Raw genomic sequence first — 57,012 nt, 5'->3', positions numbered from 1 at the left:
CGCCCAGTAGGTCCAGCCGAGAGCCGCCGCGCAGGCGAGTGCGGCCAGCACGAAGACGAACGGCGAGCGCGCCGCCCGGGCGGTCGTCCTGGTCCGCTGCGTGGTCATCGGTCAATCGTTCCACACCGACCTCGGAGTTCCGCCACCGTCCTGTGACCTCGTCCTGAGACGTCGGCCTGCCCTCCCGGGACCGCGGGGCCCCTGCCGTAGCCTGAGGGCGTGACGCCACAGACCGCCCCCCTGCCCCTGCCGTCGCTCGAGGACCTGCTGTCCTCGGCCCGCGTGGTGTCCATCCCCATGCGGGTGAAGTTCCGCGGCGTCCTGCATCGCGAGGCACTCCTCGTGCGGGGGCCCGCCGGCTGGGGAGAGTTCAGCCCCTTCCTCGAGTACGACGACGACGAGTCCGCGCCGTGGCTGGCCTCCGCCCTCGAGGCGGCCTGGGCGGGGTACCCCGCCCCGGTCCGGGACTCCGTGCCGGTGAACGCCACCGTCCCCGCCGTCGGGCCGGAGGCGGTGGAGGGTGTCCTCGCCCGCTTCGGGCCGGTGGGCGCGGTCAAGGTCAAGGTGGCGGAGCGGGGACAGGACCTGCGCGACGACGTCGCCCGCGTGGCTGAGGTACGCCGACTCCTGCCCGACGCCGGCATCAAGGTGGACGCGAACGGCGGCTGGGAGGTCACGGAGGCACTCACGGCACTGGATGCCCTGGCTCCGTCCGGCCTGCAGTACGTGGAGCAGCCGGTGGCCGACATCCCGGGCCTCCGGGCCGTCCGCCTGGAACTCCGGCGCCGCGGGTCGGAGATCCTGGTCGCGGCGGACGAGAGCGTCCGGCGGCAGGAGGATCCGCTGCTGGTCGCGCGCGAGGACGCGGCCGACGTCCTCGTGGTCAAGGCCGCGCCACTCGGGGGAGTGCGGCGGGCGCTCGACATCATCCGGCAGGCAGGGCTGCCGGCCGTGGTCAGTTCCGCGCTCGACACCTCGGTGGGGATCCGTTCCGGTGTCGCGCTCGCGGCAGCGCTTCCCGACCTGCCGTTCGCCTGCGGCCTGGCCACGGTCTCGCTCATGGAGGGTGACGTCACGGACGCCTCGCTGGTGCCCGAGGGCGGTCGCCTGCCCGTGCGTGACGTCGACGTGCGTGAAGAACGACTGCTGCGGTTCGCAGCCGACGGAAGCCGTCGGTCCTGGTGGCTGGAGCGGCTCGCCCGGACCCATGCGGTCCTAGCAGCGCGGGACCGGAAGTCCGCCGCCGGCGACACGGAATGATCACACGCAGGAGATACGCGGTCGATGCGAGCGGGCTCGACGGGGCGCTGCAGGATGCGGTGCTTCCGGGAGGCTGACGGGCGGACCCTGTTCCGGCGCCGTTAACCCGGCGTTCACCGGCGCGCACCACGGCTGTTCAGGTGGTCTCGGCAGGGTGAGGGGCGAACGCCGTTCATCTTCTTGAGAGGTACCACCCCCATGACTGAAACCACGCGCCGCCTGCTGCCCATGCTGGGCCACACCAAGGGCAAGCGCAGTGCCGTGACCTGCGCCCTGAAGTGTGACAATGCGTGCTCCGATCCGGTCTGCAACACGTCGAGGAACACCTACTTCCGCGACATCGTCAGCAGCGAGTTCTCGCGCCGCAGCGCGCTCGGCGTGGGCGCTGCCGGAGCACTGACGCTCCTGGTCGGCACCCCGACCGGCGCCGTGTCCGCCGTCGCCGCCCCGGGGAAGCCCGGGAAGCCGGCGGGCAAGCTGGCCTTCACCGCCATCGCCCCCGTGGACGCCCTGGTGGATGACATGACCGTTCCCGAGGGCTACGGCTGGAAGCCGGTGATCCGCTGGGGCGATCCCCTGTTCGCCGACTCGCCGAGGTTCGACGCCGGCAACCAGACCGCGGCAGCGCAGGCGCTGCAGTTCGGCTACAACTGCGACTACACCGACATCATCGAGATCGAGGGCAGCAAGGGCCGCCGCGCGGTGCTCTTCGCGAACCACGAGTACACGAACGAGAACATCATGGTCCCACCGACCCTCGCCGCAGCCGAGGTGCGCGGGATCGGCAAGGCCGCACACGGCCTGTCCGTCGTCGAGCTCGAGCGCAAGAACGCCAACAAGCCCTGGTCCTACATCCAGGGTGCGGCCCTCAACCGCCGCTACCTGACCACCACGCCGTACGAGGTGACGGGCCCGGCCGCGGGCTCGGACCTCCTCAAGACCAAGGACGATCCCGCGGGACGGACGATCCTCGGCACGCTGGGCAACTGCGCCGGCGGCACCACGCCGTGGGGCACCATCCTCTCCGGCGAGGAGAACTTCAACGGCTACTTCGTCTCGCCCGGCACGAGCGCCGGCGACCGCCGCTACGGCATCAGCAACCGTCCGACCGTCCGCGGCTGGGAGATCGACGAGCCGCGCTTCGACACCCGGAACGCCGGCTACGAGAACGAGACGAACCGCTTCGGCTACATCGTGGAGGTGGATCCCTTCGATCCCACGTCCACCCCGAAGAAGCACACGGCACTCGGGCGCTTCAAGCACGAGGGTGCGAACGTCACGGTGGCCTCCGACGGCCGGGTGGTCGCCTACGTGGGCGACGACGAGCGCTTCGACTACCTCTACAAGTTCGTCTCCAGGAACCGGGTCACCCCGGGCACCAACCCCGCCGCACGTCGCGCCAACATGACGCTGCTCAGTGAGGGCTCGCTGTACGTCGCGCGCTTCCAGGGCAACTCGGTCGCCGAGATCAACGGCACGGGCACGCTCCCCTCCGACGGAGCTTTCGACGGCGTCGGCGAGTGGTTGCCGCTCCTCATCGACAACCAGTCGGTGGTGCCGGGCATGACGGCGGCCGAGGTGGCCGTCTTCACCCGCCTGGCGGCGGACACGGTGGGCCCCACGAAGATGGACCGCTGCGAGGACGTGGAGCCGAACCCCGTCTCCGGCAAGGTCTACGTCGCCTGCACCAACAACACCAACCGCGGCGTCGGTTCCAACGCGATCGCCGACGAGGCCAACCCGCGCACGCAGAACCGCGACGGCCACGTCGTGGAGATCACCGAGGCCGGCAACAACGCGACCGGCACGCGCTTCACCTGGAACCTCCTGCTCGTCTGCGGTGATCCTGCACGCAACCCGTCCACCTACTTCGCGGGCTACCCGAAGGACAAGGTCTCGCCGATCTCCTGCCCGGACAACGTCGCGTTCGACTCCGAGGGCAACCTCTGGATCTCCACCGACGGCCAGCCCGGCACCGTGGGATTCAACGACGGGCTGTTCAAGGTCGGCCTGGTCGGCGCGGAGCGCGGCCGTGTGCAGCAGTTCCTCGCGGTCCCGCGCGACGCCGAGACCTGCGGGCCCATCATCCGGGACCAGGAGGGCAGTGTGTTCGTGGCCGTGCAGCACCCGGGCGAGGACGGGACGTGGGCCGAGCAGGCTTCGCTCTTCCCGGACTACGTACCGCTCGGGGCCCTGCCCGGCAAGGGTGAGGCAGCCGTCCCCCGCCCCTCCGTGGTGCAGGTGTACCGCGGCGCGGAGGCTCCGGCCGAGGACCACAGGGGACGCGGCCGCCGCTCGCCCGGCAAGGCCCGGCCGAAGTCCGGCGTCAGCGAATCCCGTGGGAACAGCGACGGCAAGTAGCGCCGTCCCCGACCCGCACGGCCCACGCACCCCCTCCCCGTCGGGAGGGGGTGCGTTCGCGTCCGGGATGTGAGGATGGAGAGGTGACCGACTCAGAGACCTCCCATCCTGCTCCCCTCGGTTCCGCCGTGACGGCGGCCCGGGCCGTGCGGGCCCTGGTGGCGGGCGGTGTGACCGACGTCGTCGTGGCCCCCGGATCCCGCAGCGCCCCGCTCGCCTACGCGCTCGCGGAGGCGGAGGCCGAGGGGCTCGTCCGGCTGCACGTGCGCATCGACGAGCGGTCCGGCGCCTTCACGGCGCTCGGCCTGGCCCTCGGCGGACAACGGCCGGCTGCCGTCGTGACGACGTCGGGTACGGCGGTGGGCGAGCTGCTTCCCGCCGTCATGGAGGCGAACCATGCCGCGGTGCCCCTGGTGGTCGTCTCCGCGGATCGGCCCGGCGAGCTCCGCGGAACCGGGGCCAACCAGACGACGGTGCAGCCAGGGCTGTTCGGCGTCCACGTGCGCGCGGGCGTGGATGTGGGCGCGGGGGAGGATCCCACGAACCTCATCGCCGACGTCCTGCGCGCCGCACTCGGGCGGCCGGTCGACGGTACGGCGACCAGCCCGGCCGGGCCCGTGCACCTCAACCTCGCCTTCCGCGACCCCCTGGTGCCGGGCACGGACGATACCGACGCCCTCCGATCTGCCCGCCCCGCGCAGGCGGAAGGGCAGCAGGACGGTGCACACGGGTGGGACGCTGCAGGTGGATCTGTCATCGGATCGGATGCATCAGCCGGCTCGGGAACGCCGGAGTCCGCCGCGGAGGGTTCGACGCGCTCGGCGGGCGCGTCCCGCTCCGACGTTCCGGACGGTCAGGGCACGACGGTCGTCGTCGCCGGACACGGTGCCGGCGAGGTAGCCGCGGTGTTCGCCGCCCACCTGGACCTGCCGCTGCTGGCCGAGCCTTCGTCGAACGCGCGTTTCGGCAGCAGTGGCATCGCGGCCTACCGCCTGCTGCTGGAGCACCTCGGCCCGTCGATCACCCGCGTGGTCACGTTCGGGCGGCCCACGCTGTCCCGTCCGGTGACCGCGCTCCTCGCCCGGGCCGATGTCGAGCACGCGCTGTACCTGCCCGAGCCCGTGGCCTGGTTCGAGGAAGGGCGCCGGACCGAACGCATCATCGACGACCTGCCCGGACTGATCGCCTTCGCGGGTCGCGGGGCGGAGGGCTGGCTCGGGCGCTGGCGCGAGGCCGGGGCAGCGGCCGACGCCGCCATCCGCTCGCTCCTCGTCGACGAGGAGCGGCTCACGGGACTCGACGTGGCCGACGCCGTCTGGGAGCACACCGACGGCAATCTGGTGCTGGGGTCCTCCAACCCCATCCGGGACATGGATCTGATCGCCTCGACCGACTGGCATCCGCTCGAGGTCTTCGCCAACCGCGGGCTGGCCGGGATCGACGGCACCATCTCGACCGCGAGCGGCGTGGCGCTCGCGGCGGGCATCCCGACCCGCGTCCTCCTCGGTGACCTCACGTTCCTGCACGACGTCGGTGGCCTGCTCCTCGGCAGCGGCGAACCGCAGCCGGACATGCACGTCGTGGTCCTCAACGACGGCGGCGGCGGGATCTTCGGCCTGCTCGAGCACGGTGCCGAGACGACGACGGCGCGGTACGGCGCCACCGTCGAACGCCTGTTCGGCACCCCGCACACCGTGGACGTGGCCGCGCTCGCGGCCGCCTACGGACTCCGGTACGAGCGCGCCACGACGCTGGAGGAGCTGGATACGGCGATGGAGCGGCCCATCTCGGGCCGCTCCATCCTCGAGGTGCGCACCGACCGCAGCACGCTCCGGGACCTCCACGCACGGATCCGCCGGGCGGTGGCGGACGTGACGGCCCCCTAGCTAGAGCACCTTCGAGAGGAAGAGCTTCGTCCGCTCGTGCTGAGGGTCGCCGAGGACGTCGTCGGGCCTGCCCTGCTCCACCACGACGCCGCCGTCCATGAACACCACGCGGTCCCCGACCTCGCGGGCGAAGCCCATCTCGTGTGTCACGACCATCATGGTCATGCCCTCCCGGGCGAGCTGCTTCATGACCTCCAGCACGTCGCCGACGAGTTCGGGGTCCAGGGCGCTGGTCGGCTCGTCGAAGAGCATCATGTCCGGATCCATCGACAGGGCGCGGGCGATGGCGACACGCTGCTGCTGCCCGCCCGAGAGCTGGGCCGGGAAGGCATCCGCCTTCTCGGAGAGGCCCACCTTGGCGAGGTTGCGCCGGGCCACCTCGACGGCCTCGGCCCTGCCCCGCTTCTTGGCCCGCTGCTGTGCGAGCGTGAGGTTCTTCAGCACGCTGAGGTGCGGGAAGAGATTGAACTGCTGGAACACCATGCCGATGCGCGTGCGGACGTCGTCGAGGTCCGTCTCGCGGTCCGTGATGTCGATGCCCTCCACCATCACGGTGCCGGAGGTGGGCTCCTCCAGCCGGTTGACGCAGCGCAGGAGGGTGGACTTCCCGGAGCCCGAGGGGCCGATCACGCAGACCACCTCGCCCTGGTCCACATGGAAGTCGATGCCCTTGAGCACCTCGTTCTCGCCGAAGTTCTTGCACAGTGCGCGGATCTCGATCGCTGGCACCGCCGTGGTGCCCGGAGCTGCATGCGCCACGGGGATCACCGGCCTCTCTTGTTGTGTCGTTCGAGCTTCGCGACCAGCTGCGTGAGCGGGAGCGTGATGACCAGGTAGAGCAGTGCCGCCACCACCAGGGGCGTCGCGTTCGCCGAGTTCGTCAGGGAGTCGCGGGCGAAGGTCGTGAGCTCACGGTCGCCGATCGCCATGCCCGCGATGAAGAGCAGCGAGGTGTCCTTGATGAGGATCACGAGCTCGTTCGTCAGGGGAGGGGTGATGATGCGGAACGCCTGCGGGAGCACGACCGTGACCAGTGTCCACGTCGACCCCATGCCGAGGGACCGCGCGGCTTCGACCTGGCCCTTGGGCACGGCCTCGATGCCTGCCCTGATGGTCTCGGCGATGTACGCCGCCGAGACCACGATCAGGCCGATCAGGCCGGCACCCACGCTGCCGCCCGGCGCCTGCCACTGGAACGCGATCGGCACCGCGAAGGCGAAACCGAAGATCACGAGGAGGGCGGGCAGCCCGCGGAAGAGCTCGATGTAGCCGGTTGCGAGCCAGCGGTACGGCAGGACGGGGGAGAGCTTCATGAGCGCCAGGAGGAGCCCGAACAGCATGCCGCCCACGAAGGCGATCGCCGTGTAGACGATGGTGTTCTTGGCCGCGATGGTGAGGATCTCGGGGAAGGCGGCCCGCGCCACGTCGACATTGAAGAAGTAGGGCTGGATCCGCCCCCAGTCCGCGGAGAGGAGGACGAAGAGGATGACTGCAGCGAAGATCGCGTAGAGGACGCCCTGCGTGAGGCGTCTGCGTGTAGAGCGTTTCACGCGGAGGAACTACCTTCCTTCGAAGGAGATGGGGCCCGTGCGGCGCCGTCATCGACGCCGCGCGGGCTGCGATGGATCTACTCCGAGAAGTAGGTGTCGTAGATGTCCTGGTACGTGCCGTCGTCGCGCAGCGCGGTCAGCTGCTCGTTGACGGCGGTCACGAGCTCCTCGCTGCCTTCTTTGGACATGATGAAGCCGTACTGCTCGTCCGTGGGCAGTTCCTCGGCGATGGTGAAGGCGCCGTCCTCGGTGTGGCCGAGGTTGACCGGGAGGTCCTGGAGGAGGGCGTCGACGTTGCCCGCCTGGATCGCGGCGTACATCTCGGCATCGGAGGGGTACTGGACGAGCTCGGCCTCGGGGGCGTTCTGCTCCGCGTAGAGGGCGCCGGTGGTGCCCTGCTGGACGCCGACCTTCTTGCCGGCGAGGTCTTCGATGGAGGCGATGTCCGAGTCCGCGGGCACGAGGACGGACTGCAGGGAATCGTAGTAGGGATCGGAGAAGGCGAGGTTCGCCTGGCGCTCCTCCGTGATGGTCACGGCGCTCGCGCCGATGTCGCACTGGCCGGCGCCGAGGACGGCTCCACTCTGGAGCCCGTCGAAGCCGACGTCCTGGACGGCGAGCTCGAGGCCCATCCCGGTGGCGATCTCCCGCATCAGGTCCATGTCGAACCCGGTGTACTCGCCGTTCTCCTCGTACTCGAAGGGCGGGTACGGGATGTCCGAGCAGACCGTCAGCGACCCCTCGGAGACGAGGCTCAGGCCGCCGGCCTCCCCGGAGGCGGAGCCGGAGCCGGCGTCGTCGGAGCCTCCGCCGCAGGCGCTGAGCGCGAGGGTGCCGACGGCCAGGGCGGCCAGCAGTGCGTGGTTCTTGGAAAGCATGGGTGCCTCACTTGTGCGGACGTGATGGATCGGAAAAAGGTCCTGCTGATTCTAACGATGAAAGAGAGATGTGCGTCACAGGCTACAGGCATTGCCTATAGGTAACCAAGGGTCAGGACGGAGCGGTCAGGCCCAGCGCCTCGATCATCGGCCTGAACTTGCTCCAGGTCTCCGCGAGCTCGGCATCGGGCTGGGACCCCTCGACGATCCCGCACCCGGCATAGAGGCGCACGCGCATCGGAGTCTCGACCACCGCACCGCGCAGCGCGATCCCCCACTCCCCGTTGCCGCCGGCGTCGATCCAGCCGACAGGCCCCGCATACGGACCCCGCTGCAGGTGCTCCAGTTCGCGGATGAGCGCTCCCGCGACCGTCGTCGGCGTGCCGCACACCGCAGCGGTCGGATGGAGGGCCTGGACGAGGGCCAGCGATGTCGGGACCTGGCCGTCGTCGTCGACGGCGAGCTGCGCGGTGACGTCCGACGCGAGGTGCCAGACGTTGGGCAGCTGGAGCACGAAGGGCTCGCTGTGGGACGTCATGGAGCTCGTGAAGGGCTGCAGGGTCTCGGTGAGCGAGTCGATGGCGATCTGGTGTTCGTGGAGCTGCTTGTCCGAGCCGGCGAGCACCCTCGTGGGGTAGCCGGGGTCATCGACCGGCGCATCGGCGCGGTCCAGTGTCCCGGCGAGCACGCGTGCCTGCGCGGTGTTGTGCTCCACCTTGATGAGCATCTCGGGCGTGGATCCGATCAGACCGTCGACGGCGTAGGTCCAGCAGTCCTCGTAGCGCACCGCCAGTTCCCGCAGGACCTGGGCCGTGGCGACGGGCGATGCGAGGTGGGCGACGACGTCGCGGGCCAGCACCACCTTGCTGAGCCCGCCGCCCTGCACGTGCTTGACGCCCTCCTCGACGGCGAGCTTGTACTGCTCCTCGCTGAGCACCCCGGGGCCGAGGTGGTCCGCGGGATCGGGGGAGCGGTCCGCGTCCGGTTCGACGAGATAGGCGGCCAGCGCCGCCTCGGCTGCCTCCGCGCTGAGCTCGGCGCCGGCGTCGTCCGTGATGTAGGTCAGCCAGGCCCGTCCCTCGCTGCAGCCGATGACCACCTCGGGGACGATCAGGCGGGACTCGTGGGACGAGGTCTTCGAGAAGGCGAAGGACCCGAAGGCGATCAGGCCGGATCCGGGTACCCCGAGGTCATCCTGCACCTCGGCGCCAGCCAGCTCGCGGCGCCACCACTCCTGCGCCTGCGTGAAACGGTCCGGGCCGGTGGTGGTGAAGCGGGCCGTCTCGCCGTAGGCCACGAGGCCTCCGCCGCGCCGGATCCAGGTGTGCGCGTCATTGCGCACCACGTACTCGAGAAGGCCGGACTGCGGATCCATGTCGCCGCGTGCCACCGTGATGCTGCGGAGCCCGCGGGACTGTCCGGGCGCAGGCGTCAGCGCGGTGAGGGACGGAGTGCTCATGATGGTCCAAGCGTACTCCGGCGGCTCCGGCCCGCTTCCTGCGGGAAGGACGCCCTGCGCCGTGAGGTTCGGCACGTCCCGGTGCGTGCGCCCGCGTCCCGGCGGGCGCGGGCCTGCGGACCCTACCGTGCCGGTCGGGCATCGCGGCAATGTTTGAGACACTGGGGGAGTGAATCGTGCATCGCTGGAGAAGCGCCCTGACGAAGTAGCAGCCATGTTCGACGACGTGGCGCCCAAGTACGACGTCGTCAACGACGTCCTGTCGATGGGACAGACGCGTCGATGGCGCCGGATCGTCGTCGACGCGGTCGGAGCCGAACCGGGCCAGCGGGTCCTGGACCTCGCGGCCGGCACGGGCACCTCGAGCGAGCCCTACGCGGACGCAGGGGTCGACGTCGTCGCCTGCGACTTCTCGCTCGGCATGCTGAAGGTGGGCAAGCGCCGCCGCCCGGACATCGACTTCGTCGCCGGGGACGCCACCAACCTCCCGTTCGCGGACAACTCCTTCGACGCCTCGACCATCTCCTTCGGGCTCCGCAACGTCAACGAGCCGAAGAAGTCGCTCGCCGAGATGCTGCGCGTCACGCGGCCCGGCGGACGCCTCGTGATCGCCGAGTTCTCCCAGCCCACCGTGGCCCTCTGGCGCACCACCTACACCGAGTACCTCATGCGGGCCCTGCCGGCGATAGCGCGGAAGGTCAGTTCGAATCCGGACGCCTACGTGTACCTCGCCGAGTCCATCCGGGCGTGGCCCGACCAGGACGCTCTCGCCGCCTGGATCAGTGACAGCGGCTGGAACGACGTCGAGTACCGGAACCTCAACGGCGGGATCGTCGCCGTGCACCGCGCCGTCAAGGCTCCCGCAGCGCCCGGCGAGGAACCGCTCCTCCCGGGCCAGGTCCGGCTGACCCGACGCACGTCGGCGGCGGGCTAGATGTCCGTCCTGATCGTCGGCGCCGGTCCGGCCGGGTCCACCGCGGCCTACTACCTGGCGAGCGCGGGTATCGAGGTCACGGTCCTCGAGAAGACCTGGTTCCCCCGGGAGAAGGTGTGCGGCGACGGACTCACGCCCCGTGCCACGCGGGAGCTGCAGCTCCTCGGCCTCCCGCACGACGAGAGTGAGGGATGGCGGCGCAACAGGGGACTCCGCCTGATCGCCGGCAAGCGCACTGTGGAGGTGCCCTGGCCCGAGTTGAGCGACTTCCCCGACTACGGGCTGGTCCGCACCCGCCTCGGCTTCGACGAGGCCCTCGCCGAGCACGCTCGCTCGGCCGGCGCAACGATTCTCGAGGGTCACTCCGTGTCCACGGCTCTCCGCGACGAGACCGGTCGCGTCACGGGCGTGACCGTGAACCTGCTCGACGCCGACGGCCGGAAGACCGGCGAGACGCGGGATTTCACGGCCGACGTCGTCCTGGCGGCCGACGGCAACTCCACCCGCACCGCGGTGAGTCTCGGCATGCAGAAGCGCGACGACCGCCCCCTCGGGGTCGCCGTGCGCACCTACTTCACGAGCCCGCGCACGAGCGACGACTGGATGGAGGGCTGGCTCGAGCTGCCGGACGCCACCGGGAAACCGCTGCCCGGGTACGGCTGGGTCTTCGGCGTCGGGGACGGAACCTCCAACGTCGGGCTCGGCATCCTCAACTCCTCCGCCGAGTTCGGGAAGCTGGACTACAAGCAGGTCCTGCGTGACTGGACCGGCGGCATGCCCGCCGAGTGGGGCTTCACGCCCGAGAACCAGGTCGGCGAGATCCGGGGGGCGGCCCTGCCCATGGGCTTCAACCGCACGCCGCACTACAGTCCCGGACTACTGCTCCTCGGCGACGCCGGCGGCATGGTCTCGCCCTTCAACGGTGAGGGCATCTCCTACGCCATGGAATCGGCACGCTATGCCGCCGAGTTCATCGAGCGGTCCCGGTCCGTCTCCTCGCCGCTCGGCCGCGACCAGGTCATGTCGGCCTACGCACCCTACGTCCGCGAGCAGTGGGGCAGCCACTTCACGCTGGGCCGGATCTTCGCCCAGCTGATCGGCAAGCCGGCCATCCTCTCCCTCGCGCTGCGCACGGGCATGCCCGTCCCGCTGCTCATGCGGTTCGTGGTCCGGATGCTCGCCAACCTGACCGACGCCGGAGGCCGCGGCTTCGAGGACCGCGTGATCCATCTGCTCGAGTCCCTCGTCCCGCCCACCACCAACCAGCCGTCCGTCATGGGCACCCTTCGTGCGCATGGCGCCGTCGCACGTGGTTAGTCTTAGACCGTGACACAATCCTTCAACTCCGGATGGGCCAGCGTGGGCCGGGGCAGCGCGCTGGACACGGCGGACATCGCGGACGACTCCGAGGCTCTGCGCCTGCCTCCCGGGTTCGCCCTCATCGCCGAGGACCCGGACCTGGGGCCGTCGGTCTCGTCCTGCCTCGCCGAGGTGGAGAAGCAGCTCCGCGGAGCCATCGCCAACTCGGACCCCCTCGCCGACGCCACGAGCCGCCACCTCGTCGAGGCGGGCGGCAAGCGCATCCGGCCCCTGCTGACCATCCTCGCCTCGCACCTCGGCAACCCGACCCGCGCGAAGGTGGTCCAGGCCGCCGTCGTCGTCGAACTGACCCACCTCGCCACGCTGTACCACGACGACGTCATGGACTCCGCGCCCTACCGCCGTGGCGCCCCTACCGCGCACGAGGTCTGGGGCAACTCCGTCGCGATCCTCACGGGTGACCTCATCTTCGCCCGCGCCTCCATCCTCGTGTCCGAACTCGGCGGGGAGGCCCTCGGTATCCAGGCCCGCACCTTCGAGCGGCTCTGCCTCGGGCAGCTGCACGAGACCGTCGGTCCCCGCGACGGCCAGGACGACCTCGAGCACTACCTCTCCGTGATCGCGGACAAGACCGGCTCCCTCGTCGCCGCCTCCGGGCAGCTCGGCGCGCTCTTCGCGGACACCCCGCGCGAGGTCGTCGATGTCATGGTGTCCTACGGCGAGAAGGTCGGTGTCGCCTTCCAGCTCGCCGACGACGTCATCGACGTGACCGGCCTGAAGGTGAAGTCCGGCAAGGCTCCCGGGACCGATCTCCGCGAGGGTGTCCCCACCCTTCCGGTGATCCTCCTGCGCCGCGCCGCCGCTGCCGGAGACAGCTCGGCGGCGGACGTCGTCGCCCTCGTCGACGGTGACCTGACCTCCGACGAGGCGCTGGCCGAGGCCGTCGCCGCCGTCCGCTCGCACCCGCAGACGCAGGCTGCGTGGGCCGTGGCGCAGCGGTGGGCGGACGACGCCGTCGCCGCCCTCGAGCCGTTGCCGGACAGCGTGGTGAAGCAGGCGCTGGCCAGCTTCGCGCAGGCGGTCGTCAGCCGGGACGTCTAGCGGTCCTGCCGCGTTCCGTCTGCTTGTGCCCTTGCGGCTTCGTGCACGGGCTTCGAGGCCGGTCGGTGCCGATCCCCGGCGTGCCGCACCACGACACGCGCTCCGCTCGCCGAAGCACGTGCACGACGCCGCATCCCCATGCCGTCTGCGAGTGCTCGGCCGGTCCACATAGCAGCCGGATCACCGGCGACGGCGGGCTGCAGCACCTTGGCTGGACCCATGACACCCGAGCAGATCCTCCAGTCCTCCGGCGGGGTGGCCCGCACCTCCACCCTCCTGCAGCGCGGAGCGGGGGAGCGCGCGATCGAGCGCTCCATCGATGACGGCCGGATCCTCCGCATCCGACGGGGAGTCCTGGCCCTTCCCGGGGCGCCGCCCGACCTCGTCCGTGCACTGGCAGCGGGAGCACGCCTGACCTGCCTGTCCGCTGCCACCCACTACGGGCTCTGGTGCGTCCGGCCGTGGTCGGTCCTGCACGTCAGCCGGGCCGGGCGATCGGCTGAGGGATGTATCAATCACCGGGGAAGATCCGTTCCTCCGCACCCCCGCATGCCGCTGGTCGGACTCGCCGATGTCCTCGTGCATGTCCTGCAGTGCCGCCCGCCGGAGGAGTCGGTGCCTGTGGTGGAGTGCGCGCTCCGACGCGGTGCCACGACGGCGGCCTTCGTCGGATCGAGGCTGAGCGGTTCGTTCAACGGCGTGGCCCGCACTGCCCTGGCGTCGGTGGATCTGACCGGGGAGTCCGCGATCGAGGTCGTGGCACGCCTCCTGCTGCGAGGTGCCGGCCTCGACGTCCGGCCACAGGTCCACATCGCGGGAGTGGGTCGTGTCGACTTCCTGGTGGAGGGCCACCTGATCGTCGAGATCGACGGAGCGGCGTTCCATTCTGACCGGCAGGCACTACGGCGTGACCGCAGGAGGAACAACATGACGGTGATCGGCGGCTACCTGGTGCTGCGTTTCTGCTACGAGGACGTCATGTTTCAGCCGGACGATGTCCTTGCGATGGTCCTCGCGGCGCTCGACCGCCGTCCCGTCCGCTGACGGTGAGCGCAGCTGCCGCTTCGTGCGCGGCATTCCGGGCCGACTGCTCCGGATTACCGGCGTGTCCCCGCACGACACGCGCTTCGGGGGCGAAAGGGCGCCTCGAGGCCGCAGCAGCACCAGGAGGATGCCGGTGGGCGCTACCTCGTCGGGAGGAAGGACCTGAGCTCGTCGGCCTTCCGCGCCCGGACGGCGGGATCGACGATGGGGCGCTTCGGGGTGAAGTAGAAGCCGTCGTCGTGCCACCGCGGCAGGATGTGCTGGTGGTAGTGCCAGACGTGCTGGCTGCCGGCGGGCTCGTTGTGCTGCCGGGTCGAGACACCGTCCGGTTCCCATGCCAGCTTGATCGCGACGGCGATGTCCCGGGTGAGCGTCATGATGCGGGCGGCGACGTCGTCGGGCAGCTCGTACAGCAGTTCGACGTGCTCACGGGGCGTGACGAGCACGTGACCGGGGTTCGGCTCGAAGCCGTGCGAGGCGATGAACGCCAGCACGAGGTCGTCCGCGTAGATGACGTCCCCGGGCCTGCACAGATTCTTCGGATTGCTGAAGTCACCCCGTGCCAGGTCGCAGAACGGGCACCGGTAGCCTTCGGGAGCGTGGTGGACGAACTCCATCAGTTCTCGTCGTCCTCCTCGAAGACCCACTCGAAGAGATCCAGGACGTACTCCGTGAAGGTGCCCTCCTCGCTCTGCCACTCGCCGCGTGCATTGTTGCGCCGCCAGACGATCGGGTCCGGGACGTCGAGCTGCTCCACCCTCATGCCCCAGGTGTACTGCTCGTCCTCGTCCTCGAGGAACAGCAGGAAGCCGTCCTCGATCTCGAGCTCGTCGGGGTCCCAGAAGAAGTGGAAGGCCTCCATGATGTCCTCGGTGGCACCCACCGCACGGTAGAACTCGCGGAGCGCCAGGGGCAGCTCGAAGTCCTTGCCCTCGAGCATCTCGGCGAGCTCGTCCTCGGTCAGCCCGTCTTCCTCGGCCCACTCGTCCTCGAAGTACGAGGGCACCAGGGCGCGGAATTTGTCGGAAAACAGCTCAGTCACAGGTACTCCAGGAGTGGTGGCGGGGGTGCGTCCATCCTAGCCGTCGGGCCGCAAGCGCGGGCTACCTCCGTGCGCTCCAGGTGCGGGACGCGAGCGGGGCGTGCCAGCCGTAGCGCCAGGCGAGAACGCGCAGGGAGAACACGAGCGACGCCGCCAGCATGCCCGTGACGATCGTGAAGGTCCCGGTCAGGTAGAGGACGACGACGACGACGGCGCCGAGCATCGCGGGCAGTGCGTAGATGTCACGCGGGTCGAAGAGCTGGGGGATCTCGTTGGCGACGACGTCGCGCAGCAGGCCGCCGCCCACCGCGGTGGTGACGCCCAGCAGCACGGCGGAGACGGGATTGAGCCCGACATCGAGCGCCTTCACGGTGCCCGTGATGCAGAAGAGGGCGAGGCCCGCGGCGTCGAAGATCACCAGGACCCGTTTGACCCGCTCCACACCGGAGAAGACGAAGTACACGAGGACGGTCGCGAGCAACGGCGGGACCAGGTAGGCGGGATTGTTGAAGGCCGCAGGGGGGACATCGATGATGAGGTCGCGCGCCACTCCTCCGCCGAGGGAGGCCAGGGACGCCAGCAGGAGGGATCCCACGAGGTCGAACCCCTTGCGCGCCGCCAGCAGGGACCCGGAGACGGCGAAGAAGAAGACGCCGAGGAGGTCTGCGGCGAGGGCGATGTGCGACGCGGTGTCCATCTGGTCGAGCGGCTCCTTCTTTCACGATGACCGACGGGTGGGACGGACACGAGCACGGGGCGTACCGCGTGGATCCGGCGAACGACAGGACGGGCTTCACCAGCATGACAGAGGCACCCCGGCTCCGTGCACCGCACTAGGCTGGCCCCATGACGAGCGGATACGCAGCGGGTCCCGGGACGGTCGAGCCGAGCACGCAGGACGGCTCGTGGGCCATGCGGACGGCCTCGCGCCTGATCGGCCTCCTGCCGACGAAGCGGAACCTGAACGGCACCGACTGGGTCAACGCCACGTACCCCGGGCGGACCTACCCGTCCACTGCAGCGGTCCCCTGGACCTTCAAGCAGACGCACACCATCCAGGAGAAGCGGATCGACGGGGTCCGAACCATCACCGTGCGCCCCCTGCTCGGTGCGACGAGGTCGCACATCATCTATACGCACGGCGGCATCTACATCAACGAGCTCGGCCGCCCGCACTGGTGGATCATCGCCGAACTGACGAAGCGGACGGGCGCCGCGGTCACGGTCCCGCTCTACCGGCTGGCTCCGGAGAGCACCTACCGGGAGGCCTTCCCGTATCTCGTCTCCGTGTACCGGGAGGTGCTGCGGACGGCCGACCCGGTGGATGTCACCCTCATGGGGGACTCCGCCGGCGGCGGGCTGGCGGTCGCGCAGCCCTGGGCGTTCCATGAGGCAGGGCTACCTGCACCGGGGCGGATCGTCGCGTTCTCACCATGGCTCGACGTGACCGGGACCAACCCCGAGATCCCGAAGTACGACGCTGTGGACCCGATGCTGTCCGTGGCGGGCGGCGTGCAGGCCGGCCTGTGGTGGGCCGGGGGAGACGACCCGAGGTCGCCCCTCATCAGCCCCGCATGCGCCCCGGAGGAGATGCTGGCGACGGTCCCCCCGACCCGCATCTACCAGGGCACGCGTGATGTCTGCATGGCGGACGCGACGGTCTTCCGGGACCGTGCCGTCACAGCGGGCGCGGACGTCACCATGAAGGTGTACCCGGGCGGGTTCCACGTGTTCCCGGCCTTCCCCCGCCTGCCCGAGTCGAAGGAGGTCTACGCGGACATCGCCGCGTTCCTCGGCCGGCCGGCACTTCCATAACCGCAGGGCGTCCCGGAGCGGCCGGGACTTCCGTAGCCGACGGCCCCGGGGGATGGTGGGCGGCCCTCCTGAGGCAGTGGGCACTGCCGTAGCCACCGGCCCTCCGGGAGCGACCGGGACGTGATGATCCCGGAGGCGCTGCTGCCACCGGAGAATATACGGCTGCTGCCGCCGGAGGGTATACAGCTGCTGCCGCCGGGGGTGTACGGACGACGGCGCACCCGTCCGGATCGGGTCAGTCCTGGCCGGAATCCCTGGAGAGGACCCACACGTTGGTGTCACCCTGGCGTTCCACGGTCACCGTCGTGACCAGGGCACGGATCATCGACAGACCGCGACCGGACTCGTCGTAGTCCTCCAGCAGGGCGTCCTCGTCGGGCAGCGAGGGCTCGGGCAGGTCATCGAGGTCGGGCACGGGATCGTGCGGCGCGGCCCCGATCTCGCTGATCACCGCCTTCAATCGCTCCGCGGACACCGTGAGTTCGACGCCGAGATGGAGGGTGGCGCCGGGTGAGGGGACACCGTGCTGCACGACGTTGCTTGCGGATTCGATGACGGCGGTCGTGAAAGCCATCTGGTCCAGCTGGGGCACGAAGGCGGCGTCCAGCCACAGTTGGTCCAGCACGCCGTGCAGATCCTCGATCGCCTGCTCGGTGGCCGGTTCCTCGAGGACGCGTCGCGCCAGGTTGTCAGTCATTGGGGAACGCTTGCTCGGCCGTGGCGTGGGGCGTCAGCACACGGTGCATGCTGGTGAGTTCCAGCACCATGTTGACCTGCGGCTGCACGGCGGCGATCCGCAGGTCCCCACCGGACTGCCGCGCCAGTTTGAGGCAGCCGATCAGCGCTCCGAGCCCGGACGAGTCCATGAAGGTGGTCTCGGCGAGATTCACGACGATCCGCCGGCCACCGGCGCTGACGACGCCGTCGATGACCTCGCGGAGCTTCGGCGCAGCGACCATGTTGAGCCGTCCGCTCGGCGTGACCTCGGTGTAGCGGCCCTTGTCCTGCGTGCTGAATTCCATCTGTACGTCCTTCCGGCGGTGCTGTCCGTGGTGGTCGATCGTGGGGGCGCCGGCTAGGCGGGCGAGCGCTGGAGGATGACGACGGTGACGTCGTCCGCCACCTCCGGGACGTCCGCCATGTCGAGCAGGGCGGCGCAGGCCTCCTCCACCCCCGCGGAGGCGGTGACGACACCGGCGACGGCTTCCGTGAACTCCTCCACCGTCTCGTAGATGTCCAGCAGGCCGTCGCTCACGATCGCGAGTGCGTCCCCCGGCTCGAGCTGCACGGTTCCCGCCGCCCAGGTCTGGTCGGGCCACGCGCCGACGGGTGGCCCCGCCGAGGGAAGCCGCTCGGCGCTGCCGTCCGCCATGACGTGGAGGGCCAGTCCATGGCCGGCGTCCACGTACCCGACGACGCCGGTCGCGGCGTCGAGGCGCCCATGGAACAGGGTGACGAAGGAACTCGTCTGCTCGAGGTCGGCCTCGGTGGCACGGGCCGCCGTCGCGAAGGCGGTCTCGAGGTTCGGCTGTGTGGCCACCGAGCGCATGATCGCGCGCACCGTCGCCGCGACGAGGGCGGCGCCCATCCCCTTGCCCATGGCGTCCGCGACGGTGAGGTGCAGGCCGTCGGCCGTGCCGTACCAGTCGTAGAAATCGCCACCGACGCTGCGGGACGGCCTGAAGCGTCCGGCGAGCTCGTAGTCCGGGAGCGCCAGGCGGTCCCGGGGGAGCAGGTTCTGCTGGACTTCCGCGGCACGCTGGCGCTCGTCGGCGTGCGCGACGTCCGCTGCGGCCTGGCGGCTCTGGCGGCGGAACAGCGAATTGATCCGCGCCACGAGTTCGCGCGGGCTGAACGGTTTGCTGATGTAGTCGTCGGCACCGGTCTCGAGGCCCGTGAGTCGCTCGATCTCATCGGTGCGGGCGGTGATCATGAGGATGTACGCGTCGGAGAACTCGCGGACCTCTCGGCACACCTCGACACCATCGCCGTCGGGGAGGTTGAGATCGAGGGTGATGAGATCGGCCCCGGCGCGCGCCTTCTCCAGGCCTTCGCGGGCGGTGGCGGCCTCGGTCACCGTGAAACCCTCGCGCTTCAGGATCTGGACGAGCAGGCCCCGGATGTCGACGTCGTCCTCGACAACCAGTGCACGGCGGGGCTCCGGGGAGACAGTCATGGACTTCATTAAACGCTACGGCGCGCGCTGCCCGGCACGCGCGCCGGGCCTTCGCCATGTTGCTCGGGTTGTTGCGCCGATCTTGATGTGATCTTGAGGCCGGGGCCGCTCTCCGCCCTCCGAAATCGACGGTCCACCGCGCTAGTCTGTGGAGGCCGACGCGCCTGAGCGCATCGGCGCCGTCATGCCGCGACGGAATGATGCTCGACGACGCACGAGGGGAAGTGGCCGCCGGATGGACAGGGTGCTCTCCTACCTGACGCTCAATACGCGACAGTTCCACGAGTTGACCCTGCGCGCCCGGGTCGTCCTCAGTCAGCTGCCCCTCTCGCTGACCGTCATCCTGATCCTCGTCGGCGGATCCCTGTTCCACCCTGATCTGTTCGAGAGCCGGCCCTTCCTCATCGGTGTCGCTCTCCAGGCCGTCCTCCTGGCGCTGTGCTTCCTCGTGCCGTGGGACCGCCTGCCGCATGCGAGTTTCCTGATCATCCCGCTCCTGGACTTCATCCCGATCGGCCTCATGCGCTACGGCGCGGGAACGGTGATCACCGGTGTGGGGCTCCTCACCGTCTTCCCCGTGATCTGGCTGGCCGCCTCGGGGCTGTATCCCCGAGCGGCGCTCACCGCCGGTTTCCTCGCGGCGCTCGGTGTCGTCTGGGTGCCCGTGTTCGTGACGGACACCGCGGTCACCTCCCAGTCCCTGACGCAGTCCTTCCTGCTCCCGTTCATCATGCTCGCGATCGGCGTCACCATCCGGGTGATGACCGCCAGCATGATGGCGCAGCAGGACGTCGTCGAGGAGAAGGACCGGGCGCTGCAGCAGCTGCTGGAGGAGAGCGCCCGGCGCGAGCGCCTGCTCGACACCGTGGTCAACAGCGTGGACATCGGCCTCATCGCCGTCGACGAGCGCGGACGCCCACTCCTGACCAACCGCAAGCTCGAGCAGTTCCGGGCCCTCGCGGGCACGGCCTCGGACACCGCGGAGGAGGACCTCCGCATCTTCCAGCAGGACGGGACGTCCCCGATGCCGGAGAACCGGCGCCCGACGCGCCGCGCCGCCGAGGGCCAGGTGTTCTCCGACTACCTCCTCTGGTGGGGCGAACTCCCGAACCAGCGCGTGCTGTCGACGTCGTCGCGCCTGATGACCAACCAGGACGGCACACGCGAGGGATCCGTGGTGACGTTCAACGACGTGACGGAACTCGTGCGCGCCCTCAACGCCAAGGACGAGTTCGTGGCAACGGTGTCCCACGAACTGCGGACGCCGCTGACCGCCATTCGCGGATATCTCGAGTTGCTGACCGGCATACCGGACCTCGAGCCCGACGTCGCCTCCGGCCTGGAGGTGGTGTCCCGCAACTCCGAGCGCCTGCACAAGCTCGTGGTGGACCTGCTGTCCACGGCGGAGGGCACACCGGAGATCAGGCCCGTACCCACCGACTTCTCCTCCCTGGTGAGGGAGCGGGTCGGGGCGGCGCAGGAGCGCAACGGCAATCCGCTCGTCCGGTTCGAGGACCTCACCGGGCGTGACCTCGTGGCGCTCTGTGACGCACCGCGGATCGGCCAGGTCCTCGACAACCTGCTCTCGAACGCCGTCAAGTACTCTCCGGCGGGGGGGCGTGTGACGATCGCGGCGGCGGAGATCGACGGTGCGGTGGAGTGCAGCGTGACCGACGAGGGCAGCGGTATGTCGGCCGAGGAACTGCGCGGTGTGTTCTCGAAGTTCTTCCGGACCTCGGCCGCACGCAATGCGGCCATTCCGGGCGTGGGCCTGGGCCTCGCCATCTCGAAGGCGATCGTCGAGCGGCACGGCGGGACGATCAGCTGCCGGAGCGTCGAGGGCCAGGGGTCCACGTTCACCTTCCGGCTGCCGCTCGCCCGGGCCGAGCAGGACCAGGAACTGCAGGCGCAGGAGTACTAGGGCGGTGACGACCGAGGATCCCGGCCGTGAGTGTCGGGCCGCGGGTTCCGAGGATCGCCCTCGCCGGACAGGTTGAGCCCGTAGCCCGTAGCCCGTAGCCCGTAGCCCCTAGCCCGTAGCCCGTAGCCCACGGCGCTCGGGCCTCGGAATGCGGCGCTCGGGCCTCGGGCTGCGGCCCCAGGCCCGTGCCCGCGGGTCTCAGACCGCAGGGCACAGGCGAGCCCTCGGGCTTCAGGCGGCAGGACCCAGGTCGACCGTCACCGTGGTCCCGCCGCCGGGTGTCGCCGTGATGCTGATCGAGCCCTCGTGCGCCCGCGCGATCCGGGCACAGGTCGCGAGGCCGATGCCGCTGCCGGCCGGGTCGCCGTCGCGCTGGAGGCGGACGAGGGGCTCGAGGACGCGTGTACGATCCTCCCGGTCGATGCCCTTGCCGTGGTCGATGATCCGCAGGACCTGCGTCTCGCCGAGGCTCGCGACCACCTCGACGCGCGGCGGACTGCCCGGCGTCGAGTACTTGATCGCGTTGGACACGAGGTTCTGCAGCAGGGCGATGACCTGGGCTCGGTCGACGAACAGGTGGGCATCCTGCACCGTGACGAGCGCGTCGGAGGCGCTGCTCAGCGGGAGGACGTCCTGCAGGACGGCGTTCATCATGGTGGCCAGACGTACGGGCCGCCGGGTGATCGCCCCACCGATGCGCGAGAACTCCAGCACCTCCTCGACCGTGGTCAGCATGCGGCTCGCGCTACCCCGGATGATGCTGAAGTACCGTGCCGCCGGTCCCGCCGCCGGGACGTCCGTGTCCTGTTCACTCAGTTCCGTGTAGCCGAGGATCGCCGTCAGCGGATTCTTGAGGTCATGGCTGACGCGGGCCGCGAAGCCGGCCAGGTCCTCGTTGCTGCGACGCACCACCTCGAGCGCCTCGAGGAGCTGTCTGGTCTTGTACTGCAGCTCCAGGACCTCCACGACCTGACGCGCGAGGATCTCGAGGCCCTCACGCTGCTCGGGCCCGAGCGCCAGCACGCGTGGGGAGAACACGCACAGCGAGCCGAGCGCGTAGCCGGACCCGGTCAGGAGCGGCACGGAGGCGTAGGAGCGGACCTCGGCGATTCCCCCGTTGACGAAGGGGTTGTCGGCGAAGCGCGCATCAAGGGAGGCATCCGGGACTGCCGTGATGGACCCGGACGTGAAGACCTTCGAGCACATGGAGTCGTCGCGGGAGCACACCGACGCCTCCACCCCGACCGCGGCGATCTGGTGCTGCTGGTCCGCCGTGATGATGTTGATGACACCCATGTCCATCGCGCTGACGCGCACGGCCAGCTTCACGAGGTTGAGGAGTTCCGGCGGCGTCTCGTAGTCGACCTCCTGGACCGGAGCACCCCCTGCCTCGCCGTAGGGCAGCCGGTAGTCCTGCAGGACCGCCCGCCTGGCAACTTCCCGCAGGTGTGGCTCGTCGGCCTGAAGCAGTGACATGGATACCCCCGAAGACTCCTGAGACCGGTGTACGTCGCTCCAAACTATCCCATGGGTGCGGGCCGGCCGAGCGGTGCGTGACAGGTTTTCGTGCAGTCGGGCGCCGGGGATGGGTGGTCAGGGGGCTTGCTTCCGCAGCCCTCAGCCCAGCGCCCTGACCCTGAGCGCCAGGTAGAGGTGGACGCGATCGGCCGTGACCGCGGCGTCGTACCCGGTCAGGGTGACCACCTGCTGGAGCCGGTAGCGGATCGTGTTGCGGTGGAGCGCGAGGTCGGCGGCGACGGCGGCCACCGAGCCGTCGAGGTCGAGGTACCGCTGGAGCGTCGTGACGAGACCCGCCCCGTGTGCCTCGTCGAAGTCCTCGAGGGGCCTGAGGGTCTCGGCGGCGAGGTCGGCGAGGGGTACGTCGGCGCTGGACATCAGCAGCGACGTCAGGCTGAGGCGGTCGGCACGGTTGACCGCCTGCCCGCGCTGGAGGGCCTCCCGTGCCTCGAAGTAGCTCCAGCGCAGGCCCGTGGGCTGCGCGTAGGCGCCGCCGACACCGATACGGGCCGTCAGGCCGGCACCGTGCAGATACCGGCTGAGCTCCGCCGGGTCGAGCGGCGCGGGATCATGGCTCGCCGGAGCGGGCAGCACGAGGACCAGGCGCTCGTCGACAACCCCGGCCGAGACACCGTCCCAGCCGTAGGGCAGCGGCAGCGTCCTGAGGCTGCGTCGCTGCCCCGACGCCACGTCGACGATCAGCATCCCGTGCCGTGCGGTGGTGTCGATCCCCGAGCTGGCGAGCCGCGCCGCGGCCTCGGGCCCGGCGAGCGTCCCCCGCACCACGTCCTCCAGCAACTGGCCGGTCGCCGTGCGGGCGCCGGTCCGGTTGCGCGCCTGGTTGGTGAGTTCCACCGAGATGAGGCTCTGCGCGTAGTCGACGACGGCGGCGTGCGCGTAGGGCTCCGCGATCGCGAGGGTGCAGCGGTCCTTCAGGCCGGTGGCGATGGGCACGCGATGCCAGGTCGTCGGGACCGGGGAAGCCGCGTCGTCGGAGTCGGCACCTGACGCATCAGCGTCCGCAGCTCCGGCTGCGCGGTCCGCGGCGGCGGCGCGTGGTGACGCCGCCGGCGGGCGCCGGGCGCCTGTCCGTCGAGCGTCCGCGATGCGCGTCCCGTACTGGAAGAGTGCGACGTCGGTACCGAGCATCCGGGTCAGCTCGCCGAGGAGCGCTGCGAGGCCACCAGCTCCGAGGAGGGCGGACGCGAGGACGGCGTGGCCCTCGAGGAGTTCCTCGAGACCCGCGTACTGCGCGGCCGAGAGAGCATCCGCCACCTTCTTGCCAATCGCGATGAAGGGGACCTCGTAGGGGACGCTGAAGGCGGCGAGTCCGACGGCGTCCGCCTCGGCGAGCACGGCGGCGGGAATCCGCCGGTGCGTCAGGCCCACCCCGAAGCCGATCGCCAGGGCGCCGGCCTCATGCGCCCGTCGCACGAAGGCCCGTTGTGCAGCGCCCGTCTTCAGGCGGACACCGGTGGTGAGGACCACCTCGGCGCCGTTCAGGAACGGCCGGGGGTCCTCCAGTTCCGTCACCGCCACCCACTGGATGGGCTGTGCGGGTGGCCGGGCCGCTCCCTCGGCCACGAGGCCCAGTGCGGGGTCCGCGAGGAGATCGGGCAGCGTGATGGCCATGCCACCAGCGTAGGGGACAGTTGTACCTGTGCACGGCACACAGGTTTGCTTACTGTGCAACAACACGTGGCGTGGGTTACTGACCGCCGGTAGCGTTCTGCTGAAACGCGCACGTCGACCGGCACCGGCACGAGCGTGCGAAGACACCCCGTGAAAGGCGCTGCAGCGTGGCCGAGACCCTTCAGAACTACATCGACGGACACTTCGTGGTGCCCGCCGGCGCTCGTGATCAGCTCCTCGACATCGTCAACCCGACCAACGGCGAGGTCGTGGCGCAGTCGCCCGTCTCCACCCCGGCCGACGTCGACGACGCGATGCAGGCCGCCCGGCGTGCCTTCACCACCTGGAAGCGGACCACCCCGAGCCAGCGCCAGCTGATGCTGCTGAAGCTCGCCGACGCCGTCGAGGCCGCCAGCGACGAGCTCGTCGAGGCGCAGCACCGCAACACCGGGCAGGTGCGCGAGATGATCGCCGCCGAAGAGGTGGCCGTGGGCGCTGACCAGCTGCGGTTCTTCGCCGGCGCCGCGCGCATCCTCGAGGGCAAGTCCGCCGGCGAGTACATGGAGGGCCACACCTCCTACGTGCGCCGCGAGCCCATCGGCGTCGTCGCGCAGGTCGCCCCCTGGAACTATCCCTTCCTCATGGCCATCTGGAAGATCGGTCCGGCGCTCGCGGCCGGCAACACGGTGGTGCTGAAGCCCAGTGACACCACGCCCGAGTCGACCCTCGTGCTGGCACGCCTGACCCAGGGCATCCTGCCCGACGGCGTCCTGAACGTGGTGCTCGGGACCGGTGAGACCGGCGCGGCGATGATCGAGCATCCCGTGCCGGGGCTGGTGTCCATCACCGGGTCCGTCCGTGCGGGCATCGCCGTCGCCTCCAGCGCTGCGAAGGGCCTCAAGCGGGCCCACCTCGAGCTCGGCGGCAAGGCTCCCGCCGTCGTCTTCGCCGATGCGGACCTGAAGAAGACGGCGGAGGCCATCACCGAGTTCGCCTTCTTCAACGCCGGCCAGGACTGCACCGCGATCACCCGCGTGCTGGTCCAGGAGGAGGCACACGACGATCTCGTGGCCGCGATGGTCGAGCACACGGCGACCCTGCGCACGGGCAGCGCCGACGACTCCGAGAACTACTTCGGGCCGCTCAACAACATCAACCACTTCAACGCGGTCACCTCCGTCATCGAAGGCCTGCCGGCACACTGCAGCATCGCGACCGGCGGCAAGCGCGCGGGGGAGAAGGGCTACTTCTTCGAGCCCACCATCATCACCGGTGCGCGCCAGGACGATCCGGTGGTGCAGCAGGAGACCTTCGGTCCCATCCTCACCGTGCAGACCTTCGCCACCGAGGAGGAGGCGCTGGAGCTCGCCAACGGCGTGGACTACGCGCTCGCCTCCAGCGTGTGGACCACGGATCACGGCACCGCGATGCGTGTCTCCCGCGACCTCGACTTCGGCGCCGTCTGGATCAACACGCACATCATGCTCACGGCCGAGATGCCGCACGGCGGCTTCAAGAACTCCGGCTACGGCAAGGACCTCTCCATGTACGGCGTGGAGGACTACACCCGCATCAAGCACGTCATGAGCGTGCTGGACGCCTGATCGTCCCCGAGACAAAGGACCCTCCCCGATGACCATCTTCGCAACCACTCCCGGGATCACCGCCCCGAGCTTCAGGCTCGAGCAGAAGCGCCGCATCACCGGGGACTTCCCCGGCCCCCGGTCCACCGAGCTCGCCGCCCGCCGCGCGGCCGTCGTCGCCAAGGGCGTCGCCTCCGGCGTGCCCGTCTACGTGGCGGACGCCGACGGCGGGATCATCCACGACGTCGACGGCAACTCCTTCATCGATCTCGGCTCCGGCATCGCCGTGACGAGCGTCGGTGCGTCCGACCCGGCCGTGGTCGGCGCCGTCAAGGAGCAGGTGGAGCACTTCACGCACACCTGCTTCATGGTGACGCCCTACGAGGGCTACATCGCCGTCGCGGAGCAGCTGGCAGCCCTGACGCCCGGCGACTTCGAGAAGCGCACCGTCCTGTTCAACTCCGGTGCCGAGGCCGTGGAGAACGCCGTCAAGGTGGCACGCCTGGCCACCGGACGCAACGCGGTCGTCGCCTTCGACCACGCGTACCACGGCCGCACCAATCTCACGATGGCCCTCACGGCGAAGTCGATGCCGTACAAGACCGACTTCGGCCCCTTCGCGCCCGAGATCTACCGCGTGCCGATGAGCTATCCCTTCCGTGAGGAGAACCCGTCGATCACGGGCCCCGAAGCGGCGCAGCGGGCCATCACGATGATCGAGAAGCAGATCGGCGCGGAGTCGGTCGCGGCGATCATCATCGAGCCCGTGCAGGGCGAGGGTGGATTCATCGTCCCCGCCGAGGGCTTCCTGCCCGCCCTGGCGGACTGGGCGAAGGCCAACGGTGTCGTCTTCATCGCGGACGAGGTCCAGTCCGGTTTCTGCCGGACGGGCGAGTGGTTCGCCGTGAACCACGAGGGCGTGGTCCCGGACATCATCACGATGGCGAAGGGGATCGCCGGCGGCATGCCCCTGTCTGCCATCACCGGCCGGGCGGACCTGCTCGACGCCGTCCACGCCGGCGGACTCGGCGGTACCTACGGCGGTAATCCGGTGGCGTGCGCCGCTGCACTCGGCGCCATCGGGACCATGAAGGAGCAGGACCTCGCGGGCAGGGCCCGCCGCATCGAGGCGCAGGTCACCGAGCGGTTCGCCGCACTGCAGACGGATCTCGGGGACGGCAGCATCGTCGGGGAGCTGCGCGGACGCGGAGCCATGCTGGCCATCGAGTTCGTGGAGCCCGGCGGCGGTCGGATGCCCAACGCCGACGCGACGAAGGCCATCGCGGCACAGTGCCTGCGCGAGGGTGTCATCATCCTGACCTGCGGCACCTACGGGAACGTCATCCGCCTGCTGCCGCCGCTCGTCATCACCGACGAACTGCTGGCGGACGGCCTGGACGTGCTCGAACACGCCATCAGGACCGTGAACGCCGGCTGACCCGCGGCGGGTCGGGCAGCGTACGACGACGAGGGCCCTGCGGCATCGAGCTGCGGGGCCTTTTCTTCCGCCCCGGCCGTGCTCGCTCCGACAGGAGCCCGCGAGGGCAGGTCAGCATCACACGGGATCACGGGATCACGGGATCACCAGGTCGTCAGGTCACGCCGGGTCATGCCGGGTCACGCCGGGTCATGCCGGGTCACCGGGCGCACCCGGAAGCGTGATCACCAGCTTCGCCGCGGACACGCCCTCGCGCAGGGCGTCGAGTGCCGGCTGCAGATGATCCAGTCCCTCGCCCAGGATCCGCGGCGCCGGTGCGGGCGTGTACGTCCCGGCAGCAAGGGCCGCAGGCAGGAACTGCTCCCACAGCATGGGCCCCACGGCATTGTGGTGGAGCGAACTTCCCCAGACGAACGCGGCCCGCACGCCGTGCAGGCGGGCCCGCACCTGCAGGATCGCGGTGCGCGCCGCGAGCTGCAGCAAGATCCGGGCGCGGAGCAGGTGTGCTCCGCGCGCCCTCGGCAGTGACTCCAGCGCCACCGACGGACTTGTGAGAGCCACGCGCCCGGTGCCGGTGAGGAGGGCCAGGGACACGCAGGCCTCGCCCGATCCGGTTCCGACGGCGAGGATCCCGGCGACGTGACGACCCTCGAGCGACGCGGCAAGATCCCGGACTGCGGATGCACTGGACCGATCGACGACGATGTCGGCACCGAGGTCCCGCAGTCGATCATGGTTGTGGGACGACCCCGTGGTCGCGACGCGGTATCCGGCGGCTGCGGCGAGCTGGAGCGCGTTGCTACCCACGCTGGTCGATCCGCCCCATACGACGACCCACGACGGATCCGCCCGCGCCTCATCCGCCCGGGACTGCTCGACACCCGATGGATCGCCGGCCACGCGGGGACCGGTCGGTGGACGCAGACCCAGGTGGTCATCCTGGAAGAGAGCCGTGGCAGCGGTCGACACGGCCAGCGGCAGGACGACGGCGTCCTCGAAGGCGAGGGAGTCCGGCAGGGGTGCGGCCAGTGCGGCGTCGACCGCTGTGTAGAGCTGGAAGCCGCCCTCCGCCAGATGATCCCGCCCCTTCTCCATGCCCAGCGCATAGGCCATGACGCGATCGCCGGCGACGAAGCGCGTGACTCCCGCCCCGACCTCGACCACCTCTCCCGCCACATCCTCTCCGAGGACGGCCGGGTAGGGGAGCCATCGGTACATCACCTTGCCTGTCGTCTGCTTGATCAGATCGAGCGGGTTGACGGCGATGGCGCGGTTGCGCAGGATCAGCTGGCCCGGACGGGCTGCGGGGAAGGGGACCGGCCGTACCTCCAGATCCCCGAAGGCGTCGGTGAGCAGTGCGGCTGCGTTGGTGTACATGAATCTCCCGAATAGAAGACCGTGATGACACGGCATGCCATCAGAGTACGACAGGATGGCATGCCGTGTCATCGAGTACGGTGGAGCCATGAGCAGATGGGCCCCCGATGCCGCACTCCGCCTGGAACGGGCCGCCATCGAACTGTTCACGGTCCAGGGGTACGCCGCCACCTCCGTCCCGCAGATCGCCGCCCGCGCGGGGCTCACCACGCGAACCTTCTTCCGCCACTTCCCGGACAAGCGCGACGTCCTCTTCCTGCGCGAGCGGGAGCTCCCCGGCGTCGTCGCGGCGCTGGTCGCCGGCGCTCCTGCCTTCCTGTCCCCGCTGGGTCTCGTGATGCACGGTTTCGAGGCGATGGCGACGGGGCCCTTCGAGGGCTGGCGTGAGGACATCCGATCCCGGCGCGCCATCATCGAGTCCGACCAGGGCCTCCGTGAGCGGGAACTGCTCAAGAACGTCCTGCTCGGGGAGGTGATCAGCGAAGCACTCGAGCGGCACGGGGTGGCCGGCGACGAGGCCCGCATGGTGGCGCGCTACGGCGTCACGGTGTTCGAGCTCGCCCTGACCGACTGGCTGCAGGCCGACGGTTCCGCCTTCGTGGACGTCCTGCACTCCACCGCATACCGGATGGGGCGACTCGTCCGGCCCGCGCGCCAGGGGGAGTAGGGCACCAGGACCGGATGGCTCTTCAGGGCGGGTGGAGCGTCAGGACGAGTAGGCCGCCAGCTGTGCGCGCAGGCCCGTGATCATGCCATCGAGCCCGAGGTGGAAGGCGGCGTCGGCCGCACTGTCCGCGTCCCCCGTCACCGACGCGCTGTGGACCGCGGCGGTGAATACGGGGAAGCGATCGCCCAGCGACCCGGAGTCGAAGATGTCCCGCGGTGCGGCGACGTCGAGCGCCGACCCGTAGATGAAGGACTCGAGGGCCACGATCGTCGGCACGATGCGCTCCTCGGGCCACCCGCCGGCCAGGAAGCCGCGCGCCACTTCCTCGTACATCCCCAGCGTCCCGGCGGCGTCCGTCACCGGCATCACCGCGATGACCGGCACCAGGGGGGCGTGCCGCGCGAAGACCTCCCGGTAGGACCATGCCCACTGCCGCACGGCGTCGTCCCACGCCTCACGCGAGAAGGCGCTGACATCCACCATGGTCATGACGTGGTCCTGCACCCACCCGAGGACCTCCTGTTTGGAGCCGGCATGGTTGTACAGGGCGGAGGGGGCCACCCGCAGCCTCCGGGCGAGCCCCGACATGGTCAGGCCCTCGTAGCCCTCGGCGGCGATGAGGTCGAGGGCCGCCGCGGTGATGCGGTCCTTCGACAGGACGCTGCGGGGCGGCCGGCCGGCTCGTCGGGGCTCGGGGGAGGGTGCTGTCATGGCTCCTGCCTTCGTGTTGCGTCCTGATTAACTCTAGGCCCGCTCCCTTCCCTCGAGGGCGACCTCTGGCTATAGTAGTGCGGAATAATGAATGCCGTTCATTTTGTGGCCCGCGTCATGCAGGGCCGGGAGGATCACATGCAGACCATCGAGCGCGACGTCGTCATCATCGGGGCAGGCCCCTCCGGCCTGACCGCGGCACGGGAGCTGAGGAAGGCCGGCCACAGCGTCGCCGTCCTCGAAGCGAGGGACCGTGTGGGAGGCCGGACCCATACCGACATCGTGGAGGGCGCGGTGCTGGAGGTGGGTGGCCAGTGGGTCTCCCCCGACCAGACCGCCCTGATCGGGCTCCTCGACGAGCTCGGGATGTCGACCTTCCCCCGGTACAGGGACGGTGACTCCGTCTACATCGGGCCCGACGGCGCGCCCGTCCGCTACTCCGGGGAGATGTTCCCCGTGGACGAGTACACGGGGGAGGAGATGCAGCGGCTGATCGACCTCCTCGACCGCCTCGTGGCGGAGGCCGGTCCGGAGGCGCCGTGGAACCACCCGGACGCGCGTGCACTGGACACCATCTCGTTCCACCACTGGCTCCGGCAGCAGTCCGACGACGAGGAGGCATGCGACAACATCGGCCTCTTCATCGCCGGTGGCATGCTCACCAAACCCGCGCACTCCTTCTCGACACTGCAGGCCATCCTCATGGCCGCGACCGCGGGGTCGTTCTCCAACCTGGTGGACGAGGACTTCATCCTCGACCGGCGGGTGGTGGGCGGCATGCAGTCCGTCTCGGAGCGTATGGCGGCGGACCTCGGGGAGGACGTGATCCTCTCGAGCCCCGTGCGGACCCTGCGCTGGAGCGGCATCGACGGGGTCGACGGCGTCACGGTGGTCTCGGACACGACGACGGTGCACGCGCGCTACGCCGTCGTCGCCGTCCCACCCAACCTGTACTCGCGCATCAGCTACGAGCCGCCGCTGCCGCGCCGCCAGCACCAGATGCACCAGCACCAGTCGCTCGGCCTGGTCATCAAGGTGCACGCCGTCTATACCACCCCGTTCTGGCGCGAGGAGGGGCTCTCCGGCACCGGCTTCAGCGCCGGGTCGATCGTGCAGGAGGTCTACGACAACTCCAACCACGAGGACCCCCGCGGCACGCTCGTCGGATTCATCTCCGACGAGAAGGCGGACGCGATGTTCGAGCTCCCCCCGCACGAGCGGCGCGAGCGCATCCTGTCCTCGATCGCCGGATTCCTCGGGCCGCAGGCGCTGGAGCCCGAGGTGTACTACGAGTCCGACTGGGCGTCCGAGGAATGGACGCGCGGAGCGTACGCCTCCAGCTACGACCTCGGTGGGCTCCACCGCTACGGCCGGGACCAGCGCACGCCCGTCGGTCCCATCCACTGGTCCTGCTCGGACATCGCGGCGGAGGGCTACCAGCACGTGGACGGGGCCATCCGCATGGGTCAGCGGACCGCGACCGCGATCCACCTCGAGCTGTCCTCCGGCCTGCAGTCCACCGGCACCGCGCAGGGGGCCTGAGCATGCGCTACATCGTCGGCTACACCGCCGACGAGCGCGGGCACGACGCCGTCTGCCTCGCGGTCGCGCTCGCCCGGCGGCAGGACGCCGACCTGGACCTCGTCCTCGTCACGCCCGAGCACTCCGTCTACGCGGGGACGTACCCGCCGGACCAGGGCTTCGACACCCTGCTCTCGGAGCAGATGCGCGAGTGGATGGACCAGGGGCTGGCCCTGGTCCCCGACGACGTGACGGCCCGCGGCGTCGTCATCCGGGCCGAGTCCAATGCCGAAGGACTCATCCGCGCCGCCGAGGACACCGAGGCGTCACTGATCGTGATCGGTGCGAGCTCCCGGGGCCTGGCCGCCCGGTTCAGCGTGGGCAACGTGGCGCGCGGTCTCCTGCACGCCGCGCCGGTCCCGGTCGCGCTCGCGCCGAGGGGCTACCGCCGCACCGAGCCCGTGACACGCCTGACCTGCGCCGTCGGTCGGCGTGCAGGGGCCGACGACGTCATCTCCGTCGCCGTGTCCTCCGTGGAACGCCGTGGCCTTCCGCTCCGCCTCGTGTCCCTGGTGGCCCTCGACTCCGGGCAACCCGATGCCGCGGGCGCCGAGGACGAGGCGAACCGGCGGCTCGCGGAGGCGGCGTCGTCGCTCGCGGCCGGTGGCCGGGTGAGCGTCGAGACGGCGCTCGGGTCCTCCATCGAGGAGGCCGTCGAGGCGATGGCCTGGGACGAGGGGGAGGTGCTGCTGGTCGGCTCGAGCCGCCTCGCGCAGCACATGCGCCTCTTCCTCGGATCCACGGCCAACAAGATCCTGCGTACGCTGACCATCCCCATGGTCGTCGTCCCGCGTACGTATGCAACGCCCGGCACCACCTCCGGCCCGGGCACCTTATCCACAGAGGCGGATGCATGAGTATCGACGAGACAACACAAAGGGGAACCGGGCTCAGCAGGAAGGGCCTCGACTCGGGCACGGTGGGCCTGCTGGGCGCCGTGGTCATCGGGGTGTCCTGCGTGGCACCCGCCTACACGCTCACGGCGGCACTCGGTCCCACCGTCGCCGAGGTCGGCGTGAACCTGCCGGCCATCTTCCTGGTCGGGTTCATCCCGATGCTGCTCGTGGCACTCGGCTACCGGGAGCTGAACAGCGCCATGCCGGACTCCGGCACCTCCTTCACGTGGGCCACCCGCGCCTTCGGTCCCTGGGTGGGCTGGATGGGAGGCTGGGGACTGATCGCGGCCACCGTGATCGTGCTCTCCAACCTCGCGGCCGTCGCCGTGGACTTCTTCTACCTGATGCTCTCGCAGCTCCTCAACGACCCCTCGATCGCCGCGCTGACCCTGGACCTCCCGGTGAACATCGCGACGACGCTCGTGTTCATCGCGCTCGCCTGCTACGTCTCCTACCGGGGCATGGAGGCCACCAAGACCGTCCAGTACGTCCTCGTCACGTTCCAGCTCGTGGTCCTGGCCTGGTTCGCCATCGCGGCCTTCGTCCACGTGGCCAACGGCACGGCGTTCGACGCGACGAGCATCAGCGCCGAGTGGTTCAACCCGTTCGCCGTCGGGTCCTTCTCGGCCTTCGCCGCGGGTGTCTCGCTCTCCATCTTCATCTACTGGGGCTGGGACGTGACGCTGACCATGAACGAGGAGACCACCAACCCGAAGAAGACGCCAGGACGCGCCGGCGCCCTCACCGTCGTCGTGATCGTGGTCATCTACCTCACGGTCGCCCTCGCCACCCTCGCCTTCGCGGGCGTGGGCGACGGCGAGCTGGGAGCCGGCAATCCCGACAACCAGGAGAGCATCTTCGCCACGCTGGCCGGGCCGGTGATGGGGCCGTTCGCCATCCTGATGTCCATGGCCGTCCTCAGCTCCTCGGCCGCCTCCCTGCAGTCCACCTTCGTCTCCCCGGCGCGCACTCTGCTCGCCATGGGCCACTACAAGGCCCTGCCGAAGGGCTACGGACGCATCAGTCCGGCCCACAAGTCACCGAGCTACGCCACGGTGGCTGCCGCCGTCGCCGCCGCCGGCTTCTACGTGTTCACCCGGCTCGTGTCCGAGAACGCGCTCTGGGACACCATCACCGCCCTCGGCCTGATGATCTGCTTCTACTACGGCATCACGGCGCTGGCCTGCGTCTGGTACTTCCGGGCCCAGGCGTTCTCGAGCGCACGCAACGTGCTCTTCCGCTTCCTGGCCCCGCTGCTCGGCGGCGTGATCCTGCTGGTCATGTTCGTCAAGACGGCCGTGGACTCCATGGATCCCGCCTACGGCTCCGGGTCGGAGCTCTTCGGGATCGGGATGGTGTTCATCCTGGGCATCGGCGTGATCCTCCTCGGCGCCGTCCTGATGCTCGTGTGGTCGCGGATCAACCCGGCGTTCTTCCGCCAGGAGGTACTGGTCCAGGGCGCTGCGACCCGGGAGGAGTAGCAGTGGTGGGCGTCCTTCGGGAGGCGCCCGGCCACCCGGCAGGCGCTGCGCTAGAGTGAACCGATCCGGTGCGGCGCCTGCCGTCCGCGCCGCCCCCGCACCGTACACACCGAGGAGACCCCGCCGTGCGCTACGTCGTTGGCTACACCGAGAATGACCGCGGGCAGGACGCCCTCGAACTGGCCACCTCGCTGGCCCTGACGCAGTCGGCGGGCATCGACCTCGTGACAGTGCTCGACTGGCCGCAGGACGGCAGTTCCGCTCCCGGGGGGCGCCGGGCACAGGAGGCGCTGGACCGTGCGAAGGACAGCGTGCCCGACGGCGTCGAGGTCACCACGCGCGTGCGCCTCGCGGATTCCTTCGCGCAGGGCCTCCTCGAGGCGGCGGACGACGTCGACGCCGGGTTGATCGTCATCGGCGCTTCCAGCAACGGACTCCTCCGGCGGTTCACCGTGGGCAGCGTCGCGAACGCGGTGCTCCACAGTTCGAAGGTCCCCGTGGCGCTGGCCCCGCGCGGGTACAGGCACCGGGCCACCTTCACCCGCATGACGTGCGCGGTCGGTGACCGTCCGGGAGCGGAGGGCGCCATCGACGTCGCCATCGAGTCGGCCGCGCGCCGGGGACTCCCGCTCAGGCTCGTCTCCCTCGTGGCCCTCGACGTCCAGGAGTCGTCCGATTCGGGTGAGGCCATCAACCAGGCGCACCAGCATGCCCACTCGGTCCTGGCGCGCGCCGTCGGGCAGTTGCCGGACGGGCACGAGACGTCGATCATCGTGGCGCACGGCCGCACGATCGAGCAGGCCATCGACGGCATCGAGTGGGATCCGGGGGAGCTGGTCATCGTCGGTTCGAGCCGCCTTGCCCAGCACCGGCAGATCTTCCTCGGCGCGACGGCCAACAAGATGCTGCGGGCGCTGCCGGTGCCCATGGTCGTCGTGCCGCGCGACTGGGTGCGCACTCCGCGCTGACCACCTCGTCCGGCAGGGCGCGGGCATCGGTACCGGCGCGACCGGACCGTCCTCCCCGCTGAATTGAGGCAGTCCGGCCCCGGCGTACGGGCGAGTTGTCCCGCCCGAGGTCGCGGGCGTCCGTCCCCGCCGGGAAGGATCGGCCGCCCCGCTGCCGCGCTGTGCTGTATCGGAGCAGGACGGTCGGAGTGAGTCATCCGGGGTAATGCTCGCCCGGGGCATTCCGCCGCGCGCGGCCGCTGCCTAGGATTCGGCCATGGATGGAGGCGTGGATCCGACGGTCCCGGGGTCGCGGGACTCCGTGCTCGACGGCGTCCAGGAGAGGGCGGCGACGATGTGCCGCAGCGAGCAGCTCGTCTGCTGGTCGCTGGCGCGGGGGATCGACCCGGCGATGGAGCCCGCGGCCTACAGCGTGCTCTCGGCGTCCAGGACACTCGGCCCCTGCCGTGTCACCGATCTGGCCGCGGTGCTGGGCATGAGCCTGCCGGCCGTGAGCGGTCACGTCGCGGTGCTCGTGCGGCTCGGGCTCGTGGAGCGGAGTGCGCCGGTCGACGACGAACGGTCCCGCCCGGTCAGGCTGACCGCCGAGGGTGTGCGGCGCGTCGACGCGGCTCGTGCCGTGCGGCGGCGGTCCTTCCGCCGTCAGCTCGAAGGGTGGGAACCGGCCGACGTCGTCGAGCTCGCAGGCCTGCTGTCCCGCTTCAACGATGCCTACCTCACGGCAGAGCTCCCCGTTCCGGTCACCGGCACGTCCGGCAGTGACGTCAGCTCGAGGGGTAGCCGCGATCGTCGTCGGCCTGGTGTCTCGCCGGAGGGTTCCGGATGAGGACGGGCAGGCCGGAACGGGCGGCGGGGGGTGTCAGGACGCCGTCGCCGGTTCCGGCACCCTGGCAGGCCTGGGCTGCCGCCGCACGGTGCGGAGCATGTCGATGGTCAGCAGGATGAGCCCCACCCAGACGAGGCTGAAACCGACCCAGCGTTCGAAGGGCATCTCCTCGTGCAGCACCAGCAGTGCCAGCAGGAACTGCAGCACGGGCGCCAGGTACTGCAGGAGGCCGATGGTCGTGAGCGGAAGCCGACGCGCTGCTGCACCGAAGAAGATCAGCGGTACCGCGGTGATCACACCGGAGGCCGCCATGATCCAGAGGTGGCCGGCACCCTCGGTGAGCAGGGTGGCCTCCCCCCTCGAGGCGAGCCACAGCATGACGCCGGCAGCGATGGGTGTGAGGACCAGGGTCTCGATGCTCAGGCTCGAGACCGCGTCCACGCGGGACCCCACACGCTTCTTCATGAATCCGTAGAGGCCGAAGGAGAAGGCGAGGGTGAGGGCGATCCAGGGCACCGAGCCGTATCCGATCGCCAGCACCACCACGGCCAGGACGCCCATGCCGATGGCGGTCCACTGCAGGGGCCTGAGCTTCTCCCGCAGCACGAAGACGCCCAGGAGCACCGACACGATCGGGTTGATGAAGTAGCCGAGCGAGGCTTCGATGGCCTGCCCGGAGGTGACGCCGTAGGTGTAGACGAACCAGTTCACGGCGATCAGGAGCGCAGCGACCGCGAGCGTACCCGAGATCTGCGGCGTGCGGAGCGCAGTGAGGACCGGGCGCCAGGAGCGCAGCGCCGTGAGCAGGAGGGCGCAGAAGATCAGGGACCACAGCACGCGGTTGGCGACGATCTCGATGGGACCGGCGGGCGCGAGGATCAGGAAGTAGAGCGGAAGGAGGCCCCACAGGCCGTAGGCACCGATACCGAAGAGGATGCCGACGGAGTTCTCGCTCCTCGGCTGACGACCGCTCACAGCACCTGTTCCGCTCACGAGGTCCGCAACGGGTTGCGCCAGGCCTTTATTCCCCTGCATCCGGGGGCGTCCGCCGAGGACCTGGTGCTCGCCCGAGGAGATCCGCGCCACTCATGGACCCTCTCCAGGCCACGGCCATTTAGAATAGGGAACTGTGCGCTTATTCCGCACCACGGCATCCAGCAGGAGCTCCTCCATCGGGAAGAAGGCAATTCAGTGTCTACCTCAGCTGCGGCACGACCGCTGCGGGTCGCGATCATCGGCGCCGGTCCGGCAGGCGTCTACGCCGCCGACATCCTGACGAAGTCGAACGAGGTGCAGGGCGGCGACTTCGCAGTGAGCATCGACCTGTTCGACCAGTACCCCGCACCGTACGGTCTGATCCGCTACGGGGTTGCCCCTGACCACCCGCGCATCAAGGGGATCGTCAACGCCCTGCACAAGGTGCTGGACCGAGGCGACATCCGCTTCCTCGGCAACATCAACTACGGCAGGGACCTCACCCTGTCCGACTTCCGCCGTTTCTACGACGCCGTCATCTTCGCCACCGGCGCCATCCGCGATGCGGACCTGACCATCCCCGGGGTCGACCTCGACGGCTCGTTCGGCGGTGCGGACTTCGTCTCCTGGTACGACGGACACCCTGACGTGAGCCGCGACTGGCCGCTCGAGGCGAAGGAGATCGCCGTCATCGGCAACGGCAACGTGGCCCTCGACGTCGCGCGCATCCTGTCGAAGCACGCCGACGACCTCCTCTCCACCGAGATCCCCGAGAACGTCTATCAGGGTCTGAAGGCATCGCCTGTCACGGACGTGCACGTGTTCGGCCGCCGCGGACCGGCGCAGGTCAAGTTCACGCCCCTGGAACTGCGCGAACTCTCGCACTCGCGCGACGTCGACATCATCCTCTACCCCGAGGACTTCGACTTCGACGCGGGCTCGGAGCAGCAGATCGCCACCAACAACCAGACCAAGACGATGGTGAAGACACTCACCAACTGGCTGGTCGAGGACGAGCCGACCGGCGCGTCCCGGCGGCTGCACCTCCACTTCCTGCACTCTCCGGTCGAGATCCACGACTCCATGGAGACGCCCGGGAAGGTGGCCGGCATGAGGTTCGAGCGCACCGAGCTGACCGGGGACGGCAACGTCCGCGGCACCGGCGAGATCATCGACTACCCGGTGCAGGCCGTCTACCGCGCCATCGGGTACTTCGGTTCCGAGCTGCCCGAGGTCGGCTTCGACGACAAGCGCGGCGTCATCCCCAACGAGGGCGGCCGCGTGATCGACGAGAGCGGAGCGCCGGTACCCGGCATCTATGCCACGGGGTGGATCAAGCGCGGGCCCGTGGGCCTCATCGGGCACACCAAGGGCGATGCCCTCGAGACGATCGGCTTCCTGCTCGAGGACCGGCTGAACCTGCCGCCCGCCGAGGATCCGTCGGAGGACGCCATCATCACGCTCCTCGAGGAGCGCGGCGTCCGCTACACCACGTGGGACGGGTGGCTGAAGCTCGACGCCCACGAGATGAAGCTCGGCTCCAACTTCGTCAACACGTCGGGCAACGCGGAAGTCGTCAGGGAGCGCGTGAAACTGGTGCCCCGCGAGGACATGGTGGCCATTTCCCGCGGTGAGTAGTCCCGCTACACTGTGACCTGTCCCACGCCCCACGGGGGACAGGTCACGAAGCGGAGTGTCGATGTCGCCGTCCCGTTCCACGCTCCCCACGGATCTCTCCTCCGAGATCCTGCAGCGGAGGGCCTTCGCCGCCCATGAGGCCCTGGGGCAGGGCGGCGGTGTCGACGGCAACCTGCGCGGCCTGGTCGAGGAGTCGTGGCTGAGGTCCCTCACCCATCTCCCCAACCCCTCGACCGCGCACGCACGCCTGTTCTGCTCCGAGGAGGACCTCGAGGCGTACCGGCAGGGACACCCCCTCGCGGCAGTGATGCCGGTGATCGACCGCCTGCTCGTGCAGCCCAGCCTGGACGCCGGGATGCTCGTGGCGGTCGGCGACGAGAACGGCCGCCTCCTGTGGGTGGACGGTGACCGCGAGCTGCGCCGTCGGGCCGAGGGCATGCTGTTCATGGCCGGCGCGGACTGGTCGGAGGAGACCGTGGGGACCAGCGCACCGGGAACCGCGCTCGCGCTCCGCCGCAGCGTGCAGATCGCCGGCGCCGAACACTTCAGCCCCCAGGTGCATCCGTGGAGCTGCACTGCCGTCCCGCTGCATGATCCCGATTCCGGGACCGTGCTCGGTGTCATCGACATCACCGGCACCTCCGATGCCGTGGCCACCCACACGCTGGCCCTCGTGGAGGCTGCCGTCGCCGCAGCGGAGGCGCACCTGAGCATCCACCGGCTGCAGAGCCGGCTACCGGGCGCCCGGCGGCGCCGGCCGGCTCCCACGCCAGGCACCCTCTACCGCAACAGCCTGCAGATCCTCGGTACGGACCACGGCCTGGTGCACGCGGGCGGCGCCTCCCTGGAACTGAGTCTCCGCCACGCGGAACTGCTGACCCTCCTCGCGCTCCACCCCGAGGGGCTCACCGCGGACCAGCTGGCCGTGATGGCCTATCCGGAGGACGCTTCAGGGACCACGGTGCGGGCCGAGATGCTGCGATTGCGCAAGGTCCTGGCGCAGCACGGCGGTGACATGGTGCCGCAGTCAAGGCCCTACAGGCTGCCCGCCGAACTGGTCGTCGACGCCGTGCAGGTGCTCAGCTACCTGCAGCGGGGCGCCCACCGCATGGCGCTCGGGATCTACCGGGGCCCCGTTCTGCCGCGGTCCCAGGCGCCGGCCGTCGTCCGCCTCCGGAACGAGGTGTCCGCGCTCCTGCGGGACGCCGTGCTGACGGACGGATCGCCCGAGACGCTGCTGCAGTATCTCCTCCTGACAGAGGCGCAGGACGACGTCGACGCCTGGCGCCTCGCGTTGCGTGTCCTGCCCCGGCGATCGCCCCGGCGAGCCGTCGTCGTGACGCATGTGGAGCGGCTCGAGGCCGAGTTGACCGGTACATCCACCGGCAGGCTCAAGTTCTCCTAAATTTTGTTAGCCAATCGCAACAAACCGTCGCGGTGAGTGCTGCGCGCGGGCTAACGTTATGCATGGTGGCTGATGAAGTCCGAGGCGGTCGCCCGGTCCGGCCGCCGGACGCAGGACTTCTACAGGGGGACATTCGTGACGCAGGCTGGCAAGCACCTGAGCAGGTCGAAGGTGCAGGGGCGCGCTAGCGGTTCATCGCGCACGAAGATGAACGCCAGCCTCGCGATGGTGGTCTGCTTCGTCGGCTTCCAGGGGATCGTGCCGCAGTCCTGGGACGCCGCGTCCGCCGTCGGCCCGGACGACTCCCGCACGACGCTCTCCGCGCTCATCGGCGCCGACGCCCTGTCACCGACCGGCACCGTGGGCGAGTCGCTGCTCATGCCGTTCGGAACCGGTGACGCGCTGGATCCCGTCACCTTCGTCCCCGAACCGGAGGCCGTGCCCGCCACGGCAGGAGCCGAGGCGTCCCAGGCCCTCTCGGCCCAGGCCGTCAAGCATCCCGCCGCCGGGAATCTCTTCGCTCCGCTCGACGAGCTCACACCCACGTCGCCCTTCGGCTTCCGGACCAGCCCGATCACCGGCCAGCCCGGCGAGTTCCACACCGGCCAGGACTACTCGGCGCCGTGCGGGACTCCCGTCTTCGCAGCTGACGCGGGTACGGTCCGGGCCGTCGGCTGGCACCCCTGGGGTGGCGGCAACCGGGTCGAGGTCGATCACGGCAACGGCCTCATCACCACGTACAACCACCTCCAGGGCATCTCCGTGGTGGAAGGGGACATCGTCAACGGCAGTGATCCCATCGCCGAGCTCGGCACCACCGGATCCTCCACCGGCTGCCACCTGCACTTCGAGACCATCCTCGACGGCGAGCACGTCGACCCCCTGCGCTGGACCCTCGTCCCCACCTCGCACGGTGAGCGAAAGGGTGGGATGAAGGATTACACCCCCGGCGACGGCGGCGCGTCCGACATCCCCGTGTGGGCCCAGTCCTCGACGCGGTCCGACCAGCAGCCGCCGGTCGTGGAGAGCGACGCCCTCTCGGTCGTATCAGGGCAGGATGTCGGCTCCGGCCTGGATGACGGGCTCGTGCCGGGAGCTGCGGCGGACCCATCGACGTCCGTCCCGCCCGTCGTGAAGCCGGGGTCTCCCGGGACGTCGAAGCCGGGCCAGTCCGCTGGTCCGGGGACGCCGGCTACGCCGAAGCCGGGCCAGTCCGCTGGTCCGGGGACGTCCGCGACGCCGACCGCGTCCTCGACGCCGAAGCCGACCGCGTCTGCGACGCCGAAGCCGACCGCGTCTGCGACGCCGAAGCCGACCGCGTCTGCGACGCCGAAGCCGAGCCCGTCCGCTACACCGACGCCGAAGCCGACCGCGTCTGCGACGCCGAAGCCGACCGCGTCTGCGACGCCGGCACCGTCCGCTACACCCACGTCGTCCGCGACACCGAGCCCGTCCGCGACACCGAGCCCGTCCGCGACTCCAACACCGAGCCCGTCCGCGACACCAGCACCGACCCCGTCTGCGACACCGAGCCCGTCTGCGACACCGAGCCCGTCTGCGACACCGAGCCCGTCTGCGACGCCGACCCCGACGCCGACCCCGACGCCGACCCCGACGGAGCCGCCCGCCGTCGACCCGACCGAGCCACCCTGCGCCACGGATCCCATCGACGCCGAGCAGCCGACGGCAGATGCTCCCGGGGAACCCGTCGCCGCAGCGCCGGTCGCTGCCGCACCTGACGCAGGTGCCTCGCCTGCCACGAACCCCGCCGCAGCCGATCCTGCGGTAGAGCCGGCCGCCGAGGATCCCTGCGCGGATCCGGAGGCTCCCGTCGAGGGCGCTCCGGCCGATGACCCGGCGGCGAGGAAGCCGGGCGCACCTGCGGAGGAACCGGACGAGGGATCCACTACCGAGGGCTGATATGCATGCAACGTTGATGCAACCATCGGGCTCCTACGCTGTGCAGCAGGGACGACGACGTCCTGCACACACGGAGTTCAAGGAGTTGGACAATGACTGTTTACGCCCAGCCTGGCCAGGATGGATCGAAGGTCAGTTTCAAGCCGCGCTACGAGAACTGGATCGGCGGTGAGTGGGCACCGCCCATCAAGGGTCAGTACTTCGAGAACATCTCGCCCGTGACGGGCAAGGCCTTCTGCGAGGTGGCCCGCGGTACCTCCGAGGACATCGACCTCGCCCTCGATGCCGCCCACAAGGCCGCTCCCGCGTGGGGCAAGACCTCGGTCGCCGAGCGTGCGTCCGTCCTCAACCGCATCGCGGACCGGATGGAGGAGAACCTCGAGATGCTCGCGGTGGCCGAGACCTGGGACAACGGGAAGCCCGTCCGGGAGACCCTGGCGGCGGACATGCCGCTGGCCGTCGACCATTTCAGGTACTTCGCCAGCGCCATCCGCGCGCAGGAAGGCCACCTGTCCCAGCTCGACGAGGACATGACGGCCTACCACTACCACGAGCCGCTCGGCGTCGTCGGGCAGATCATCCCGTGGAACTTCCCCATCCTGATGGCCACCTGGAAGCTGGCGCCGGCCATCGCCGCAGGCAACGCCGTCGTCCTGAAGCCCGCCGAGCAGACGCCGACGTCGATCCTCGTCCTCATGGAGCTGATCAGCGACATCCTGCCCGCAGGCGTGGTGAACGTGGTCAACGGATTCGGGGTCGAGGCCGGCAAGCCGCTCGCCTCCAGCAAGCGCATCCGCAAGATCGCGTTCACGGGCGAGACGACCACGGGCCGCCTCATCAGCCAGTACGCGAGCCAGAACCTCATCCCGGTGACGCTGGAACTCGGAGGCAAGAGCCCCAACATCTTCTTCTCCGACGTCGCGGACAGCAACGACTCCTTCTACGACAAGGCCCTCGAGGGCTTTGCCCTGTTCGCGCTCAACCAGGGCGAGGTGTGCACCTGCCCGTCGCGCGCCCTCGTTCAGGGCTCCATCTACGACTCCTTCATGAGTGACGCGATCGCCCGCGTGGAGAAGATGGTGCAGGGCAACCCGCTGGACACGGACACGCAGGTGGGTGCGCAGGCCTCGAACGACCAGCTGGAGAAGATCCTCTCCTACATGGACATCGGCACCCAGGAGGGCGCGAAGGTCCTGATCGGCGGGGAGCGCAACATGCTCGACGGCGACCTCGCCGAGGGCTACTACGTGAAGCCCACCGTGTTCGAGGGGACGAACAACATGCGGGTGTTCCAGGAGGAGATCTTCGGGCCTGTCGTCTCCGTCACGCGTTTCAACGACTACGCGGAGGCCATGGAGATCGCCAACGACACCCTCTACGGGCTCGGCGCGGGTGTCTGGTCGAGGAACGGGAACGTGGCCTACCGAGCGGGCCGCGAGATCCAGGCCGGCCGGGTGTGGGTGAACAACTACCACGCGTACCCGGCGGGAGCCGCGTTCGGTGGATACAAGTCGTCGGGCATCGGCCGCGAGAACCACGCCATGATGCTCGACCACTACCAGCAGACCAAGAACCTCCTGGTCAGCTACTCGGAATCCAAGCTCGGGTTCTTCTAGGAGGAGACGCCATGACCGTCGAGGCATCGGTGACCATCCCCGGGGACACCGTTTCCCGGGTGGCGCTGACGGACAGCGCCGTGGAGCTCCTGGACAAGCTCTGGCTCATCCACGGGCCGCTCATGTTCCACCAGTCCGGCGGGTGCTGCGACGGCTCGTCACCGATGTGCTACCCGGCAGGGGAGTTCATCACCGCGGAGGCGGACGTGCTCCTGGGGGTGCTGGACATCTCCGCGGGCCCGCCCGGCAGGGATGCCGGATCGGCCGAGGGCGACGCCGGGTCCCGCCTCATCGAGTTCTGGATGTCGCGGGAGCAGTTCGAGTACTGGCGCCACACCCACCTGACCGTCGACGTGGTGCCTGGCCGGGGCAGCGGGTTCTCGGTCGAGGCGCCGGAGGGCAAGCGGTTCCTCATCCGGTCCCGGCTGATGCAGTAGGCGGGTGGAGACAGGAGGACCCGGGGGGACGTACCCTCCGGGTCCTTCTGCCGTCGTACCTCAGTCCGTGTGGTGGGGGTGCCCCTCGTGGCCCGGATCGACGGCGAGCACGATGCCGAGGAGGTCCGTGAGCGCGCGGCCGAGCTTCGGGTCCACGAGCTCGTAGCGGGACCGACGGCCCTCGGGCACCGAGACGACCAACCCGCACCCCCGCAGGCACGAGAGGTGGTTGGAGAGGCTCTGCCTGCTGACGCCGAGGGCGTCCGCGAGGTCGCTCGGGTATGCGGGGGAGTCACGCAGCGCCACCAGGATGCGAACGCGGGTCGGGTCCGAGAGGGCCGTGCCCACGCGCTCGAGGACGGAGGTGGAGGTCAGTGTCAGCAGCATCAGTGGGACAGCTCCGTCTCATGGGGGACATGCCCGGCGGGTTCGATCTGGAAGGTGCAGTGGTCGATGCCGACCTCGAAGTGCCGGCCCACGCATTCCTGCAGCTGGTCCAGCACGGCGTGGGCTGATCCGTCCCGGTAGCAGGCGTCGTCGACCACGATGTGCGCGGTCAGGACGGGCAGGCCGGTCGCGATCTGCGTGATGTGCAGATCGTGCACGTCGCGGACCTGCGGCAGGCGGGCGATGTGGTCCCGCACCTCCGCCAGGTCGATGCCCGCCGGCGTCGATTCGAGCAGGACGTCGATGGTCTCGCGCAGGAGCTTCACCGTCCTCGGGATGATCAGCGCCCCGATGAGCATCGCGACCACGGCGTCGGCCCTCATCCAGCCGGTCAGGGTGATGACCACGGCCGCGACGATCACCGCCACGGATCCGAGGGCGTCGTTGAGGACCTCGAGGAAGGCTGCGCGCAGGTTGAAATTCACCGCACGATGCCGGGAGAGGATCCCGAGGGCGGCGAGATTCCCCGCGAGCCCGATGACGCCGAAGACGATCATCTGCGGTGCGGCGACGTCCTCCGGCGTGATGAGGCGCCGGATCCCTTCGACGAGGACATAGGCACCGACCGCGAGCAGGAAGGCCGCCTGCAGCAGGGCCGCGATCACCTCGGCGCGCCGGAAGCCCCAGGATCGCTGCGGGGTCGCCGGACGCATGGCCAGCGACGCCGCGCCGAGGGCCATCGCGAGGCCCGCTGCGTCCGTCAGGACATGGACGGAGTCGAAGAGCAGCGCGAGGCTCCCCGTCCAGAGAGCGCCGGCGACCTGCAGGACGAAGACGGCGAGGGTGATGCCGAGGGCGCCGGCCAGCGGGCCGCGGGGGGCCGTGGCCGGAGCATGGTGGTGATGGGAGCCCATCCACCGATAGTACAGCGACAGCTGAATCACGGTCGACCGGGTACGCGCGCTGGTACGGTGAGGGTCCACGGCCGCCGGCCGGGTGGCTCGTCCACCCACAGCGAGGTGCCGATAGCGGCAGGAGAACTCCATGGTTCCCGACGACGGCCCGGACGGACGTCACGACGGCTGGAGCCTGCCGCAGGACGACGTCGCCGGCAGGCTGAGCGAACTCGCACGTTCCCTCCAGCGGGAGGACTCCGAGGACGCCGTGCTCGAACGACTGGTCCGCGGTTCCATCGAGCTGGTCCCCGGGGCCGACGACGCCTCGATCACGCTCGTCACGGGGAGGCGGCGCGTCGAGTCCCGGGCACCGTCGGGCCGCCTGGCGCAGGTCCTCGACGAACTGCAGGAGCGCACCGGGGAGGGCCCCTGTCTCAGCGCCGTCTACGACGAGCAGACGGTCAGGGTGCCGGATCTCCGGGACGAGGACCGTTGGCCCGAGTTCTCGGCGAAAGCCGCCCGCGCCGGCGCCGGGAGCATGCTCTCCTTCCAGCTCTTCGTGGAAGGGGACAACCTCGGTGCCCTCAACCTCGTCGGGCGGGCGCCGCATGCCTTCACCGAGGAGTCCGAGTACGTGGGGCTGCTCGTCGCGTCGCACGCTGCCGTCGCCTTCGCCGATGCCCAGAAACTGCACCAGTTCAAGGACGCCATCGCCACGCGTGACCTGATCGGCCAGGCGAAGGGCATCCTGATGGAGCGGTACGCCATCACCGCCGGGCAGGCGTTCATCATGCTGGTCCAGGTCTCGGCGGACACCAACGTCAAACTGCTCGCGGTGGCCGACGAACTCGCACACTCGGGGCGCCTGCCCCTCAAGCGGGGCGGGCAGGGCTGAGGCGGACGGCCGCCGCCCGTCATCGGATCAGCGGTCGACGCCGGACATGTCCTCGTAGCGGTCGCCGACAGGCACTGCGACGCCGTCGAGCGCGGCAAGGTGCTCCGCCGTCAGGCTGAGGGCGTCGGCCGCGACGTTCTCCTCGAGATAGCGCACCTGCTTGGTCCCGGGGATGGGGGCGATGTCGTCCCCCTGCGCGAGCAGCCAGGCGAGAGCAACCTGACCGGGCGTCGCGTCGACCTGGCGTGCGACCTCGTCCACCTGCTCCACGATGCGGATGTTGGCCTGCAGGTTCTCCCCTGCGAAGCGGGGGTTGTTGCGCCGGAAGTCCTCGGCGTCGAGCTGGTCCACCGACCGGATGGTCCCGGTCAGGAATCCCCGACCCAGCGGCGAGTAGGGGACGAACCCGATGCCGAGCTCCCGCACGAGGGGCAGGATCTCGCGTTCCGGATCGCGGCTCCACAGCGAGTACTCGGTCTGCAGCGCGGTCACCCTGTGCACGGCGTTCGCCCGCCTGATCGTGTCCGGGGCGGCCTCCGAAAGTCCGATGTGCCGGATCTTGCCCTCCTGCACGAGGTCGGCGAGGGCCCCCATGGTGTCCTCGACGGGGACCGAGGGGTCCATCCGGTGCTGGTAGTAGAGGTCGATGTAGTCCGTCTCCAGCCGCCGCAGCGACCCCTCGACCGAGAGGCGCACGTTCTCCGGGCTGCCATCGAGGCCCCGCGCGTCGTCGGCGGTGTGCCGGATGGTCCCGAACTTCGTCGCGATGACGATCCCGTCACGCCTGCCCCGGAAGGCCCGGCCCAGCAGTTCCTCGTTCGCGTAGGGGCCGTACATCTCCGCGGTGTCGAAGAAGGTGACGCCGAGGTCCAGTGCGCGGTGCAGCGTCGTCGTCGCACCGGCGTCGTCCATGCCGCTGCCGGTGTAGAAGGCGGACATGCCCATGCAGCCGAGGCCGAGCCGGGAGACGCCGAGGCCGGCGCCGAGGGTGATGGTCTTCATGGAATTCGCCTTCACTGATGGGGAGGGAGCGGAGGAGGGGGAGGGGTCAGCACTCGGGGCCAGAGTACGCCTGGCGGCCCGACCGTGGGCTGGGAGTTCTCCCTGAGCTGTGTTTGCACGGTGTGCAAATATTCGCCTACGCTGGGACCGTGCTGAGAACGACGGACGATGCGGAGCCCATGGGCCGCCGCGAGCAGAACAAGATCGACACCCGGCGTGCCATCGCGGACGCCGCCTTCGACCTGGCGCGCTCCGTGGGACCGGGTGCCTTCACCGCGGACCAGATCGCCGAGCGCGCCGGTGTCTCCCGCCGTACCTTCTTCAACTACTTCCACAGTGCCGAGGACGCCCTCACCGTGCGGATGGACGGGTTCCTCGAACTGGCCCTCGGTGTCTTCGGGAGCATGCCGGCCGGCGAGCCCCTCTTCGAATCCATCATCCGGGCCTTCAGCGAGACCACCCGGATGGAGGGGCTGTCCCAGCACGGCGAGCTCTTCCGCATGGCCGACACCAATCCGGAACTCCTGCGGGCGCAGCTCCACTCCTGGGAACGTGCGGAGGTGCTGATCGCGGAAGCGCTCAGGCGCAGGCTCGGGTCCGTCACCGGCGACCTGTACCTGACCGCGCTCGTCGGATCCGTGCTCTCCTGCACCAAGGCGGCCATGCGTGACTGGGCCGCCACCACTGCGGAGGATGCGGAGGACTCCGGCGAGCAGCTCGAGGCCCGCATCCTCGCCGCCCTCACCATGCTTCGCGACGGGTTCTCCGAACCCGTCGCATCCGGTGCCCCGTCCACTGCCCGGGCCACGCACGCTTCGCCCGGTCAGTCCGTCTGACCCTCCACCCGTCCGCATCACCGCTTCTTCCCCTGAGGACCCCCATGGCATTCCTGCTCTATCGGCTCGGCTCCTTCGCGTTCCGTCGGCGGTGGTGGGTCATCTCCGCGTGGCTCGCCATCATGCTCGCCGTGGGAGGTGCCGCCGTGGCGTTCTCGGGCACGCTGACGAACAACTTCACCATCCCCGGCACGGAGTCGCAGCGGATCTCCGACAGGCTCAGGGAGGAACTGCCCGAGGCGGTGGGCGGCACCGGCACCGTGGTCTTCACCACCGACGACGGCGCACCCTTCTCCGCCGAACAGCGTGAGGGCGTGCAGTCGGCCCTCGCGGACACCGCCGACCTCGACGGCGTCCGCGGCGTGGTCGATCCGTTCGATGTCGCCGACCAGGTGGCGGCCGGCGCCGAGGAGATCGAGGCGGGACGCACCGAGCTCGAGGCGAGCGAGGAGCAGCTGACCGCAGGCGAGCAGCAGCTCGCGCAGGGCCAAGCGGACCTCGACGCGCAGCGTGCCCAGTTCGAGCAGGCCCGCGCGCAGCTGCCACGGCAGCAGGTGACTGCCACCGAGCAGCAGCTCGCCCAGGGCCAGGACCAGCTGGACGCGAGCCGCACGGAACTCGAGGCGGGCCGCGAGCAGCTCGAATCCGGCCGGACGGAACTGGATCTGGCGCAGCGGCAGCTCGACGCGTCGTCGGGCGTCGGCCTCCTCTCGGAGGACGGATCGACGGGTGTCGCGAGCGTGCAGTTCGAGCAGCAGATCAACGGGGTCTCGCCGGAGCTGCGGGAGGCCGTGCAGGCGGCAGCGGCCGAGGCGGAGGCCTCCGGTGTCACCGTCGACTACAGCAAGGAGATCGTCGAGGACGTCTCCGGGATCGTCGGCGCCACCGAGGCCGTGGGCCTGGCCGTCGCCGCCGTGGTCCTCGTCCTCATGCTCGGCACGCTCATCGCCGCCGGGCTGCCGCTGCTGATGGCGGTCATCGGCGTGGGTGTCGGCGTCGGCCTGACCTTCGCCCTGTCCGGCATCATCGAGATGAACAGCATCTCGCCCGTCCTCGCGCTCATGCTCGGGCTCGCGGTCGGCATCGACTACTCGCTGTTCATCGTCAACCGGCACAGGACCCAGCTGCTGCACGGCATGGAGCTGCAGGAATCCATCGCCCGGGCCACGGGCACGGCGGGCAATGCCGTCCTCTTCGCCGGGATCACCGTGATCGTCGCGCTCGCCGCGCTCGCCGTCCCCGGCCTGCCCTTCCTGACCGTGATGGGCCTGTCCGCCGCCGGGACGGTCGCCGTGTCGGTCCTGGTGGCCCTCACCCTGACCCCGGCCCTGCTCGCCCTCATGGGGCGTCGCGTCGTGTCGAAGCGCCGCTGGGCCAAGGCCCGCGGACACAAGCACTCGGCGGCCATGCCGGTGGCGGCCGACGGCGGCACCTCCCTCGCCGACGAGCGCGCTGCCAGGGGTGCCGGCTGGGGCGGGCTGGTCACGCGGAAGCCGGTCCTCACGGTTCTCGCCGGCGTCCTGCTGCTCGGCGTCATCGCCGTCCCCGCCGCCCAGCTGCGGGTCGGTCTGCCCGACGGCGGAACGGAGCCCGCCGATTCCACGGCGTTCCAGGCCTACAGCACCATCGGCGAGAAGTTCGGCGCCGGCACCAACGGCCCGCTGATCGTCGTCGGCTCGCTGCCGGAGACCGCCACGGACGCGGAGCAGACGGCACTGCGCCTGGACGTCAACGACCTCCTGCTCGACGTGCCCGACGTCGCCGCCTCCGTCCCCGCGACGGTCAGCGAGGACGGCCGCACGGCGATCTTCCAGGTGATCCCGGAGGAAGGCCCCGCCAGCGAGACCACGGAGAACCTCGTGCGCGACCTCCGCGCCGAGACCGACCGCTTCGAGGAGGAGACGGGGGTGGCCATCGCCGTCACGGGGCAGACGGCGGCGAACATCGACGTCTCCGCGAAGCTCATGGAGGCGCTGCCGGTGTACCTCGGGATCGTCGTGGGTCTCTCGCTGATCCTGCTGCTGCTCGTCTTCCGCTCCATCCTCGTCCCGATCATCGCCACCGCGGGTTTCCTGCTCTCGCTGCTCGCGAGCTTCGGGGCCACCGTGGCGATCTACCAGTGGGGCTGGCTCGGCGACTTCTTCGGCGTCACGAACCCCGGGCCCATCCTCAGTTTCCTGCCCATCATCCTGATCGGCGTGCTCTTCGGTCTCGCGATGGACTACCAGATGTTCCTCGTGTCCGGAATGCGCGAGGCCTTCGTCCACGGCGACGACCCGAAGGCCGCGGTCCGCATCGGATTCAGCCATGGCGCCCGCGTGGTCACCGCGGCGGCGATCATCATGGTGTCGGTGTTCGCCGGGTTCGTCTTCTCCCACCTGGCCATGGTCCGGCCGATCGGCTTCGGGCTGGCCTTCGGCGTGCTGCTGGACGCCTTCGTGGTCCGGATGACGCTGGTGCCCGCCGCCATGTACCTGCTCGGCAAGCACGCCTGGTGGCTTCCCACCTGGCTGCAGCGCATCCTGCCCGACGTGGACGTGGAGGGCGCCAAGCTGCTCGGCGAGGAACCGGAGCGGGCGAAGGAGTCGGTACCGGCGTGAGCTCCGCGCACCTGCTGCCCACGTCAGCGCAGCAGGTGCGCGAACCCGAGGTGGTAGTTGCCGGTGACCTTTCCGGCCTCCTGTGCCCGCGCCAGCGGCACGAAGAAGCAACGGAACAGCAGGCCGGTGTCCGAGCCGGGGTCCGTGGCGTCCCCGGTGACGCGGTGCTCCCAGGATGATCGCCGCTCGGCCGTCTCCACCGCGAAGAAGACGGTGATCTGGTCAGGGACCGGCGGGGCGGGTGGTGTCGCGCGGACGCCGACGGCCACCAGGGGGCCGCGCACCGTGAGCCCCGTCTCCTCCAGGACCTCCCGCCGGGCGGCCTCGTCGAGCGTCTCTCCGGGATCCACGCCGCCACCGGGTACCTGCGTGCCCGCCTCCGGGTGGTCCACGTGGTCGAAGACCAGGACCTCGCGTCCGGCGCCCTCGCCGCGCAACACGTAGGCGGCGGCCCGGACCCGCGTGGGCTTCAGTGGATCAGCCACAGGTGGATCCTCCCGTCTCGTCGTCCTGCCACGCTACCCCGGCTCCGCTGGGGAATGGCCGCCTCACGGAACCACCCGTGGCGAGAGTGACCGGGAGCCGGGGTGCGCGGAGGACGGGGATCCGCTGTGCCGGGTCGGATGAAGAAATCCTCATCGGCGCTTCATGGAGGTATCACGGGAGTACGCGACAGTAGGGGATGGCGACGAAGTGCCTCCTGCGGATGATCGTCCGCATCGGGACCGTCGCCGGCACGTCCCGACGCACCATGACCCAGGAGTCCCGATGTCCCTCATCCCCCGCGTGCTCGCTGCAGGAGGGCTGCTCGCCGTACCGGCCCTCCTCGCCGTGGGAAGCCAGGCCCTGAGCCGACCCGCGGAGGTGCCGCCGGTGGAGCCGCGCACGGTGGTGGTCGATCTCGCCCGGACCACCGGAGCGGGTTCCGGGGTGGACGACGGCGCCGCCGCGACGCCGCCCGCATCCGAACCACCTGCGGCCGCGCCGGCGATACCGTCCACCCCTCCTCCTGCCCCGGCTCCGGACTCGTCCGCCGCACCTCAGCCGAGCCCGGCACCGATCTCACCGGACCCCGCACCGGACCCCGCACCGGCTCCCGCACCGGCTCCCGCACCGGCTCCCGCCCCCGTGGCTCCTCCGCTACAGGAGACTCCCGGCCTGGTAGAACGCCAGGTGCTCGGCGACGACGACGACGACGGAGCCGGGGACGGCGATGACGGCGCGGAGGACGGGAACGCCCCTGAGGAGATCGACGACGACGCAGCCACGACCGGGGAGGACTGATGTCCACCGATGTGGGCGGTAGCGGGCCGGCGTCCGCCCCGGTACCGGATCCGAACCCGGCCGGGCGGGTCACCAAACCCCTCGGTGGATCGCCGGTATCGGCGCGGTGGCGCATCGTGGGATGGATCGTCCTCACCACGGCCCTCGCGCTGATCGCCCTGCTCGTCACCGTCCGGTCACTGCTGATCGCGGGTGTGGACAGGGATGCGAACGACGACGTGGTGCAGGAGATCCAGGAGTTCACCACGTTCGCCGGTGAGGCTGTGGACCCCTTGACCGCGCAGCCGTACACGTCCGTCGGTGAGCTGCTCGAGCGGTACCTGTCGCGCCAGAACGCGTCGGCCGGGGAGGTGATCCTCGGCGTCACCGGTGACGAGGTGCTCTATCTCGGATCATCCGGACGCGGCAACGACGAGACCTACCGGCTGTCCGCCGACACGGACCTGCTGCAGGACCTCCGCGAGGATCCGTCCGCCTCCGGTGTCCGGGAGACGGCCGCCGGCACCATGCGCTGGGGGAAGGTGGAGGTCGAGGCCGGTACCGAGGACGGGACACTCATCACCGCCGCCTTCACCCGAGGCGGGTACGCACAGGTCCAGGAGACCGTCACCGTGATCTTCTTCGTCGCGCTCGGGGGACTGCTGTTCACCGCGGGGATCGCGTGGCTGGTCGCCGGCCAGATCCTGCGGCCGATCAGGGACGTGCGGCGCGTGGCCACCGAGATCACCGAGTCCGATCTCACGGCGCGCGTGCCGGTGCAGGGCCGGGACGACGTCGCAGCCCTCGCCTCCACCTTCAACGACATGCTGGACCGGCTCGAGCACGCCTACGTGACGCAGCGGAACTTCATCGACGACGCCAGCCATGAGCTGCGGACACCGATCACCGTGATCCGCGGCCACCTCGAGCTCATCGACGATGATCCCCGGAGCCGCGCCGCCACGCTGGCACTCGTCGACGGCGAGCTCTCCCGTATGGCGCGGATCGTGTCCGACCTCCTGCTGCTGGTGAAGGCCGAACGGCCTGACTTCGTCCAGGCGGCACCGGTGGACGTCGCCGTCCTGATGCTGGACCTCGAAGCGAAGATGCAGGCCCTCGGTGACCGGCGTTGGCTGCTCATGGAGGTCGCGGAGGGCGCTGTCGCGCTCGACAGTCAACGGATCACCCAGGCAGTGCTCCAACTCGGGGCGAACGCCGTGCAGTACACCCCCGAAGATTCCGACGTCAGGATCGGTTCCGCGTACGAGGGCGCCGGCCCTGACCGGCAGCTGCGGATCTGGGTCGAGGACGCCGGGCCGGGTGTCACCGAGGAGGAAGCTGCCGTGATCTTCGAACGCTTCGAGCACGGCTCGGCCAACTCCCTGCCGGCCGACAGGCGCAGTGCCGGTCAGCGTGGGGGCGCCGGTCTCGGTCTGGCGATCGTCCGGGCGATCGCCGACGGCCACGCCGGCTCTGCCTGGGTGCGCAGCTAACCAGGCAACGGCGCGACGTTCGGGCTGCTGCTTCCCGCGCCGGAGAACGCCACGGTGCGGCCGGCGGTGGAGCCGCCGTCCCGTCCACTCGGACCACCCATGGTCCGGGCGGCCGGCAACGGCGCGCCGGGGCACCACGAGCCGACGCCCATCACCGCTTCGCTCCCCGTCATCGGGAGCACGACACCGCAAGGAGCACCATGAGCCGCATCCTGGTCGCCGAGGACGATCCTCACGTCGCATCCTTCGTGCAGAAGGGACTGCAGGCTGCCGGTTACTCGACCGAGCACGCCGCCGACGGCGAGACCGCGCTCATCCTGGCACGGGCGTCCGGTTTCGATCTCATCATCCTCGACATCGGGCTACCACTGCTGGACGGTTTCGAGGTCCTCGCCCAGATCAGGGGTGAGGGGGTGTCGACACCGGTGATCGTCCTGACCGCCAGGGACAGTGCGCTCGACACGGTCGCAGGGCTGGAGGGCGGCGCGAACGACTACGTCACGAAACCGTTCCACGTCGCCGAGCTCATCGCCCGGATCCGCCTGCGCCTCGCCGACCACATCCCCGCAACGAGCGGCGCGGTGATCGAGCACGGCGGGCTGTCCCTCGACCTCCACTCCCGGCGCGTGCGGATCGGCGACGAGATCGTCGAACTGACAGCGCGCGAATTCGCCATCCTGGAGGTCTTCCTGCGCAATCCGGACCGCGTCATCTCCCGCGAGCAGCTGCTCAACCATGTATGGGGCTACAACTTCGATCCCGGGTCGAACGTGGTCGACGTCTACGTCCGGGCCCTCCGCGGCAAGATCGGCTCCTCGCGGATCGAGACGATCAGGGGAGCGGGGTACCGGCTGCCATGAGCGTGATCGAACACATCACCACGCCCCCGCCACGGGGAACGGGTACTCCCGGCGCCGCACCGTCGTCCACCGGGGTTACCGGTGGCTCCGTCCGCCAGACCGTCGTCCGGGCAGTTGCGGCACTGGTCGGCCTCCTGATCGCAGCGGGCGTCATCATGGCCGCCCAGCAGCCCGGCACGGGGCTCTCCCCGCAGGGGGCTGTCACGCTGATGGTCTTCATCCTCGCCGTGTGGTTCTGGATCTTCACCGCCATCGATGACACCTACATCGCACTGGGGGCGGCGACCGTCCTGGTCCTCACGGGCACGATGGACACCGCCTCGCTCTTCTCGACCCTGGGTGAGGAGACGATCTGGCTGCTCCTGGCCGCCTTCGTGATCGCGGCAGGGGTACGAGCCTCCGGGCTCGCCAATCGGGGCGCGGCCTTCATCATCGCGGGGGCGACCACGCCGCGGCAGCTCGCCCACCTGGCCACCCTCGCCCTCGTGGTCACCACCTTCGCGGTCCCGTCGACCTCCGGCCGCGCCGCCCTGGCGCTGCCGGTCTTCCTCGCCCTGCGGCACGCCCTGGGGGAGCGGAAGGCCCTGATCAAGGCCCTGGCGATCCTCTTCCCCTCGGTGATCCTGCTCTCGGCCGTCGGCTCGTTCCTCGGTGCCGGAGCGCACCTGATCACGAGCCAGATCCTCGAGACGGCCACCGGGGAGAGCTTCGACTTCGCCACCTGGCTCCTGCTCGGCCTGCCGCTGGCGCTGGTCGCCTCGCATGTCTGCGCGGAGATCGTACTGCGCATGTTCACCTCGGCTGCTGATCGCACCGAGCGCCTCGGCATCAGTGCCAGGGACCTCGAGCGGCATTCCGCCACTCCCGTCACAGGGCCCCTGACCGTCGCCGAGTCCCGGGCCGCCCTCCTGCTCGGTGCCGTCGTCGTGCTGTGGTGCACCGAGCCCCTGCATGGGCTGGACCCGGCCCTCGTGGCACTGATCGGGGCCCTGATCGCGGCCTCGCCGAGCTACGGCTCCGTGGAACTGGCCAAGGGGCTCAAGTCCGTGCCATGGTCACTCCTGCTCTTCATGGCCGCGACCCTCGCCCTCGGCAACGCCCTGGTGTCCACGGGTGCCGCCGAGTGGCTGGCCGGCGGAGTGCTGGAGCCGATCCGGTCCCTGGGAGCCGCTGCGGCACCCCTCTTCGTGGTCCTCGTGGTGCTGCTGTCCACCTTCGCGCACCTGGTCATCCAGAGCAGGTCCGCGCGCTCGGCCGTCCTGATCCCGATCGTGATCGCCCTGTCTCCCGCCGTCGGCGTGGACCCGATGGCCGCGGCCTTCGCCTCCACCGCCGCAGCCGGGTTCTGCCACACCCTCACGAGCTCGGCCAAGCCGGTGGCGATGTTCGCCGCCGTGGACGACGTCGAGACCTATGCGGCCAGGGATCTCCTCCGCCTGTCCTCGCTCCTGGCACCCGTCAACGTGGTCCTCGTGCTGCTCTTCAGCTTCCTCGTCTGGCCGCTCCTGGGCCTCCCGCTCTTCCCCTGACCACCTGCACCACCTGCACCACCTGCACCACCTGCACCTGCATCGTCGACCCCGACCCGCCACACCCCGAGGAGAGCCACCATGTCAGTTCCCCAGCGCGTACTCATCGCCCCGAGCGGCTTCAAGGAATCCCTGAGCGCCGAGACGGTGGCCCGCTCCATCGCCGCCGGCGTCCGGCGCGTCCTCCCCGGCGTGCAGATCACGGCGGTGCCGATCGCCGACGGCGGTGAGGGCACCGCGGCGACCCTCGCAGCGGCAACGGGCGGCGTGCTGGTACCGGTGAACGTCACCGGTCCGGTGGGCGAACCGGTGGAGTCCCACTTCGCGAGGCTCGGTGGCAGTGCCGCGGGGACGGCCGTGGTCGAGATGGCGGCCGCTGCCGGACTCCGACTCGTCCCCCGCACGCTGCGCGACCCGGGCGCCACCACCACCTACGGGGTGGGAGAGCTGATCCGCGCAGCGCTGGACGAGGGTCTGCGCACGATCATCATCGGGTGCGGCGATTCCGGGACGAGCGACGGCGGCGCCGGTGCCCTGCAGGCCCTCGGTGCCCGCGTCCTCGACAGCAGGGGCCGGGTCCTCCCCTCCGGCGGTTCCGCGCTCATCGACGCGGACCGGCTGGACCTCTCCGACCTGCACCCCGCCGTGCAGGAGGCCACCCTGATCGTGGCCTGCAACCAGCACAACGTCCTCTGCGGCAAGAAGGGCGTGGCACGGGTCTTCGGGCCGCAGAAGGGAGCCTCCCCGCAGCAGGTGGAGGACCTCGCCAAGGCCATGCGGCAGTGGGCCCGGGTGCTCGGGCGGGACGGCCTGGCCACCGGTGTCGACTACCGGTCGGGTCCGGGCACGGGAGCCTCGGGGGGTCTCGGCGCCGGACTCGCCGCCCTCGGAGCGAAGCTGGTGCCGCGCTTCGAAGCCCTCATCGACAGCGGACTCGCAGGGCTGGATCTCGAGACGTTGATGCGCGGCACCGACCTCGTGATCACCGCAGAGGGCGCGATCGACTTCCAGACCCCCAACGGCAAGGTCCCGGCCGTGATCGCCCACCGGGCACAGCTCGCAGGCGTCCCCGTCCTGGCCCTCGCCGGTTCACTGGGCAAGGGAGCGCCGGACGTGCATGACATCGGCATCGACGCCATCGCCTCCATCATGACCATTCCCATGAACCTCGAGGACGCCGTGGCCAACGGCGAGCAGCTCCTCATCGAGGCGACGGAGCGCACTATGCGGCTGCTCCTCCTGGGTGCGGCGGTGTCCTCGTCCATCGATGCGCGACGCCTCGCTGTCCCGTCCGCCTGACACCGATCGAGGGGGCTCCCACCAGACCGCCGTGGGTGCGCTGACCGCTGGCCCTGGCCTGAGCCGCACCCGGCCTGAGGCGGTGGTCCGTCACCGCTCGGCCGACGCCGGCACGAGGACCCCCTGCATCGCTGGGAACTGCTGGGACACCCCGTCCACCAGCCCGATGCGCCGTCCTGCCGGGTGCCCGCCGGACAACCAGTCCCGAGCGTCACAGGTCCGGGCGAAGTACCGGGTGTGGCTCCTGGACTGCGCGATGAAGGCGGCCAGCACCCTGTCCACCGGGTCGCTCCCTGTCAGGGCGATCGGTCCGGCGTGGTGGTAGGCGACGAGCATCTGGCGCGCGTCCGGCGTGATGTGGCGGACCAGGTCCAGGTGGATGAGCAAGGGACGGGACCGCCAGCGCGGCGCGTGCGTGATCGTGTTGGCGAGCACGTCGAGTTCCGCAGGTCCGATCACGATTCCCGGACGCCAGAGCACCTCGGCGATCCCGGCATCCTGGGTGATCGTGAAGTCCTTCTCGATGGTGTCTCCTT

At 70.1% G+C, this 57,012-nt stretch carries 51 protein-coding genes (2 of these 51 only partly in view); 30 read left to right on the top strand and 21 right to left on the bottom strand.

The window, feature by feature from the left end:
• Positions 1-108, bottom strand: partial view of a phosphatase PAP2 family protein gene (locus FNH21_RS04550; protein WP_152812596.1) — the 5' end (the start) only. 807 nt of this gene lie to the left of the window's left edge; only the first 108 of its 915 coding nucleotides appear in the window; its start codon is at positions 106-108; its stop codon lies beyond the left edge, outside the window.
• A gap of 111 nt (positions 109-219) precedes the next feature.
• On the opposite strand from FNH21_RS04550, the gene FNH21_RS04545 reads away from it, so the two are divergent.
• The 3 genes from FNH21_RS04545 (at position 220) to menD (ending at position 5,507) form a co-directional block, all read left to right on the top strand.
• Positions 220-1,260: an o-succinylbenzoate synthase gene (locus FNH21_RS04545; RefSeq protein WP_338403149.1), complete on the top strand. Its 1,041-nt coding sequence runs from the start codon at positions 220-222 to the stop codon at positions 1,258-1,260.
• Between the two features lie 198 nt (positions 1,261-1,458).
• On the top strand, positions 1,459-3,621 hold the full coding sequence (locus FNH21_RS04540) for a PhoX family protein (protein ID WP_152812594.1): 2,163 nt from the start codon (positions 1,459-1,461) through the stop codon (positions 3,619-3,621).
• An 83-nt stretch (positions 3,622-3,704) separates the two neighbouring features.
• On the top strand, positions 3,705-5,507 hold the full coding sequence (gene menD / locus FNH21_RS04535) for a 2-succinyl-5-enolpyruvyl-6-hydroxy-3-cyclohexene-1-carboxylic-acid synthase (protein ID WP_191931613.1): 1,803 nt from the start codon (positions 3,705-3,707) through the stop codon (positions 5,505-5,507).
• Here the strand turns inward: menD and FNH21_RS04530 are convergent, their stop codons facing one another.
• From FNH21_RS04530 to FNH21_RS04515, 4 genes are all read right to left on the bottom strand, one after another.
• Positions 5,508-6,272, bottom strand: coding sequence for an amino acid ABC transporter ATP-binding protein (locus FNH21_RS04530; RefSeq protein WP_422108758.1), 765 nt, complete (start codon positions 6,270-6,272; stop codon positions 5,508-5,510).
• Entirely contained in the window at positions 6,272-7,057 is a 786-nt protein-coding gene (locus FNH21_RS04525) for an ABC transporter permease subunit (RefSeq protein ID WP_191931612.1), read from the bottom strand. Before FNH21_RS04525 ends, FNH21_RS04530 begins: the two co-directional genes overlap by 1 nt.
• A gap of 77 nt (positions 7,058-7,134) precedes the next feature.
• Complete coding sequence (locus tag FNH21_RS04520) at positions 7,135-7,935, bottom strand: basic amino acid ABC transporter substrate-binding protein (protein ID WP_152812592.1); 801 nt, start codon at positions 7,933-7,935, stop codon at positions 7,135-7,137.
• Positions 7,936-8,047: 112 nt separating this feature from the next.
• Positions 8,048-9,394, bottom strand: coding sequence for an isochorismate synthase (locus FNH21_RS04515; protein ID WP_152812590.1), 1,347 nt, complete (start codon positions 9,392-9,394; stop codon positions 8,048-8,050).
• Positions 9,395-9,563: 169 nt separating this feature from the next.
• Between FNH21_RS04515 and FNH21_RS04510 the strand changes: the two genes are divergently transcribed.
• From FNH21_RS04510 to FNH21_RS04495, 4 genes are all read left to right on the top strand, one after another.
• Complete coding sequence (locus tag FNH21_RS04510) at positions 9,564-10,328, top strand: demethylmenaquinone methyltransferase (protein WP_191931611.1); 765 nt, start codon at positions 9,564-9,566, stop codon at positions 10,326-10,328.
• Positions 10,329-11,645 (top strand): geranylgeranyl reductase family protein, encoded by a 1,317-nt coding sequence (locus tag FNH21_RS04505; RefSeq protein ID WP_152812586.1) that lies wholly within the window; start codon positions 10,329-10,331, stop codon positions 11,643-11,645.
• A 9-nt stretch (positions 11,646-11,654) separates the two neighbouring features.
• On the top strand, positions 11,655-12,749 hold the full coding sequence (locus FNH21_RS04500) for a polyprenyl synthetase family protein (protein WP_191931610.1): 1,095 nt from the start codon (positions 11,655-11,657) through the stop codon (positions 12,747-12,749).
• Between the two features lie 219 nt (positions 12,750-12,968).
• Positions 12,969-13,793, top strand: coding sequence for a DUF559 domain-containing protein (locus FNH21_RS04495; protein WP_191931609.1), 825 nt, complete (start codon positions 12,969-12,971; stop codon positions 13,791-13,793).
• A 140-nt stretch (positions 13,794-13,933) separates the two neighbouring features.
• Here the strand turns inward: FNH21_RS04495 and FNH21_RS04490 are convergent, their stop codons facing one another.
• The 3 genes from FNH21_RS04490 to FNH21_RS04480 all read right to left on the bottom strand — a co-directional run bounded on the left by FNH21_RS04490 (position 13,934) and on the right by FNH21_RS04480 (position 15,532).
• A complete protein-coding gene (locus FNH21_RS04490; protein ID WP_152812582.1) occupies positions 13,934-14,410 on the bottom strand; it encodes an HIT family protein in 477 nt (158 codons plus the stop codon).
• Positions 14,410-14,835, bottom strand: a complete 426-nt coding sequence (locus FNH21_RS04485) for a hypothetical protein (protein WP_191931608.1) — start codon at positions 14,833-14,835, stop codon at positions 14,410-14,412. The genes FNH21_RS04490 and FNH21_RS04485 overlap by 1 nt, the downstream gene beginning before the upstream one ends.
• Before the next feature lie 61 nt (positions 14,836-14,896).
• Positions 14,897-15,532: a trimeric intracellular cation channel family protein gene (locus tag FNH21_RS04480; RefSeq protein WP_152812580.1), complete on the bottom strand. Its 636-nt coding sequence runs from the start codon at positions 15,530-15,532 to the stop codon at positions 14,897-14,899.
• 149 nt (positions 15,533-15,681) lie between these two features.
• Between FNH21_RS04480 and FNH21_RS04475 the strand changes: the two genes are divergently transcribed.
• Entirely contained in the window at positions 15,682-16,650 is a 969-nt protein-coding gene (locus FNH21_RS04475; protein WP_152812578.1) for an alpha/beta hydrolase, read from the top strand.
• A 235-nt stretch (positions 16,651-16,885) separates the two neighbouring features.
• Here the strand turns inward: FNH21_RS04475 and FNH21_RS04470 are convergent, their stop codons facing one another.
• From FNH21_RS04470 to FNH21_RS04460, 3 genes are read right to left on the bottom strand one after another with little or no spacing between them, the layout of a single operon-like run.
• Positions 16,886-17,347 carry an ATP-binding protein gene (locus FNH21_RS04470; protein WP_152812576.1) on the bottom strand — a complete coding sequence of 154 codons (462 nt, stop codon included), beginning with the start codon at positions 17,345-17,347 and terminating at the stop codon, positions 16,886-16,888.
• Positions 17,340-17,672, bottom strand: a complete 333-nt coding sequence (locus tag FNH21_RS04465; protein ID WP_055767755.1) for an STAS domain-containing protein — start codon at positions 17,670-17,672, stop codon at positions 17,340-17,342. The genes FNH21_RS04470 and FNH21_RS04465 overlap by 8 nt, the downstream gene beginning before the upstream one ends.
• Positions 17,673-17,725: 53 nt before the next feature.
• Complete coding sequence (locus tag FNH21_RS04460) at positions 17,726-18,826, bottom strand: PP2C family protein-serine/threonine phosphatase (protein ID WP_152812574.1); 1,101 nt, start codon at positions 18,824-18,826, stop codon at positions 17,726-17,728.
• A 235-nt stretch (positions 18,827-19,061) separates the two neighbouring features.
• Between FNH21_RS04460 and FNH21_RS04455 the strand changes: the two genes are divergently transcribed.
• Positions 19,062-20,747: an ATP-binding protein gene (locus tag FNH21_RS04455; RefSeq protein ID WP_152812572.1), complete on the top strand. Its 1,686-nt coding sequence runs from the start codon at positions 19,062-19,064 to the stop codon at positions 20,745-20,747.
• Between the two features lie 231 nt (positions 20,748-20,978).
• Here FNH21_RS04455 and FNH21_RS04450 read toward each other — a convergent pair whose 3' ends face one another.
• Together FNH21_RS04450 and FNH21_RS04445 are read right to left on the bottom strand one after the other, a co-directional pair.
• Positions 20,979-22,223 (bottom strand): sensor histidine kinase, encoded by a 1,245-nt coding sequence (locus FNH21_RS04450; RefSeq protein ID WP_152812570.1) that lies wholly within the window; start codon positions 22,221-22,223, stop codon positions 20,979-20,981.
• Between the two features lie 141 nt (positions 22,224-22,364).
• Positions 22,365-23,897, bottom strand: a complete 1,533-nt coding sequence (locus FNH21_RS04445; RefSeq protein WP_152812568.1) for a PucR family transcriptional regulator — start codon at positions 23,895-23,897, stop codon at positions 22,365-22,367.
• A 167-nt stretch (positions 23,898-24,064) separates the two neighbouring features.
• On the opposite strand from FNH21_RS04445, the gene FNH21_RS04440 reads away from it, so the two are divergent.
• Both FNH21_RS04440 and gabT read left to right on the top strand, forming a co-directional pair.
• Positions 24,065-25,501, top strand: a complete 1,437-nt coding sequence (locus FNH21_RS04440) for a gamma-aminobutyraldehyde dehydrogenase (protein WP_055767768.1) — start codon at positions 24,065-24,067, stop codon at positions 25,499-25,501.
• A gap of 28 nt (positions 25,502-25,529) precedes the next feature.
• A complete protein-coding gene (gene gabT, locus FNH21_RS04435; protein ID WP_152812565.1) occupies positions 25,530-26,918 on the top strand; it encodes a 4-aminobutyrate--2-oxoglutarate transaminase in 1,389 nt (462 codons plus the stop codon).
• A 189-nt stretch (positions 26,919-27,107) separates the two neighbouring features.
• Here the strand turns inward: gabT and FNH21_RS04430 are convergent, their stop codons facing one another.
• Entirely contained in the window at positions 27,108-28,295 is a 1,188-nt protein-coding gene (locus FNH21_RS04430) for a zinc-binding alcohol dehydrogenase family protein (RefSeq protein WP_152812563.1), read from the bottom strand.
• 88 nt (positions 28,296-28,383) lie between these two features.
• Between FNH21_RS04430 and FNH21_RS04425 the strand changes: the two genes are divergently transcribed.
• Entirely contained in the window at positions 28,384-28,962 is a 579-nt protein-coding gene (locus FNH21_RS04425) for a TetR/AcrR family transcriptional regulator (protein ID WP_191931607.1), read from the top strand.
• A gap of 39 nt (positions 28,963-29,001) precedes the next feature.
• On the opposite strand, the gene FNH21_RS04420 is transcribed toward FNH21_RS04425, so the two are convergent.
• Positions 29,002-29,673, bottom strand: coding sequence for a TetR/AcrR family transcriptional regulator (locus FNH21_RS04420; protein WP_152812560.1), 672 nt, complete (start codon positions 29,671-29,673; stop codon positions 29,002-29,004).
• Between the two features lie 138 nt (positions 29,674-29,811).
• Here FNH21_RS04420 and FNH21_RS04415 point away from each other — a divergent pair, with 138 nt between their 5' ends.
• The 5 genes from FNH21_RS04415 (at position 29,812) to FNH21_RS04395 (ending at position 35,425) form a co-directional block, all read left to right on the top strand.
• Positions 29,812-31,215, top strand: coding sequence for a flavin monoamine oxidase family protein (locus FNH21_RS04415; RefSeq protein ID WP_241742726.1), 1,404 nt, complete (start codon positions 29,812-29,814; stop codon positions 31,213-31,215).
• Positions 31,216-31,217: 2 nt separating this feature from the next.
• Positions 31,218-32,111: a universal stress protein gene (locus FNH21_RS04410; protein ID WP_152812556.1), complete on the top strand. Its 894-nt coding sequence runs from the start codon at positions 31,218-31,220 to the stop codon at positions 32,109-32,111.
• Entirely contained in the window at positions 32,108-33,631 is a 1,524-nt protein-coding gene (locus FNH21_RS04405) for an APC family permease (RefSeq protein ID WP_152812554.1), read from the top strand. The genes FNH21_RS04410 and FNH21_RS04405 overlap by 4 nt, the downstream gene beginning before the upstream one ends.
• Positions 33,632-33,756: 125 nt before the next feature.
• Entirely contained in the window at positions 33,757-34,599 is an 843-nt protein-coding gene (locus tag FNH21_RS04400; protein WP_191931606.1) for a universal stress protein, read from the top strand.
• A gap of 256 nt (positions 34,600-34,855) precedes the next feature.
• Entirely contained in the window at positions 34,856-35,425 is a 570-nt protein-coding gene (locus FNH21_RS04395) for a MarR family winged helix-turn-helix transcriptional regulator (protein WP_152812552.1), read from the top strand.
• 33 nt (positions 35,426-35,458) lie between these two features.
• On the opposite strand, the gene rarD is transcribed toward FNH21_RS04395, so the two are convergent.
• Positions 35,459-36,460: an EamA family transporter RarD gene (gene rarD / locus FNH21_RS04390; RefSeq protein WP_152813988.1), complete on the bottom strand. Its 1,002-nt coding sequence runs from the start codon at positions 36,458-36,460 to the stop codon at positions 35,459-35,461.
• Positions 36,461-36,616: 156 nt separating this feature from the next.
• Between rarD and FNH21_RS04385 the strand changes: the two genes are divergently transcribed.
• The 5 genes from FNH21_RS04385 to FNH21_RS04365 all read left to right on the top strand — a co-directional run bounded on the left by FNH21_RS04385 (position 36,617) and on the right by FNH21_RS04365 (position 43,416).
• Positions 36,617-38,038, top strand: coding sequence for an FAD-dependent oxidoreductase (locus FNH21_RS04385; RefSeq protein WP_191931605.1), 1,422 nt, complete (start codon positions 36,617-36,619; stop codon positions 38,036-38,038).
• Positions 38,039-38,099: 61 nt separating this feature from the next.
• Positions 38,100-39,443 carry a helix-turn-helix domain-containing protein gene (locus FNH21_RS04380; RefSeq protein ID WP_152812551.1) on the top strand — a complete coding sequence of 448 codons (1,344 nt, stop codon included), beginning with the start codon at positions 38,100-38,102 and terminating at the stop codon, positions 39,441-39,443.
• A gap of 72 nt (positions 39,444-39,515) precedes the next feature.
• Complete coding sequence (locus tag FNH21_RS17025) at positions 39,516-41,363, top strand: peptidoglycan DD-metalloendopeptidase family protein (protein WP_241742725.1); 1,848 nt, start codon at positions 39,516-39,518, stop codon at positions 41,361-41,363.
• 92 nt (positions 41,364-41,455) lie between these two features.
• Positions 41,456-42,979: an acetaldehyde dehydrogenase ExaC gene (gene exaC, locus FNH21_RS04370; RefSeq protein WP_055767803.1), complete on the top strand. Its 1,524-nt coding sequence runs from the start codon at positions 41,456-41,458 to the stop codon at positions 42,977-42,979.
• An 11-nt stretch (positions 42,980-42,990) separates the two neighbouring features.
• Entirely contained in the window at positions 42,991-43,416 is a 426-nt protein-coding gene (locus FNH21_RS04365) for a DUF779 domain-containing protein (protein ID WP_152812547.1), read from the top strand.
• A gap of 60 nt (positions 43,417-43,476) precedes the next feature.
• Here the strand turns inward: FNH21_RS04365 and FNH21_RS04360 are convergent, their stop codons facing one another.
• Together FNH21_RS04360 and FNH21_RS04355 are read right to left on the bottom strand one after the other, a co-directional pair.
• Positions 43,477-43,800: an ArsR/SmtB family transcription factor gene (locus FNH21_RS04360; protein ID WP_152813984.1), complete on the bottom strand. Its 324-nt coding sequence runs from the start codon at positions 43,798-43,800 to the stop codon at positions 43,477-43,479.
• 2 nt (positions 43,801-43,802) lie between these two features.
• Positions 43,803-44,717 (bottom strand): cation diffusion facilitator family transporter, encoded by a 915-nt coding sequence (locus FNH21_RS04355; RefSeq protein ID WP_152812545.1) that lies wholly within the window; start codon positions 44,715-44,717, stop codon positions 43,803-43,805.
• Between the two features lie 130 nt (positions 44,718-44,847).
• On the opposite strand from FNH21_RS04355, the gene FNH21_RS04350 reads away from it, so the two are divergent.
• Entirely contained in the window at positions 44,848-45,594 is a 747-nt protein-coding gene (locus FNH21_RS04350) for a GAF and ANTAR domain-containing protein (RefSeq protein ID WP_152812543.1), read from the top strand.
• Positions 45,595-45,621: 27 nt separating this feature from the next.
• Here the strand turns inward: FNH21_RS04350 and FNH21_RS04345 are convergent, their stop codons facing one another.
• Complete coding sequence (locus tag FNH21_RS04345) at positions 45,622-46,596, bottom strand: aldo/keto reductase (RefSeq protein ID WP_152812542.1); 975 nt, start codon at positions 46,594-46,596, stop codon at positions 45,622-45,624.
• A 149-nt stretch (positions 46,597-46,745) separates the two neighbouring features.
• Here FNH21_RS04345 and FNH21_RS04340 point away from each other — a divergent pair, with 149 nt between their 5' ends.
• Together FNH21_RS04340 and FNH21_RS04335 are read left to right on the top strand one after the other, a co-directional pair.
• Positions 46,746-47,432 carry a TetR family transcriptional regulator gene (locus FNH21_RS04340; protein ID WP_191931603.1) on the top strand — a complete coding sequence of 229 codons (687 nt, stop codon included), beginning with the start codon at positions 46,746-46,748 and terminating at the stop codon, positions 47,430-47,432.
• A 44-nt stretch (positions 47,433-47,476) separates the two neighbouring features.
• Complete coding sequence (locus FNH21_RS04335; RefSeq protein WP_152812538.1) at positions 47,477-50,032, top strand: MMPL family transporter; 2,556 nt, start codon at positions 47,477-47,479, stop codon at positions 50,030-50,032.
• A 23-nt stretch (positions 50,033-50,055) separates the two neighbouring features.
• Here the strand turns inward: FNH21_RS04335 and FNH21_RS04330 are convergent, their stop codons facing one another.
• Positions 50,056-50,517 carry an NUDIX hydrolase gene (locus tag FNH21_RS04330; protein WP_338403146.1) on the bottom strand — a complete coding sequence of 154 codons (462 nt, stop codon included), beginning with the start codon at positions 50,515-50,517 and terminating at the stop codon, positions 50,056-50,058.
• A 283-nt stretch (positions 50,518-50,800) separates the two neighbouring features.
• On the opposite strand from FNH21_RS04330, the gene FNH21_RS04325 reads away from it, so the two are divergent.
• From FNH21_RS04325 to FNH21_RS04305, 5 genes are all read left to right on the top strand, one after another.
• On the top strand, positions 50,801-51,316 hold the full coding sequence (locus FNH21_RS04325; RefSeq protein WP_191931602.1) for a hypothetical protein: 516 nt from the start codon (positions 50,801-50,803) through the stop codon (positions 51,314-51,316).
• Positions 51,316-52,788, top strand: coding sequence for a sensor histidine kinase (locus tag FNH21_RS04320; RefSeq protein WP_152812537.1), 1,473 nt, complete (start codon positions 51,316-51,318; stop codon positions 52,786-52,788). Before FNH21_RS04325 ends, FNH21_RS04320 begins: the two co-directional genes overlap by 1 nt.
• A gap of 200 nt (positions 52,789-52,988) precedes the next feature.
• A complete protein-coding gene (locus tag FNH21_RS04315) occupies positions 52,989-53,648 on the top strand; it encodes a response regulator transcription factor (RefSeq protein ID WP_152812536.1) in 660 nt (219 codons plus the stop codon).
• Positions 53,645-55,177 carry an SLC13 family permease gene (locus tag FNH21_RS04310; protein WP_152812534.1) on the top strand — a complete coding sequence of 511 codons (1,533 nt, stop codon included), beginning with the start codon at positions 53,645-53,647 and terminating at the stop codon, positions 55,175-55,177. Before FNH21_RS04315 ends, FNH21_RS04310 begins: the two co-directional genes overlap by 4 nt.
• Positions 55,178-55,258: 81 nt before the next feature.
• The gene (locus FNH21_RS04305) at positions 55,259-56,476 is read left to right on the top strand and encodes a glycerate kinase family protein (RefSeq protein ID WP_152812532.1); all 1,218 of its coding nucleotides are present in this window, start codon (positions 55,259-55,261) and stop codon (positions 56,474-56,476) included.
• Between the two features lie 90 nt (positions 56,477-56,566).
• Here the strand turns inward: FNH21_RS04305 and FNH21_RS04300 are convergent, their stop codons facing one another.
• Positions 56,567-57,012 carry the 3' portion of a hypothetical protein gene (locus FNH21_RS04300; protein ID WP_152812530.1) on the bottom strand. It continues 13 nt past the right edge of the window, so 446 of the gene's 459 nt are visible here — the last part of the coding sequence; its start codon lies off the right edge, out of view — the gene reads right to left on this strand; its stop codon occupies positions 56,567-56,569.

Origin of the sequence: Arthrobacter bussei, from assembly GCF_009377195.2 — a bacterium.
GTDB classification, from domain to species: Bacteria; Actinomycetota; Actinomycetes; order Actinomycetales; family Micrococcaceae; genus Arthrobacter_D; species Arthrobacter_D bussei.
This window is presented reverse-complemented; position numbering and strand designations above follow the sequence as displayed.

Excerpts from the sequence above, each read along its gene's own strand:
- FNH21_RS04540 (WP_152812594.1), top strand. The coding sequence starts at position 1,459 with ATGACTGAAACCACGCGCCGCCTGCTGCCCATGCTGGGCCACACCAAG.
- FNH21_RS04520 (WP_152812592.1), bottom strand. The coding sequence starts at position 7,935 with ATGCTTTCCAAGAACCACGCACTGCTGGCCGCCCTGGCCGTCGGCACC.
- FNH21_RS04515 (WP_152812590.1), bottom strand. The coding sequence starts at position 9,394 with ATGAGCACTCCGTCCCTCACCGCGCTGACGCCTGCGCCCGGACAGTCC.
- FNH21_RS04505 (WP_152812586.1), top strand. The coding sequence starts at position 10,329 with ATGTCCGTCCTGATCGTCGGCGCCGGTCCGGCCGGGTCCACCGCGGCC.
- FNH21_RS04495 (WP_191931609.1), top strand. The coding sequence starts at position 12,969 with ATGACACCCGAGCAGATCCTCCAGTCCTCCGGCGGGGTGGCCCGCACC.
- FNH21_RS04490 (WP_152812582.1), bottom strand. The coding sequence starts at position 14,410 with ATGGAGTTCGTCCACCACGCTCCCGAAGGCTACCGGTGCCCGTTCTGC.
- FNH21_RS04480 (WP_152812580.1), bottom strand. The coding sequence starts at position 15,532 with ATGGACACCGCGTCGCACATCGCCCTCGCCGCAGACCTCCTCGGCGTC.
- FNH21_RS04475 (WP_152812578.1), top strand. The coding sequence starts at position 15,682 with ATGACGAGCGGATACGCAGCGGGTCCCGGGACGGTCGAGCCGAGCACG.
- FNH21_RS04470 (WP_152812576.1), bottom strand. The coding sequence starts at position 17,347 with ATGACTGACAACCTGGCGCGACGCGTCCTCGAGGAACCGGCCACCGAG.
- FNH21_RS04465 (WP_055767755.1), bottom strand. The coding sequence starts at position 17,672 with ATGGAATTCAGCACGCAGGACAAGGGCCGCTACACCGAGGTCACGCCG.
- FNH21_RS04460 (WP_152812574.1), bottom strand. The coding sequence starts at position 18,826 with ATGACTGTCTCCCCGGAGCCCCGCCGTGCACTGGTTGTCGAGGACGAC.
- FNH21_RS04455 (WP_152812572.1), top strand. The coding sequence starts at position 19,062 with ATGGACAGGGTGCTCTCCTACCTGACGCTCAATACGCGACAGTTCCAC.
- FNH21_RS04450 (WP_152812570.1), bottom strand. The coding sequence starts at position 22,223 with ATGTCACTGCTTCAGGCCGACGAGCCACACCTGCGGGAAGTTGCCAGG.
- FNH21_RS04445 (WP_152812568.1), bottom strand. The coding sequence starts at position 23,897 with ATGGCCATCACGCTGCCCGATCTCCTCGCGGACCCCGCACTGGGCCTC.
- gabT (WP_152812565.1), top strand. The coding sequence starts at position 25,530 with ATGACCATCTTCGCAACCACTCCCGGGATCACCGCCCCGAGCTTCAGG.
- FNH21_RS04430 (WP_152812563.1), bottom strand. The coding sequence starts at position 28,295 with ATGTACACCAACGCAGCCGCACTGCTCACCGACGCCTTCGGGGATCTG.
- FNH21_RS04425 (WP_191931607.1), top strand. The coding sequence starts at position 28,384 with ATGAGCAGATGGGCCCCCGATGCCGCACTCCGCCTGGAACGGGCCGCC.
- FNH21_RS04420 (WP_152812560.1), bottom strand. The coding sequence starts at position 29,673 with ATGACAGCACCCTCCCCCGAGCCCCGACGAGCCGGCCGGCCGCCCCGC.
- FNH21_RS04415 (WP_241742726.1), top strand. The coding sequence starts at position 29,812 with ATGCAGACCATCGAGCGCGACGTCGTCATCATCGGGGCAGGCCCCTCC.
- FNH21_RS04410 (WP_152812556.1), top strand. The coding sequence starts at position 31,218 with ATGCGCTACATCGTCGGCTACACCGCCGACGAGCGCGGGCACGACGCC.
- FNH21_RS04405 (WP_152812554.1), top strand. The coding sequence starts at position 32,108 with ATGAGTATCGACGAGACAACACAAAGGGGAACCGGGCTCAGCAGGAAG.
- FNH21_RS04395 (WP_152812552.1), top strand. The coding sequence starts at position 34,856 with ATGGATGGAGGCGTGGATCCGACGGTCCCGGGGTCGCGGGACTCCGTG.
- rarD (WP_152813988.1), bottom strand. The coding sequence starts at position 36,460 with ATGCAGGGGAATAAAGGCCTGGCGCAACCCGTTGCGGACCTCGTGAGC.
- FNH21_RS04380 (WP_152812551.1), top strand. The coding sequence starts at position 38,100 with ATGTCGCCGTCCCGTTCCACGCTCCCCACGGATCTCTCCTCCGAGATC.
- FNH21_RS17025 (WP_241742725.1), top strand. The coding sequence starts at position 39,516 with ATGAAGTCCGAGGCGGTCGCCCGGTCCGGCCGCCGGACGCAGGACTTC.
- exaC (WP_055767803.1), top strand. The coding sequence starts at position 41,456 with ATGACTGTTTACGCCCAGCCTGGCCAGGATGGATCGAAGGTCAGTTTC.
- FNH21_RS04365 (WP_152812547.1), top strand. The coding sequence starts at position 42,991 with ATGACCGTCGAGGCATCGGTGACCATCCCCGGGGACACCGTTTCCCGG.
- FNH21_RS04355 (WP_152812545.1), bottom strand. The coding sequence starts at position 44,717 with ATGGGCTCCCATCACCACCATGCTCCGGCCACGGCCCCCCGCGGCCCG.
- FNH21_RS04350 (WP_152812543.1), top strand. The coding sequence starts at position 44,848 with ATGGTTCCCGACGACGGCCCGGACGGACGTCACGACGGCTGGAGCCTG.
- FNH21_RS04345 (WP_152812542.1), bottom strand. The coding sequence starts at position 46,596 with ATGAAGACCATCACCCTCGGCGCCGGCCTCGGCGTCTCCCGGCTCGGC.
- FNH21_RS04335 (WP_152812538.1), top strand. The coding sequence starts at position 47,477 with ATGGCATTCCTGCTCTATCGGCTCGGCTCCTTCGCGTTCCGTCGGCGG.
- FNH21_RS04325 (WP_191931602.1), top strand. The coding sequence starts at position 50,801 with ATGTCCCTCATCCCCCGCGTGCTCGCTGCAGGAGGGCTGCTCGCCGTA.
- FNH21_RS04320 (WP_152812537.1), top strand. The coding sequence starts at position 51,316 with ATGTCCACCGATGTGGGCGGTAGCGGGCCGGCGTCCGCCCCGGTACCG.
- FNH21_RS04315 (WP_152812536.1), top strand. The coding sequence starts at position 52,989 with ATGAGCCGCATCCTGGTCGCCGAGGACGATCCTCACGTCGCATCCTTC.
- FNH21_RS04310 (WP_152812534.1), top strand. The coding sequence starts at position 53,645 with ATGAGCGTGATCGAACACATCACCACGCCCCCGCCACGGGGAACGGGT.
- FNH21_RS04305 (WP_152812532.1), top strand. The coding sequence starts at position 55,259 with ATGTCAGTTCCCCAGCGCGTACTCATCGCCCCGAGCGGCTTCAAGGAA.